At 60.4% G+C, this 57,001-nt stretch carries 51 protein-coding genes, 1 pseudogene and 1 riboswitch (2 of these 53 cut by a window edge); of the genes and pseudogenes, 30 read left to right on the top strand and 22 right to left on the bottom strand.

The features are described from left to right. The 3 genes from cadA to lysS form a co-directional block, all read left to right on the top strand. Positions 1-1,810: the 3' portion of a lysine decarboxylase CadA gene (gene cadA, locus ABLV04_RS24595; RefSeq protein ID WP_023288680.1), read on the top strand. 338 nt of this gene lie to the left of the window's left edge; 1,810 of the gene's 2,148 nt are visible here — the last part of the coding sequence; its start codon lies beyond the left edge, outside the window; its stop codon occupies positions 1,808-1,810. Positions 1,811-1,869: 59 nt separating this feature from the next. Beyond that, on the top strand, positions 1,870-3,345 hold the full coding sequence (gene dtpD, locus ABLV04_RS24590; RefSeq protein ID WP_048296927.1) for a dipeptide permease DtpD: 1,476 nt from the start codon (positions 1,870-1,872) through the stop codon (positions 3,343-3,345). 343 nt (positions 3,346-3,688) lie between these two features. Then, a complete protein-coding gene (gene lysS / locus ABLV04_RS24585; RefSeq protein ID WP_004202393.1) occupies positions 3,689-5,206 on the top strand; it encodes a lysine--tRNA ligase in 1,518 nt (505 codons plus the stop codon). Between the two features lie 76 nt (positions 5,207-5,282). Here the strand turns inward: lysS and ABLV04_RS24580 are convergent, their stop codons facing one another. Then, positions 5,283-5,708: a hypothetical protein gene (locus ABLV04_RS24580; protein WP_032429107.1), complete on the bottom strand. Its 426-nt coding sequence runs from the start codon at positions 5,706-5,708 to the stop codon at positions 5,283-5,285. A gap of 573 nt (positions 5,709-6,281) precedes the next feature. On the opposite strand from ABLV04_RS24580, the gene iolE reads away from it, so the two are divergent. From iolE to ABLV04_RS24565, 3 genes are read left to right on the top strand one after another with little or no spacing between them, the layout of a single operon-like run. Beyond that, a complete protein-coding gene (gene iolE, locus ABLV04_RS24575) occupies positions 6,282-7,202 on the top strand; it encodes a myo-inosose-2 dehydratase (RefSeq protein ID WP_348816258.1) in 921 nt (306 codons plus the stop codon). After that, a complete protein-coding gene (locus ABLV04_RS24570; RefSeq protein WP_348816257.1) occupies positions 7,199-8,371 on the top strand; it encodes a Gfo/Idh/MocA family oxidoreductase in 1,173 nt (390 codons plus the stop codon). The genes iolE and ABLV04_RS24570 overlap by 4 nt, the downstream gene beginning before the upstream one ends. A 9-nt stretch (positions 8,372-8,380) precedes the next feature. Then, entirely contained in the window at positions 8,381-9,412 is a 1,032-nt protein-coding gene (locus ABLV04_RS24565; protein ID WP_032454325.1) for a Gfo/Idh/MocA family oxidoreductase, read from the top strand. Positions 9,413-9,910: 498 nt separating this feature from the next. Here the strand turns inward: ABLV04_RS24565 and ABLV04_RS24560 are convergent, their stop codons facing one another. Beyond that, positions 9,911-10,918: a Gfo/Idh/MocA family oxidoreductase gene (locus tag ABLV04_RS24560; RefSeq protein ID WP_023288686.1), complete on the bottom strand. Its 1,008-nt coding sequence runs from the start codon at positions 10,916-10,918 to the stop codon at positions 9,911-9,913. Between the two features lie 102 nt (positions 10,919-11,020). Here ABLV04_RS24560 and ABLV04_RS24555 point away from each other — a divergent pair, with 102 nt between their 5' ends. The 5 genes and pseudogenes from ABLV04_RS24555 to ABLV04_RS24535 all read left to right on the top strand — a co-directional run bounded on the left by ABLV04_RS24555 (position 11,021) and on the right by ABLV04_RS24535 (position 16,747). Beyond that, entirely contained in the window at positions 11,021-12,040 is a 1,020-nt protein-coding gene (locus tag ABLV04_RS24555) for a LacI family DNA-binding transcriptional regulator (RefSeq protein ID WP_023288687.1), read from the top strand. A 429-nt stretch (positions 12,041-12,469) separates the two neighbouring features. Then, entirely contained in the window at positions 12,470-13,393 is a 924-nt protein-coding gene (locus ABLV04_RS24550; protein ID WP_002892597.1) for a sugar ABC transporter substrate-binding protein, read from the top strand. A 32-nt stretch (positions 13,394-13,425) separates the two neighbouring features. Further along, the gene (locus ABLV04_RS24545) at positions 13,426-14,910 is read left to right on the top strand and encodes a sugar ABC transporter ATP-binding protein (RefSeq protein WP_004202401.1); all 1,485 of its coding nucleotides are present in this window, start codon (positions 13,426-13,428) and stop codon (positions 14,908-14,910) included. Positions 14,911-14,929: 19 nt separating this feature from the next. Further along, on the top strand, positions 14,930-15,952 hold the full coding sequence (locus tag ABLV04_RS24540; RefSeq protein ID WP_004152946.1) for an ABC transporter permease: 1,023 nt from the start codon (positions 14,930-14,932) through the stop codon (positions 15,950-15,952). A gap of 185 nt (positions 15,953-16,137) precedes the next feature. Next, a pseudogene (locus tag ABLV04_RS24535) lies at positions 16,138-16,747 on the top strand (hypothetical protein). A 47-nt stretch (positions 16,748-16,794) separates the two neighbouring features. Here the strand turns inward: ABLV04_RS24535 and ABLV04_RS24530 are convergent. From ABLV04_RS24530 to ABLV04_RS24510, 5 genes are all read right to left on the bottom strand, one after another. Further along, positions 16,795-17,805 (bottom strand): LacI family DNA-binding transcriptional regulator, encoded by a 1,011-nt coding sequence (locus ABLV04_RS24530; RefSeq protein WP_017898803.1) that lies wholly within the window; start codon positions 17,803-17,805, stop codon positions 16,795-16,797. A 23-nt stretch (positions 17,806-17,828) separates the two neighbouring features. After that, positions 17,829-19,229: a sucrose-6-phosphate hydrolase gene (locus ABLV04_RS24525; protein WP_180266075.1), complete on the bottom strand. Its 1,401-nt coding sequence runs from the start codon at positions 19,227-19,229 to the stop codon at positions 17,829-17,831. Then, on the bottom strand, positions 19,229-20,599 hold the full coding sequence (locus ABLV04_RS24520) for a sucrose-specific PTS transporter subunit IIBC (protein ID WP_023288691.1): 1,371 nt from the start codon (positions 20,597-20,599) through the stop codon (positions 19,229-19,231). The genes ABLV04_RS24525 and ABLV04_RS24520 overlap by 1 nt, the downstream gene beginning before the upstream one ends. Positions 20,600-20,703: 104 nt before the next feature. Then, positions 20,704-22,221: a carbohydrate porin gene (locus ABLV04_RS24515; RefSeq protein WP_023288692.1), complete on the bottom strand. Its 1,518-nt coding sequence runs from the start codon at positions 22,219-22,221 to the stop codon at positions 20,704-20,706. Between the two features lie 164 nt (positions 22,222-22,385). Further along, complete coding sequence (locus tag ABLV04_RS24510; protein WP_180266076.1) at positions 22,386-23,309, bottom strand: aminoimidazole riboside kinase; 924 nt, start codon at positions 23,307-23,309, stop codon at positions 22,386-22,388. Between the two features lie 237 nt (positions 23,310-23,546). Between ABLV04_RS24510 and ABLV04_RS24505 the strand changes: the two genes are divergently transcribed. The 3 genes from ABLV04_RS24505 (at position 23,547) to ABLV04_RS24495 (ending at position 25,812) form a co-directional block, all read left to right on the top strand. Then, positions 23,547-24,188, top strand: coding sequence for a Crp/Fnr family transcriptional regulator (locus ABLV04_RS24505; protein ID WP_072420810.1), 642 nt, complete (start codon positions 23,547-23,549; stop codon positions 24,186-24,188). Positions 24,189-24,325: 137 nt separating this feature from the next. Beyond that, positions 24,326-24,670: a DUF3302 domain-containing protein gene (locus ABLV04_RS24500; protein ID WP_023288695.1), complete on the top strand. Its 345-nt coding sequence runs from the start codon at positions 24,326-24,328 to the stop codon at positions 24,668-24,670. Then, entirely contained in the window at positions 24,670-25,812 is a 1,143-nt protein-coding gene (locus ABLV04_RS24495; RefSeq protein ID WP_023288696.1) for an HlyD family secretion protein, read from the top strand. The genes ABLV04_RS24500 and ABLV04_RS24495 overlap by 1 nt, the downstream gene beginning before the upstream one ends. A gap of 50 nt (positions 25,813-25,862) precedes the next feature. Here the strand turns inward: ABLV04_RS24495 and ABLV04_RS24490 are convergent, their stop codons facing one another. The 3 genes from ABLV04_RS24490 to ABLV04_RS24480 are packed head-to-tail and all read right to left on the bottom strand — an operon-like array spanning position 25,863 to position 28,864. Continuing rightward, the gene (locus tag ABLV04_RS24490; protein WP_023288697.1) at positions 25,863-26,660 is read right to left on the bottom strand and encodes an ABC transporter ATP-binding protein; all 798 of its coding nucleotides are present in this window, start codon (positions 26,658-26,660) and stop codon (positions 25,863-25,865) included. Further along, entirely contained in the window at positions 26,657-27,685 is a 1,029-nt protein-coding gene (locus tag ABLV04_RS24485) for an iron ABC transporter permease (RefSeq protein WP_072096506.1), read from the bottom strand. Before ABLV04_RS24485 ends, ABLV04_RS24490 begins: the two co-directional genes overlap by 4 nt. A 60-nt stretch (positions 27,686-27,745) precedes the next feature. After that, positions 27,746-28,864: an ABC transporter substrate-binding protein gene (locus ABLV04_RS24480; RefSeq protein ID WP_050533036.1), complete on the bottom strand. Its 1,119-nt coding sequence runs from the start codon at positions 28,862-28,864 to the stop codon at positions 27,746-27,748. A gap of 269 nt (positions 28,865-29,133) precedes the next feature. On the opposite strand from ABLV04_RS24480, the gene ABLV04_RS24475 reads away from it, so the two are divergent. Both ABLV04_RS24475 and ABLV04_RS24470 read left to right on the top strand, forming a co-directional pair. Further along, positions 29,134-29,523 carry a hypothetical protein gene (locus ABLV04_RS24475; RefSeq protein WP_044521397.1) on the top strand — a complete coding sequence of 130 codons (390 nt, stop codon included), beginning with the start codon at positions 29,134-29,136 and terminating at the stop codon, positions 29,521-29,523. A 179-nt stretch (positions 29,524-29,702) separates the two neighbouring features. Beyond that, the gene (locus ABLV04_RS24470; protein WP_023288701.1) at positions 29,703-30,158 is read left to right on the top strand and encodes an RcnB family protein; all 456 of its coding nucleotides are present in this window, start codon (positions 29,703-29,705) and stop codon (positions 30,156-30,158) included. A 60-nt stretch (positions 30,159-30,218) separates the two neighbouring features. Here ABLV04_RS24470 and ABLV04_RS24465 read toward each other — a convergent pair whose 3' ends face one another. Then, complete coding sequence (locus tag ABLV04_RS24465) at positions 30,219-30,806, bottom strand: YSC84-related protein (protein ID WP_048296942.1); 588 nt, start codon at positions 30,804-30,806, stop codon at positions 30,219-30,221. Positions 30,807-31,039: 233 nt separating this feature from the next. On the opposite strand from ABLV04_RS24465, the gene ABLV04_RS24460 reads away from it, so the two are divergent. The 3 genes from ABLV04_RS24460 to ABLV04_RS24450 all read left to right on the top strand — a co-directional run bounded on the left by ABLV04_RS24460 (position 31,040) and on the right by ABLV04_RS24450 (position 34,096). After that, positions 31,040-32,218 (top strand): M20 aminoacylase family protein, encoded by a 1,179-nt coding sequence (locus ABLV04_RS24460; protein ID WP_023288703.1) that lies wholly within the window; start codon positions 31,040-31,042, stop codon positions 32,216-32,218. A gap of 19 nt (positions 32,219-32,237) precedes the next feature. Continuing rightward, the gene (locus ABLV04_RS24455; RefSeq protein WP_023288704.1) at positions 32,238-33,014 is read left to right on the top strand and encodes a lysine/arginine/ornithine ABC transporter substrate-binding protein; all 777 of its coding nucleotides are present in this window, start codon (positions 32,238-32,240) and stop codon (positions 33,012-33,014) included. A gap of 128 nt (positions 33,015-33,142) precedes the next feature. Further along, on the top strand, positions 33,143-34,096 hold the full coding sequence (locus ABLV04_RS24450) for an aldo/keto reductase (RefSeq protein WP_050533033.1): 954 nt from the start codon (positions 33,143-33,145) through the stop codon (positions 34,094-34,096). A gap of 2,062 nt (positions 34,097-36,158) precedes the next feature. Here ABLV04_RS24450 and ABLV04_RS24445 read toward each other — a convergent pair. Next, complete coding sequence (locus ABLV04_RS24445) at positions 36,159-36,635, bottom strand: kinase inhibitor (RefSeq protein ID WP_002895575.1); 477 nt, start codon at positions 36,633-36,635, stop codon at positions 36,159-36,161. A 70-nt stretch (positions 36,636-36,705) separates the two neighbouring features. Beyond that, the gene (gene bioA, locus ABLV04_RS24440) at positions 36,706-37,995 is read right to left on the bottom strand and encodes an adenosylmethionine--8-amino-7-oxononanoate transaminase (RefSeq protein WP_180266387.1); all 1,290 of its coding nucleotides are present in this window, start codon (positions 37,993-37,995) and stop codon (positions 36,706-36,708) included. A 212-nt stretch (positions 37,996-38,207) separates the two neighbouring features. Between bioA and bioB the strand changes: the two genes are divergently transcribed. The 4 genes from bioB to bioD are packed head-to-tail and all read left to right on the top strand — an operon-like array spanning position 38,208 to position 41,856. Beyond that, a complete protein-coding gene (gene bioB, locus ABLV04_RS24435) occupies positions 38,208-39,248 on the top strand; it encodes a biotin synthase BioB (protein WP_065881927.1) in 1,041 nt (346 codons plus the stop codon). After that, entirely contained in the window at positions 39,245-40,402 is a 1,158-nt protein-coding gene (gene bioF / locus ABLV04_RS24430; RefSeq protein WP_180266388.1) for an 8-amino-7-oxononanoate synthase, read from the top strand. The genes bioB and bioF overlap by 4 nt, the downstream gene beginning before the upstream one ends. Then, a complete protein-coding gene (gene bioC / locus ABLV04_RS24425) occupies positions 40,386-41,141 on the top strand; it encodes a malonyl-ACP O-methyltransferase BioC (protein ID WP_023288915.1) in 756 nt (251 codons plus the stop codon). Before bioF ends, bioC begins: the two co-directional genes overlap by 17 nt. After that, the gene (gene bioD, locus ABLV04_RS24420; RefSeq protein ID WP_104466451.1) at positions 41,134-41,856 is read left to right on the top strand and encodes a dethiobiotin synthase; all 723 of its coding nucleotides are present in this window, start codon (positions 41,134-41,136) and stop codon (positions 41,854-41,856) included. Before bioC ends, bioD begins: the two co-directional genes overlap by 8 nt. Here bioD and ABLV04_RS24415 read toward each other — a convergent pair. Further along, entirely contained in the window at positions 41,798-42,520 is a 723-nt protein-coding gene (locus ABLV04_RS24415; protein ID WP_017900923.1) for an ATP-binding cassette domain-containing protein, read from the bottom strand. The genes bioD and ABLV04_RS24415 overlap by 59 nt on opposite strands. Positions 42,521-42,606: 86 nt before the next feature. Beyond that, positions 42,607-42,819, bottom strand: coding sequence for a hypothetical protein (locus ABLV04_RS24410; protein ID WP_044521787.1), 213 nt, complete (start codon positions 42,817-42,819; stop codon positions 42,607-42,609). A gap of 410 nt (positions 42,820-43,229) precedes the next feature. Here ABLV04_RS24410 and uvrB point away from each other — a divergent pair, with 410 nt between their 5' ends. Next, positions 43,230-45,251 carry an excinuclease ABC subunit UvrB gene (gene uvrB / locus ABLV04_RS24405; protein ID WP_072413649.1) on the top strand — a complete coding sequence of 674 codons (2,022 nt, stop codon included), beginning with the start codon at positions 43,230-43,232 and terminating at the stop codon, positions 45,249-45,251. 252 nt (positions 45,252-45,503) lie between these two features. On the opposite strand, the gene pmrB is transcribed toward uvrB, so the two are convergent. The 4 genes from pmrB to yvcK form a co-directional block, all read right to left on the bottom strand. Continuing rightward, positions 45,504-46,601, bottom strand: a complete 1,098-nt coding sequence (gene pmrB, locus ABLV04_RS24400) for a two-component system sensor histidine kinase PmrB (RefSeq protein WP_023288917.1) — start codon at positions 46,599-46,601, stop codon at positions 45,504-45,506. Between the two features lie 3 nt (positions 46,602-46,604). Then, the gene (pmrA, locus tag ABLV04_RS24395) at positions 46,605-47,276 is read right to left on the bottom strand and encodes a two-component system response regulator PmrA (protein ID WP_180266389.1); all 672 of its coding nucleotides are present in this window, start codon (positions 47,274-47,276) and stop codon (positions 46,605-46,607) included. Beyond that, positions 47,276-48,916, bottom strand: a complete 1,641-nt coding sequence (eptA, locus tag ABLV04_RS24390) for a phosphoethanolamine transferase EptA (RefSeq protein WP_101977954.1) — start codon at positions 48,914-48,916, stop codon at positions 47,276-47,278. Before eptA ends, pmrA begins: the two co-directional genes overlap by 1 nt. Before the next feature lie 103 nt (positions 48,917-49,019). After that, entirely contained in the window at positions 49,020-49,925 is a 906-nt protein-coding gene (gene yvcK, locus ABLV04_RS24385; protein WP_180266390.1) for a uridine diphosphate-N-acetylglucosamine-binding protein YvcK, read from the bottom strand. A gap of 208 nt (positions 49,926-50,133) precedes the next feature. Then, positions 50,134-50,272: riboswitch (molybdenum cofactor riboswitch) on the top strand. On the opposite strand from yvcK, the gene moaA reads away from it, so the two are divergent. From moaA to ABLV04_RS24355, 6 genes are all read left to right on the top strand, one after another. Next, positions 50,260-51,249, top strand: coding sequence for a GTP 3',8-cyclase MoaA (gene moaA, locus ABLV04_RS24380; protein WP_017900173.1), 990 nt, complete (start codon positions 50,260-50,262; stop codon positions 51,247-51,249). (Overlaps the previous riboswitch by 13 nt.) Positions 51,250-51,272: 23 nt before the next feature. Next, the gene (moaB, locus tag ABLV04_RS24375) at positions 51,273-51,785 is read left to right on the top strand and encodes a molybdenum cofactor biosynthesis protein B (protein ID WP_023288921.1); all 513 of its coding nucleotides are present in this window, start codon (positions 51,273-51,275) and stop codon (positions 51,783-51,785) included. A gap of 3 nt (positions 51,786-51,788) precedes the next feature. After that, positions 51,789-52,277 (top strand): cyclic pyranopterin monophosphate synthase MoaC, encoded by a 489-nt coding sequence (moaC, locus tag ABLV04_RS24370; protein ID WP_004886142.1) that lies wholly within the window; start codon positions 51,789-51,791, stop codon positions 52,275-52,277. Further along, positions 52,270-52,518 (top strand): molybdopterin synthase sulfur carrier subunit, encoded by a 249-nt coding sequence (gene moaD, locus ABLV04_RS24365; protein ID WP_023288922.1) that lies wholly within the window; start codon positions 52,270-52,272, stop codon positions 52,516-52,518. The genes moaC and moaD overlap by 8 nt, the downstream gene beginning before the upstream one ends. Before the next feature lies 1 nt (position 52,519). After that, positions 52,520-52,972, top strand: a complete 453-nt coding sequence (moaE, locus tag ABLV04_RS24360) for a molybdopterin synthase catalytic subunit MoaE (protein ID WP_023288923.1) — start codon at positions 52,520-52,522, stop codon at positions 52,970-52,972. A gap of 45 nt (positions 52,973-53,017) precedes the next feature. Beyond that, positions 53,018-53,722 (top strand): Bax inhibitor-1/YccA family protein, encoded by a 705-nt coding sequence (locus tag ABLV04_RS24355; protein ID WP_032455204.1) that lies wholly within the window; start codon positions 53,018-53,020, stop codon positions 53,720-53,722. Positions 53,723-54,277: 555 nt separating this feature from the next. On the opposite strand, the gene ABLV04_RS24350 is transcribed toward ABLV04_RS24355, so the two are convergent. The 3 genes in view from ABLV04_RS24350 to ABLV04_RS24340 are tightly spaced (each overlapping or abutting the next) and all read right to left on the bottom strand, a layout consistent with a single transcriptional unit that may run on beyond the window. Then, the gene (locus ABLV04_RS24350; RefSeq protein ID WP_023288925.1) at positions 54,278-55,243 is read right to left on the bottom strand and encodes a lysylphosphatidylglycerol synthase domain-containing protein; all 966 of its coding nucleotides are present in this window, start codon (positions 55,241-55,243) and stop codon (positions 54,278-54,280) included. Further along, positions 55,240-56,484, bottom strand: coding sequence for a cardiolipin synthase ClsB (gene clsB / locus ABLV04_RS24345; RefSeq protein ID WP_023288926.1), 1,245 nt, complete (start codon positions 56,482-56,484; stop codon positions 55,240-55,242). Before clsB ends, ABLV04_RS24350 begins: the two co-directional genes overlap by 4 nt. Continuing rightward, positions 56,481-57,001, bottom strand: the 3' portion of a protein-coding gene (locus tag ABLV04_RS24340; protein WP_023288927.1) for an endonuclease/exonuclease/phosphatase family protein. The gene runs 241 nt beyond the window's last position; only the last 521 of its 762 coding nucleotides appear in the window; its start codon lies beyond the right edge, outside the window; it ends in the stop codon at positions 56,481-56,483. Before ABLV04_RS24340 ends, clsB begins: the two co-directional genes overlap by 4 nt.

The following is a 57,001-nucleotide window of genomic DNA, read 5'->3' as shown; positions in this document are numbered from 1 at the left end:
CGCGAACAAAATCAAACAGAACACTGACGAATACATCGACACCATTCTGCCGCCGCTGACCAAAGCGCTGTTCAAATATGTGCGTGAAGGCAAATACACCTTCTGTACCCCGGGCCACATGGGCGGTACCGCCTTCCAGAAAAGCCCGGTAGGCAGCATCTTCTACGATTTCTTTGGCTCCAACACCATGAAATCCGATATCTCGATTTCAGTTTCTGAGCTCGGTTCCCTGCTGGACCACAGCGGCCCGCACAAAGAAGCGGAAGAGTATATCGCTCGCGTATTTAACGCCGAACGCAGCTACATGGTGACCAACGGCACCTCGACCGCCAACAAAATCGTCGGTATGTACTCCGCGCCGGCCGGCAGCACCGTGCTGATTGACCGTAACTGCCACAAATCGCTGACCCATCTGATGATGATGAGCGACATTACGCCGATCTACTTCCGTCCGACCCGTAACGCCTACGGCATCCTCGGCGGTATCCCGCAGAGCGAATTCCAGCACGCGACTATCGCCAAGCGTGTGAAAGAGACGCCGAACGCGACCTGGCCGGTACACGCCGTTATCACCAACTCGACTTACGATGGTCTGCTGTACAACACTGACTTCATCAAGAAAACCCTGGATGTGAAATCCATCCACTTTGACTCCGCATGGGTGCCTTACACCAACTTCTCGCCGATCTATGAAGGCAAATGCGGGATGAGCGGCGGCCGCGTCGAAGGGAAAGTGATTTACGAAACCCAGTCCACGCACAAACTGCTGGCGGCGTTCTCTCAGGCATCGATGATCCACGTGAAAGGCGATGTTAACGAAGAGACCTTTAACGAAGCCTACATGATGCACACCACCACCTCCCCGCACTACGGGATCGTGGCGTCCACCGAAACCGCGGCGGCGATGATGAAAGGCAACGCCGGTAAGCGCCTGATCGACGGCTCTATCGAACGCTCCATCAAGTTCCGTAAAGAGATCAAACGTCTGAAAGGTGAGTCTGACGGCTGGTTCTTCGACGTATGGCAGCCGGAACATATCGACGGTCCTGAATGCTGGCCGCTGCGCTCCGACAGCGCATGGCACGGTTTCAAAAACATCGACAACGAGCACATGTATCTCGACCCGATCAAAGTCACTCTGCTGACCCCGGGGATGAAGAAAGACGGCACCATGGATGAGTTCGGTATTCCGGCCAGCATCGTGGCGAAGTATCTCGACGAACACGGCATCGTGGTGGAGAAAACCGGTCCGTACAACCTGCTGTTCCTGTTCAGCATCGGTATCGACAAAACCAAAGCGCTGAGCCTGCTGCGTGCGCTGACCGACTTCAAACGCGCGTTCGACCTGAACCTGCGGGTGAAAAACATGCTGCCGTCGCTGTACCGTGAAGATCCTGAATTCTATGAAAACATGCGTATTCAGGACCTGGCGCAGAACATTCACAAACTGGTTGAGCATCACAACCTGCCGGACCTGATGTTCCGCGCGTTTGAAGTGCTGCCATCCATGGTGATGACCCCGTATGCCGCGTTCCAGAAAGAGCTGCACGGTCAGACGGAAGAAGTGTACCTCGAAGAGATGGTCGGCCGCGTCAACGCCAACATGATCCTGCCGTATCCTCCGGGAGTGCCGCTGGTGATGCCGGGTGAAATGATCACCGAAGAGAGCCGTCCGGTGCTGGAGTTCCTGCAGATGCTGTGCGAAATCGGCGCCCACTATCCGGGCTTCGAAACCGATATCCACGGCGCCTATCGTCAGGCGGATGGTCGTTACACCGTTAAAGTGCTGAAAGAAGAGAATAACAAGTAATAGACGCACATCAGGGAAGTGGCTTGCCACTTCCCTTTTTCACGCTGCAAGGAGAACACATGAAAACACCCTCACAGCCGCGCGCGATTTACTACATCGTTGCGATCCAGATCTGGGAGTACTTCAGCTTTTACGGCATGCGCGCCTTACTCATCCTCTACCTCACCCACCAGCTTGGCTTCGACGACAGCCACGCCATCAGCCTGTTCAGCGCTTACGCCTCTCTGGTTTACGTTACCCCTATTCTTGGCGGCTGGCTTGCCGACCGCCTGCTCGGCAACCGCACGGCGGTGATTGCCGGGGCGCTGTTGATGACCCTCGGCCACGTGGTGCTGGGCGTTGAGTCGACCTCCACATGGAGCCTGTACGTCGCGCTGGCGATCATTATCTGCGGCTACGGCCTGTTCAAATCCAATATCAGCTGCCTGCTTGGCGAACTTTACGCCCACGACGATCCGCGTCGCGACGGCGGCTTCTCGCTGCTGTACGCCGCCGGCAACGTCGGCTCCATCGCCGCGCCCATCGCCTGCGGGCTGGCGGCCCAGTGGTACGGCTGGCATATCGGCTTCGCCCTGGCGGGGATCGGGATGTTCATCGGCCTGATGATTTTCTTAAGCGGCAGCCGCCACTTCCGGCATACCCGCGGCGTCGATAAACCGGCGCTGCGGGCGGTGAAATTCGTGCTGCCGACCTGGGGCTGGCTGCTGGTGATGCTCTGCCTGGCGCCGGTGTTCTTCACGCTGCTGCTGCAAAACAACTGGTCCGGCTATCTGCTGGCGGTCGTCTGCCTGTTCGCCGCCCAGATGGTGGCGCGGATCATGATCAAAGCCCCGGAGCATCGTCGCGCGCTGTGGCAGATCGTCCTGCTGATGCTTGCCGGGACGCTGTTTTGGGTGCTGGCGCAGCAGGGGGGAAGCTCGATTAGCCTGTTTATCGATCACTTTGTTAACCGCCGCCTGCTGAACTGGGACGTGCCGACGGCGCTGTTCCAGTCGGTTAACGCGGTGGCGGTGATGGCGGCCGGCGTGGCGCTGGCGTGGCTGATGCGCCCGGAAGGCAGCGCGCGTTCGGTGCTGCGCGTCTGGTTGAAATTCGCTTTTGGCCTGCTGCTGATGGGCGGCGGCTTTATGCTGCTGGCGCTCAACGCCCGCCACGGCGCCGCTGAGGGGCAGGCCTCGATGGGCATGATGGTCGCCGGACTGGCGATGATGGGCTTTGCCGAACTGTTTATCGACCCGGTCGCGATGGCGCAAATCACCCGCCTGAACATGCCCGGCGTCACCGGGGTATTGACCGGTATTTATATGCTGGCCACCGGCGCGGTGGCCAACTGGCTGGCCGGCGTGGTCGCCCAGCAGACCACCGAATCGCAAATCAGCGATACGGCGATTGCCGCCTATCAGCATTTCTTCTCGCAGATGGGGGAATGGACCCTCGGCTGCGTGGCGGTGATGGTGGTTATCGCCTTTGCCGCAGCCTGTAGCGTCGGCAAACGCCGCGCGGCGGCTGGCGAGCTTCCCGGCGGCGGCGCCTAGCCCCGTCTGGCGACAGGTCCGGCTTACCGGGCTACAAAATCGTGCTGCCTGGTAGCCCGGCTAAGGCGTTTACGCCGCGAGCCGGGGATCGGTAACCCCAACAGTGGAGCGACAAGCCGCTCCTTGCACCGTTTACTGAACAGGAGGAGGATATTCTGGCAGGCGCGGAAGCCAACGATAAAAAATACCGTTAGTGAAGGCATAGCTGAGTGAGATCAGCTTGAAGAGAAGCCAGATTCGTTACTCTTGTTCTTCGGTGTGAAGCCGGAGACAGGCCGCGCGGAAGGGTGACCTGGTTCAATTTATCGAAGCTAGTTTGAAAGCAAGGTTATGAGGAACCCATATGTCTGAACAACAAGCACAAGGTGCCGATGAGGCCATTGACCTTAATAATGAACTGAAAACTCGTCGCGAAAAACTGGCTGCGCTGCGTGAGCAGGGCGTAGCTTTCCCCAACGATTTCCGTCGCGATCATACCTCTGACCAATTGCACGCTGAATTCGATGCGAAGGATAACGATGAACTCGCTTCCCTGAACGTTGAAGTTGCGGTGGCCGGCCGGATGATGACCCGCCGCGTGATGGGCAAAGCCTCCTTCGTCACCCTCCAGGACGTCGGCGGCCGTATCCAGTTGTACGTGGCCCGCGATGACCTGCCGGAAGGCGTCTACAACGAACAGTTTAAGAAATGGGACCTTGGCGACATCATCGCCGCCCGCGGCAAGCTGTTCAAAACGCAAACCGGCGAACTCTCCATCCACTGCACCGAGCTGCGCCTGCTGACCAAAGCCCTGCGCCCGCTGCCGGATAAATTCCACGGCCTGCAGGATCAGGAAGTCCGCTATCGCCAGCGCTATCTGGATCTGATCGCTAACGAAGAGTCGCGCCATACGTTCCGCATCCGCTCGCAGATCCTCGCGACCATGCGTCAGTTCATGGTAGCCCGCGGCTTTATGGAAGTGGAAACCCCGATGATGCAGGTGATCCCCGGCGGCGCTTCCGCCCGTCCGTTTATCACGCATCACAACGCGCTGGATCTCGATATGTACCTGCGCATCGCGCCGGAACTGTATCTGAAACGTCTGGTGGTCGGCGGCTTCGAACGCGTGTTTGAAATCAACCGTAACTTCCGCAACGAAGGGATCTCGGTGCGTCATAACCCAGAGTTCACCATGATGGAACTGTACATGGCGTACGCGGACTACAAAGACCTGATCGAGCTGACCGAGTCGCTGTTCCGCACCCTGGCGCAGACGGTGCTGGGCAAAACCGAGGTGCCGTATGGCGACCAGGTGTTTGACTTCGGCAAGCCGTTTGAAAAACTGACCATGCGCGAGGCGATCAAAAAACATCGTCCGGAAACCAACATGGCGGATCTGGATAACTTCGACGCGGCGAAAGCGCTGGCGGAATCTCTCGGTATTCAGGTAGAGAAAAGCTGGGGTCTGGGGCGCATCGTCACCGAAATCTTCGACGAAGTGGCGGAAGCGCACCTCATCCAGCCGACCTTCATCACCGAATACCCGGCGGAAGTCTCCCCGCTGGCGCGCCGTAACGACGTCAACCCGGAAATCACCGACCGCTTCGAGTTCTTCATCGGCGGCCGCGAAATCGGTAACGGTTTCAGCGAGCTGAACGACGCCGAAGACCAGGCGCAGCGTTTCCAGGATCAGGTTAACGCCAAAGCGGCGGGCGATGACGAAGCGATGTTCTATGACGAAGACTACGTCACCGCGCTGGAGTACGGTTTGCCGCCGACCGCCGGTCTGGGCATCGGTATCGACCGGATGGTGATGCTGTTTACCAACAGCCACACCATCCGCGACGTGATCCTCTTCCCGGCGATGCGTCCGCAGAAGTAAACCGTTGCACTCCCTCCCGGCCTGCGCCGGGAGGTTCTTCATGCATTATCCCCATCCTGTCGGCAGGGCAATGTTATTACAGGACTTTTTGCAACGTGCCGCGCTGGCTGCCGTTTGCCCATACGCCGTTAAAGGCGTCGTTCAGCGTAAAGGCTGAGCTTTTCACCCGGAACGTCAATTTACCCTGGCTGGCTTTCGCCTCCTCGACCAGATGACCATGGGTTTTCACCGTTTTAGCGGTGACGGTAATCTCATCAATTTTATTGCCATAGTCAGTATAAACATACCAGGTGCCCACCCAGGGGCCGAAGCCGCTGCTGGCCTGCTGCGCGGCGGCGGCATTCTCGGCTTTGGTTTTATGAATATCGCAGGTGGTCCCGTCGGTCATCTGCGTGCAACCGGAGCGTTCAAGCTGTTCCCGGTATTTCGCGCTAATGGCGTGGGCCGGCGCGGCGGCGACCAGCGCCAGGGTGAGGGTGGTGAAAAGCCAGGTCTTATTCATCTTATTGTTTCTCATCGCGATAGCGGCGCGCATTGTCATAAAGGTTGATATACATTGGTGCATTCTCCAGGGGCGTCCGAATAAATATAACCGCAGCCATTCCTGATAAATAACGAGCAGAAAGGAGAAGGGTTATTTATTTGTAAAAACATCATTGCCCTGAGCTTATTTATCACCGTACCTTCCCGCTGCATGTCATATTATTGCAGAGAGAATGTTAAATAATTGATGTTTTAAAAGGGACTATTTGTCACTTACGCAAATAACAGCAGGCCAGGCCTGGGCGCAGGGCTAAAGCCCGCGCCGCTGCGGTGTTGAGATTTTTTCATATTGCTATCATCATATTTCGAATGAAAGGGATAACCTCTGAAGCGGGTTATTAAGCCAGTAATTTTTATCTGCAAAATAAGCCTGCGGCAAGCATTATTTCCATTTATTTTTCAGGGCTACTCACGCCAGCGGATATTTCGCCCGCGGCAATGATGGATTTCCATCATTTCTCCGTTTTCATCGCTGGTCGTCGCCTGCTTATAGTGACGGCACACCAGACGACTGGCTGAAAAGGAGATAAACATGGCGACAGAGCACCTGCAGTGGGGCATTAGCCCCCTGTGCTGGACCAACGATGTGCTGGAGGATTTAGGCGGCGATATCCCTCTCGACACGTGTCTGCGCGAGGCGCGGGAGGCGGGGTTTCAGGGAATTGAGTTAGGGCGGAAGTTTCCCCGCCAGGCGGAGACATTGGGGCCTCTGCTGGCGGCGGCTGACCTGCGCCTGGCGTCCGGCTGGTACAGCGGCTTGCTGGCCGACCGCAGCGTGGAAGCGGAGCTGGAGGCGGTGCGGGGCCACGCGCAGCTCCTGCAGCAGCTCGGCGCCAGGGTAATGGTCTATGGCGAATGCGGGCAACTGCCCGGTGAAACGCCGCTTGATGCGCCGATCTCGCTCTCGCCGCCGTTAAGCCGCGTCAGCCTGACGGCGTATTGCCATAAGCTAAATACCTTTGCCGACCTGCTGCTGCGGGACTACGGCCTTCGGCTGGCCTATCACCATCATCTGATGATGCTGGTGGAGCACGACGACGAGCTGGAGCGGTTTCTGTCCCAGACCCATGACAACGTCGGGCTGGCGTTTGATACCGGACACGCCTTCGTCGCCGGGGTCGATATCCCGCGCGTGCTGGAGAAATATGGCCACCGTATCCGCCATCTGCATCTGAAAGACGTCCGTCCGCAGGTGCTGGGGCGCCTGTATCGCGAAAACCTGAGCTTTAACGAGGCGGTGCGCGCCGGGCTGTTTACCATCCCTGGCGACGGCTGCATCGACTATGCGCCGATCCTCAACTTTGCCCGGGACAGCGACTACCGCGGCTGGCTGATTATCGAAGCCGAGCAGGACCCGGCAATGGCGCCGCCGTTTGCCACCGCCCGCCTCGCCTTCGCCTGGCTGGCGCACCACTTTTCGTCCCCGTCATCATCAGAGGAGCACGCATCATGAGCGCGCAGTTAAATATTGGTCTTATCGGCTCCGGTTTTATGGGCCAGGCGCACGCCGACGCTTACCGTCGCGCGGCCATGTTCTATCCCGATCTGCCGAAGCGCCCCTATCTTTACGCGCTGGCGGATCAGGATCAGGCTTTGGCTGAACGTCATGCGGTGAAGCTGGGGGCGGAGAAAGCTTACGGTGACTGGCGCGAACTGGTGAACGATCCGCTGGTGGACGTGGTGGATATTACCTCGCCGAACCATCTGCACTACACGATGGCGATGGCGGCGATCGCGGCGGGTAAACATGTCTATTGCGAGAAACCGCTGGCGGTTAACGAGCAGCAGGCGCAGGAGATGGCGCAGGCGGCCCGGCGCGCGGGGGTGAAGACCATGGTGGCCTTTAACAACATAAAAACCCCGGCGGCGCTGCTGGCAAAGCAGCTTATCGCCCGGGGCGATATTGGCGAACCGGTGCGCTTTCGCGGCACCTTTGATCAGGGGTTTTATAACGACCCGAACCTGCCCTGGTCCTGGCGCTGCTCGAAAACCCTCGGCGGCAGCGGGGCGCTTGGCGACCTCGGCGCCCATACCCTGTCCGTCGCCCAGTTTTTGATGGGCGGGATCCGTGAAGTGACCGCCAGCGCGCAAACCTGCCTGCGCCAGCGTCCGGTGCCACAGACCGATGCCGGGTATGCCAGCCGGGTCGCGGCCGATGCCGAGTGGCGGGAAGTGGAAAATGACGATCAGGTTCAGTGCCTGGTCAATTTCGACAGCGGCGCCGCGGGGGTGATTGAGGCCTCGCGCATCGCCGCCGGGCGCATCTTCGGCGTGTTCTGGGAGGTCTCCGGCACCGAAGGCACGCTGTATATGGACGGGGAGCGCTTTAACGAACTGCAGGTGTATCGCTTCCGGGATGACAAACACGACCGCGGCTTTAAAACGCTGTATGCCGGGAGCCAGATCCCGGCCTATGCCGGCTTCTTCGGCTTCGATTTTGGCGGCGGCGGGCTGGGCTATTTTGACGTCAAGGTGATGGAAGTGCATGACCTGGTGCAGGGGATTTGTGGGGACGACGACTGCTATCCCAGCTTTGAGTTTGGTTTACAGAATCAGCGCGTGCTGTCGGCGATTGAAGCCTCGATGGTCAGCCGTCGCTGGGTTAACGTGGTTAAGGATTAAGGAGCCGCTATGTTTCCCTCACAATTACCGACCCCGCGCCGCCCGGCGGCGCAGAGCATTCCCTCCCTGCGCTGGGGCATCATTGGTCCGGGCTGGATCGCCGAGCGCTTTGTGCACGCATTGAAAACCCAGAGCCGGCAGCAGGTGGTGGCCGTTGCCTCCCGCAGCCAGGCGAAGGCCGACCGGGTAGCCGCGGAATGGGGGATCCCCCAGGCTTACGGCCGGGTGGAGGAGATGCTGGCGCGTCCGGATATTGATGCGGTCTATATTGCGACGCCGCACAACCATCACTTTCCCGACGGCATGCAGGCGCTGAAGGCGGGCAAACACGTGCTGATAGAGAAGCCCTTCGCGCTCAACCTCGGCGAAGGAGGTGAACTGCAGGCCGAAGCCGCCCGCCAGGGGAAGCTGGCGCTGGAGGCGATGTGGTGCGATTACGCGCCGAAGTATGATGTGATCCGCCAGCTGCTGGAGGATGGGGTACTCGGCGACCTGCATACCCTGCTGGCCGATCACGGCGAGTATTTCACTACCGATCACCGCATCTTTAACGCCGACCTTGCCGGCGGGCCGATGATGGATCTCGGAAGCTATTTGACCTCGTTTGCGCTGATGGTGGGCGGCATGCCGCAGGAGATTGTCGCCCGCGGCCGCGCGACGGCGGAGGGGCTTAACGGCCAGACGTCAATGCTGTTCAGCTGGCGGAACGGGATGCAGGGGCTGTTAAACACGACGTTGTTCAGCAACACGCCGGGCGGGGCGGTGGTGGCCGGACGCCAGGCGACCCTGACGATCGACGGTCAGTTTTACGCCCCCGGCGGGTTCACGCTCGCCGCCAGCCAGGGCGGGCAGGCGCTGCGCTGGGAAGAGCCGCGCAATCGCTACGACCAGCTGTTCTGGCAGGCGGAGCATTTTGCCTGGTGCATCGGTCAGGGGCTGCGGGACTCGCCGCTGCGGCCGCTCAGTCAGGTGCTGCAGAATCTGCAGGTGATGGATGAGGTGCGGCGCCAGGTGGGCGCGGTGTTTAACGAAGAACGTTAAGGGGCCGGCCGGGCTTTGGTTTGCAGACAGCGCGCGCGTGCACGCCATTGCCCGGCACCGGGACGCGCACGGTGCCGGATATCTGCTGCCCGGCGGCGCGGCGCTTAAGCGGGCCTGGGAGGTCACTGCAACTATTTGATATGGATGGTTATCATGCCCGTAGGCCGGGCAAGGCATTGCCGCCGCCCGGCATAAAACGGCTCCGCATCGGCTGTTCTTGCCCGGCGGCGCGGCGCTTGCGCGGGCCTGGGATGTCACTGCAACTATTTGATATGGATGGTGATCATGCCCGTAGGCCGGGCAAGGCGTTGCCGCCGCCCGGCATAAAACGGCTCCGCGCCGGCTGTCCTTGCCCGCGGCGCGGCGCTTGCACGGGCCTGGGATATCACTGCAACTGTGTGATATGGATGGTTATCATGCCCGTAGGCCGGGCAAGGCGTCGCCGCCGCCCGGCATAAAGGCAGGTTCAGAGCCTGATAGCGGTTGCCACGCAACCACTCACCGACAGTCGTCGACGGCGACAAACTGGCCGCGCTGCAGAGACTGAACCGCCGCTTCGGCAATGGCCTGCGCCTGCAGGCCGTCCACCAGGCCGGGCAGGTCGGCCACGGTTTCACCATTCAGAGAGCGGATAAAGGCGTCGAGATGCTGGTAATAAGATCCTTGCACCCGGCTGAACCAGTCCGGCCACAGGCCTGGCTCAATGCGCTGATTGCCGCGCCACAGGGTAGGGCCCGCCGGCGACTGGCTGCCGGACTCCAGCGCGCCCTCTGCCCCCAGCAGGGTGATCCTTTCATCATACCCGTGGCCGGTGCGGCGGGTGTTGTCCAGCTGCGCCAGCGCGCCGCCGCGCATCTGCATCATCAGGATGGAGGTGTCGACATCGCCAAATTCGGCGATTTCCGGCAGGGCCAGCGCCGCGCCCATCGCCGCTACGGTATGCACTTCATCGCCGGTGAGAAAGCGCAGAAGATCGAAGAAATGGATCGCCTGATCGCGCATCTGACCGCCGGAGCTGCGCAGATAGTCGAGCGGCGGCATGCTGGAGGCGCGACAGACCATCTGCACCAGCTCGACCCTGCCGATCGCTCCCTGCTCCAGCTGGCGGCGCAACTGCTGATGGCTGCTGTCAAAGCGCCGGTTAAAGCCGACGGTGACCGGCACCTTAAGGGGAAGCACCCGCTCCACCACCTCGCGGGCGCGCGCCAGGGAAAGGTCGATCGGTTTTTCGCAATAGACCGCCTTGCCCGCCCGGGCGGCGGCTTCCAGCAGTTCGGCATGCGACGGGGTCGAGCTGGCGATCAGCACAGCGTCGATGGCGTCGCTACGGAGAGCCTCGCTCACCGTCACCGCCCGGGCGCCATAGCGGGCGGCCAGCGCCTGGGCGCGCTCCGGCGCGGCATCGGCCACCATCGTCAACTCGCTCCCGTCGTGACGGGCGAGGCTGGCGGCATGAACCTGACCGATAAAACCACTGCCTACCAGGGCAAAACGTTTGCACTTCATTTTATTCTCCAGAATGGCGAGGGGACGCTGCCACCATAATCGGTTTGCTAAACTCACTGACACTGCCGTTTTGATGTATTTCCATCATTGAAGAGAGGGGCGATGAAAAACATGTCACTGGCGATGCTGGCCAGACAGATTGGCGTCGGCGTGGCCACCGTTGACCGGGTGCTGAACGAACGCGGCGGCGTATCGCCGCAGACCACGCGCAAAGTGCTGCAGGCGGCGCGGGAGGCGGGGCTGAAGCGGATCCTGCCGGAGGAGCACCGCTTTCCCTGGCAGATTGAGCTCTTTCTCAGCAGCAATGACTCTTTCTTTTTTCCGCAGCTGGCGCAGGATTTCGCCGCCGTCGCGGATAGCCTCGGCTATCGTCGTCTGACCCTGCACCGCACCTTTGTCCCGGAGTCGCAGCCGGCGACCCTGGCCCGGCGCATTATGCGCAGCGGCCAGCAGCGTCAGGGGATCATCGTTTTCGGCAATGACCATCCTGTGGTGCATGACGCGCTGCGACGCTGTCGGGAAGCGGGCGTCCCCGTCATCACCCTGGCGACAGATCTGCCCGGCGCCGACCGGCTCTGCCACGTCGGGATCAATCAGTTGCAGGCTGGCCGCACGGCGGGGTTAATGATGGGGAGAATGACGCCGCGGCCCGGGGAGGTGCTGATGGTGAGCGGCCGGGAGGATTACAGCGCGCATCGCCTGCGCATCCAGGGGTTCCGCGAGGTGCTGAGCCAGCGCTTTCCCCATCTGCAGCTCAACGAGGTGCTGGCGGGCGAAGAGCGGCGGGAGCAGATCACCCGCCTGCTGGAGCAGGCCCTGTGCCGCAGCCGGCATATTGTCGGGATCTATAACACCGGACTTGGCAATACTCAGATTGCCGAGGCGCTGGCACGCCACCGCCGCGAAGGCGACGTCTGCTGGATCACCCATGAGCGCTACAATACCACCCGCCAGCAGCTGGCCAGGGGCAGCCTGGCGTTAACGCTCGATCAGAACACCCGCCAGCACGCCCAGCTGGCGATCGACCTGATGCTGCGCCATCTGGAGTCCGGCTATCAGCCGCAAACCTATGCCGACGGGAAAGTCGACTTTATCCTCTACAGCGCCGAGAACGTCGACTAAGGCGTGCGGCGCCTCCCTTCCTGACAACGCGGATCTCCCCGCCGGGTAAATGCCAACCCCGCCGGGGGCGATCGCTGTAAAGCGTTGTCTGCCTCTCATTTTTCGCTCATTTATGCAGCAATGTTAGATGTCTGTCAAAATTCTGTTACTGCATGGTTTTAAAATTTTCATTTCAGTTATTTACTTATAAAAGTTTCAAATGTCTTGTTAATGAAATAAATGGTCTGGAATTCACGGTGTGGCATAAATGGACTGATGTTTCAAAAAAGTGGTGATAATACAGCCATTATTTGTGATTCCGATCACGACGAAATGCGGAAAACCCCGTAGCGCCGTCGCCGTCACAACAGACATTTGTCGCAATCTAACTGAAATTAATTTTTCATTTTGTTTCATTCACCGGCGTACCTACAAAATCAAGGATCAACTATGAATATTAAGAAAACGATTGTTGCCTCTTTGTTAGCCTGCATGCTGCCTGCGGTGGTTATGGCAAAAGATGTCTCCATTGGCGTCTCGATGGCGCTGTTTGACGATAACTTCCTGACGATCCTGCGTACCTCGATGCAAAAAGAGATGAAAAAAGATGGGGTGAAATCGCAGATCGAGGACGCGAAAGGGGATGTCTCCCAGCAGCTGCAGCAGGTGCAGAACTTTATCGGCCAGGGCGTGGACGCCATTATCGTCAACCCGGTGGATACCAACGCGGTGAAACCGATCATGGATCAGGCCACCAAAGCCGGGATCCCACTGGTGTTTGTAAACCGTCGCCCGCAGGCGGAGCTGACCGACAAGATGGCCTATGTGGGGTCGGACTCGATTCTCGCCGGTCGTCTGCAGATGGAAGCGCTGGCGAAAGCGATGAACGGCAAGGGCAATGTGGCGATCCTGCTCGGCGACCTGGCGAATGAATCCACTCGCGACCGCACCAAAGGGGTGGAAGAGGTCGTGGCGAAATACCCGAACATCAAAATCGTGCAGAAGCAGACCGCGAAATTTACCCGCAATGACGCCGTGGACGTGGTCAGCAACTGGATGACCAGCGGCGAGGATATCCAGGCCATCGCCTCCAACAACGATGAAATGGCGATCGGCGCCCTGCAGGCGCTGGGTAAAAACCCGAACCATATTCTCATCGCCGGCGTGGATGGCACCCCGGATGCGCTGCAGATGCTGAAGAGCGGCAAGATGATCGCCACCATCTTCCAGGATGCGAAAGGCCAGGGCGAGGGCGCCGTAGACGCGGCCATTAAGCTGGCGAACGGCGAGAAAGTGGAAAAGATCATCGACGTGCCGTATCAGCTGATCACCAAAGAGAACATGGCTGAATTTACCAATCGTAATCAGAAATAATCCTGGCCAACCTGTGGTACGGAGGTGGATGTATGAACGCTTTTGCCCTTGAAGCCGAAGGTATCAGTAAGTTCTTCCCCGGCGTGAAGGCGCTCGACAATGTCTCATTACGCGTGCGCCCGGGAACGGTGCACGCCCTGATGGGCGAGAACGGCGCCGGTAAATCCACGCTAATGAAGTGCCTGATCGGTATCTATCGCCCGGATAAAGGATCGATTCGCGTGAAAGGTGAGCCGGTGGAGTTTACCGACACCATGGATGCGCTGCGCTCGGGGATCTCGATGATTCACCAGGAGCTGAATCTGGTGCCGCATATGACGGTGGCGGAGAATATCTGGCTGGGGCGCGAGCCGATGAAGTACGGCTTTGTCGACCACGGCCAGCTGACCCGCCAGACCCAGGCGCTGCTGGATAAGCTGAATATTCGCTTAACTGCCGACCGGCTGGTGGGCGACCTGAGCATCGCCGCCCAGCAGATGGTGGAGATTGCCAAAGCGGTCTCATGGAACGCGGATATTGTGATCATGGATGAGCCCACTTCGGCGCTGACCGAAGGCGAGGTGGCTCACCTGTTCACCATTATCCGCGACCTGCGGGCCCAGGGCAAAGCGATCATCTATATCAGCCATAAAATGGATGAGATCTTCGCGATCACCGATGAGATCAGCGTCTTTCGCGACGGCACCTGGGTGGGGAGCAAAAACACCACCGAATTTACCCGCCAGTCGCTGATCACCCAGATGGTGGGCCGCGAATTAACCCAGCTGTTCCCGAAATTTAATAACACCATCGGCGAAGAGGTGCTGACGGTGCGCAACCTGACGCGCCAGGGCGTGTTCCATGACGTCAGCTTTACCGTGCGTCGCGGCGAGATCCTCGGCGTGGCCGGGCTGGTGGGCGCCGGGCGCAGCGAGGTGATGGAAAGCCTGTTCGGTATGGAACGCTTCGACAGCGGCGAAGTGCTGATCGACGGGGCGCCGGTGACCATTGATTCTCCCTCCGTGGCGATTGAAAAGGGGATGGCGTTATTAACCGAAGACCGCAAAAAGTCGGGCCTGTTTCTGGTGCTGTCAGTGCTGGAAAATATGAGTATCGTCAAAATGCCGGAATATATCGGCAAGAGCGGTTTTGTCCAGCACGTGAAAATGGCCGAAGACTGCATGGAGCAAATCCGCCGGCTCAATATTAAAACGCCGACGATGGATCAAATTATTAATAACCTCAGCGGGGGGAATCAGCAAAAAGTCCTGATTGCGCGCTGGCTGTTAGCGCAACCGAAAATCTTAATTCTCGATGAGCCGACCCGCGGCATCGACGTCGGGGCGAAGGCGGAAATTTATCATCTTATCAGTGAACTGGCGAACCGGGGGGTGGCGGTCATTATGGTCTCCTCTGAGCTGCCGGAAATCCTTGGCATGAGTGACCGGGTCATGGTGATGCATGAAGGTCGTATCACCGGCATCCTGGAAAAAGACGAAGCCGACCAGGAAACCATTTTGTCGTTGGCATCCCATTGAGGCACAGAGAATGAGTAATATGAAATTAACGGCGGCTCCGGCCAGCGAGGGTTCCTCCTTCTTCGCTAATTTGCGGCATAAAATGCCGAAAGATACCGGCATCTTTGTGGTGATGCTGGTGATTGCCCTGACATTTGAAATCGCCGGCTGGTATGTTCGCGACCAGTCGTTCCTGCTCAATACCAACCGCCTGGTGCTGATTGTGCTGCAGGTGGCGATCATCGGCATCATCGCCGTCGGCGTCACCCAGGTGATCATCACCACCGGGATTGACCTCTCCTCCGGCTCGGTTATCGCCCTCGCGGCGGTGGTGGCGGCGAGCCTGGCGCAAACCTCCGACAGCCTGTCGCCGATGTTCCCGGCGCTGGTCAACCTGCCGGCGGTGATCCCGATTTGCGCGGGGATCGGCGTCGGCCTGCTGTGCGGGCTGACCAACGGTTTCCTGGTGACGCGAACCGGTATCCCGCCGTTTATCGCCACCCTCGGGATGATGGTCTCGGCGCGCGGTCTGGCGCAGTATTACACTCAGGGCAATCCGATAAGCTTCCTCTCCGACAGCTTTACGGCGATAGGCCAGGGGGCGATGCCGGTGATCATCTTCTTCGTGATCGCCGCGGTGTTTCACATTGCGCTGAAGCATACCCGGTATGGCAAATATGTGTATGCCATCGGCGGCAACATGACCTCGGCCAAAGTGTCCGGCATCAACGTGAATAAGTACCTGGTGATTGTCTACACCATCGCCGGGGCGCTCTCCGGGCTGGCGGGGGTGGTGCTGGCGGCGCGCGTCAGCAGCGGCCAGTCCAGCATGGGGATGTCCTACGAGCTGGACGCGATTGCCGCAGCGGTGATCGGCGGCAGCAGCTTAATGGGCGGGGTGGGGCGCATTACCGGCACCCTGATTGGCGCGATGATCCTTGGCCTGATCAAGAGCGGCTTTACCTTTGTCGGCGTCGATGCCTACGTGCAGGATATTATTAAAGGGATCATTATCGTCGCGGCGGTGACCATCGACATGCGCCGCAACCGGAAAAAACACTAATCTTATCAACTGGCGGCAACGGCGAAGCGCGTCGTTGCCGCCAGCCCTGTCCAGAAATAAACAAAATACTCCCCGCCTGGCGCCGGCTGTCTATTTTTCCCGCGCTGCGCATCCTGTACAGTTTCGCGACTTTTGTTGTCCATTCGCCAGGGGGCCACGCCTTGCCCCCTGGTTTCTGGAGTCGTATGAATACACCATCCATAGGCAAATCCTCGCCGGTCTGGCGACCGGGAAGAAGGGGCGTGATCGTCACGCTGCTCGTTGGCCTGGCGATCCTGATCATCGGCCGGGGCGGGCATTTTCTGGCCAGAGAGGTTTGCCGCGAAATGTATACCCGTCAGCTGGAGAAGGATGCGCAGTGGGTGGCGTCACGCCTCGAACGGCGGATGAACACGCCGGCGCGGCAGCGGGAAGCCACCTGGCCGCTGGCGGTGATGCGCGCGGATCTCTATGCCCTGGCCCGGCAGCGACATTATCAGCTGCTGCTGGTAAATAGCGACGGGCATCTGCTGGCGGCATCGCATGCGCTGCCTGCCAGCGTGCTGGCCCAGGTTCAGGCGCAATTTCCCAGAGAGATGCAGCCGCCGCTGTTCGGCAGCCATTACCAGACCATTCAGCCCTTCGCCCCGCATCAGCGGATGTTAAGCCGGGCGCTGAACGGCAATGCAGGCCTGGCGGGCTGGAATCTCGTGATGCTGGCGCCGGACGGCGGTTTGCCCTCGCTGCTGATGGCTTACCGTTGGCCAGTCACGATTGGCCTCGGCGCGGTGCTCGCCGGCACGCTGCTGGCGGTGAGGCGGGCGGCGCGCGCCCGGCGAAAACGCTAATTGCCGACGGCGCCGTCAGGCATGGCGAAACTGCAGGGTGGCGGGCAGATAGCGCTGGAGCGGCTCCGGCGCCTGGCCGTCGATCAGCTGGCTGAGCAGATCGTAGCAGTGCCAGGCCAGCTGGCGATTATCCTGTTGCACGGTATCAATGCGCAGGGAAAGTGAATCGTACAGATAGTGATCGTCGAAGCTGGCGAGATGAATATTGGAGTCCAGCAGATGGTGCTGGCTCATATAGCGCAGGACCCCTTCGAGCAGGCCGCAGGCCGCGGTGAACAGCGCTTTCGGCGGCCGGCCCAGCCGCGCGCAGAGCGCGGCGAACATCTCATAGCCGGAGCTGGGGTGATAGTTGCCGTTGATCACCCACTCGGGACGCAGCGTGACCCCCGCCTGAGCCAGGCCCTGGGTGAATCCCGCCAGCCGGTCGCGCGATGGCGATAGCCGCGGCTGGCCGCCGAGAAACCAGAACTCGTCCGCATGCTGAGGGGCGATGCGGGAGATCAGCTCGGCCGTTGGGGTGACCGAGTCGGTCATCACCAGCGGCAGGGCGCTGTCGCTGGGGGAGCGGTCAAACAGCACCACCGGCAGCTGTTCGCTGAGCTTCAGGTAGTCGGCATCGCTGTGCATGCACGAGGCGACGATCAGGCCGTCGACCTGGCGGGCAATCATGTTATTGACCACCACGCTCTCCTGGCCGGGGTTTTCGTCGGTGCAGGAGATAAGCAACTGCACGCCGGCTTCCCGGCAGAGCGTCTCAAGCTCATGGGAGAAAACGGCAAACCCGTAGTTGGTGATTTCCGGCACCACCAGGCCAATGGTATGGCTGCGGTTATCGCGCAGCGAGCGCGCGTGAATGCTGGGTTGATAGTGCTGCTCGCGGGCGATCGCCAGCACGCGCTCGCGCGTCTCCTGCGCCACGCGCAGCTCTTTGCCACGACCGTTAAGCACCAGACTGGCGGTCGCTTTGGAAACGCCCGCCAGTTCGGCGATATCTTTGATAGTTACGCGTTTGGTTTTCATCAGCACCCGGGAGCCTGAAAGCAAAACGGTTATTCTACCATGCATGGCCGCAGCAGCCAGCGGCAGAATGCCACCGGCGTCGCACCGCTGAAGATTAACTGCCCCGGATAGCCCGGGAAGAAGCGGCTGCTCATCACCCCTTCGCCATCGTTGATGAAAATCTCCACGCTGGAGCGGTCGATAAAGATCTGCAGGCGCCGCGCCTCGCCGCGCCAGTAGCGGTGATGCATCTCCGCCGTCTGCAGCCCGCGGCGCGACAGACGCAGGCCGTCGCGGTTGACGGTGAGCTGCAGGGCGCCAGCAAAATCCAGCCCCAGCGTGCTGTTGGGGGCGATGTCAAAGGCCAGCTCCATCGGGGCGAGGGGCAGGGTCTGTCCGCGCCAGCCCTCGGCTTCGCCGCGCAGGGCGGCCAGCTCGCGCAGCGGGCGCTGATACAGGGTGCCCGCCTGCCACTCCAGCTCGCGCACGCAGGTCATCTGGTGGATCCACCCCTGCGCGCGGGTGGGTTGATGCATCTCTTCCCCGTCCGGGACGCCCATCCAGCCGACCAGCAGGCGGCGGCCATCCTCGGCCTGCATGGTCTGCGGCGCGTAGAACTCAAATCCGCTGTCCAGCTCGTGCAGCGGACCATGGTCGAAGGCGCCGCGTTCGGCGTCGAAACGGCCTGCCATCCACACCGCCGGATAGGTATTGAGAAAGCGCTGCGCTTCGCGGGCCAGCCCCTGCGGGCAGCAGATCAGCAGGTGGGTGTCCGCCAGCGGAAACAGGTCCGGGCACTCCCACATGTAGCCGCCGTTCGCCAGGCCGTTAACGTCATGCCCGGCTATCTCGCCCACCAGGCGCCAATCCCGCAGGTCGCTGGCGGTAAACAGCAGCACTTTGCCGCGCTGTTGCACATCCTGCGCCCCGAGGACCATGTACCAGCGCTCGTCCTGTCGCCACACTTTAGGGTCGCGCACATGGCCGGTATAGCCTTCCGGCAGCGGCAGCACCGGCCCCAGCTTGCGGAAGGTGCCATCGGCATTTTCCGTCGCCAGACATTGCAAGGCGGTGCGCCCGCCGTCGGGGAATTTCACGTTGCCGGTATAGCAAAGGGTCAGGGCGCCCTCGAACTCGACCGCGCTGCCGGAGTAGCAGCCGTTGCGGTCATACTCTTCATCCGGCATCAGGGCGATAGGTTCATGCCGCCAGTGCAGCAGATCGGCTGAGCTCCAGTGTCCCCAGCACTTGTAGGTGTGGTCGCAGGCGAGCGGATTCCACTGATAAAACAGGTGGTAACGCCCGGCGACCTGGCAAAAGCCGTTGGGATCGTTCAGCAGTCCGCTGACCGGCGCCAGATGCCATTGCGGGTAATGGCTGTCGGCCAGCGCCTGCGGCTGGCCCTGCATAACGGCCTGCAGGATCGCAGGCAGGCGTGACGGTAATGACATTATTCAGCGTCCGTTTTGTATTTCAGCGTCAGAGAGAGCGTGAAGGCCACGGCGAAGGCGATCGCCATCCCGATAATGTAGTTCAGCAGCGAGCTGGCCTGCACGATGGCCATTCCCGGGATCGCCGTCAGGCCCACCGCGGTCATGTAGACGTGCATCGATACCACCCAGGCGCCGCCGGCGGCACCGCCCACCAGCGCGGCGATGAACGGTTTCACAAAGCGCAGGTTAATCCCGAAGATTGCCGCCTCGGTGATCCCCAGCATCGCCGAAAACGCCGACGGCAGAGTGATAGCTTTGATTTTGGCATCTTTGGTTTTAAACCACACCGCAAAGCAGGCGCCGCCCTGGGCGACGTTGGCCATGGCCCAGATCGGCAGCAGGAAGTTGACGCCGATCGACGGATTGCCGAGCAGACCCGCCTCGATGGCATGGAAGCTGTGATGGATACCGGTAATGACGATCACCGAATAGAGGCCGCCAAACAGCAGGCCCGCCAGCCAGCCGGCGTGGCTGATAAGCGTGCTGAGGATAAACGAAATGCCGTCGCCGAGCGCGCGGCCGGCCGGGCCGATCAGCAGCAGGGCGATAAAGCCGGAGATAATCACCGTCAGGAACGGCGTGAGGATCAGATCCAGCGCGTCAGGAATAATGCGGCGCAGCCGTTTTTCGACAAGGCTCATAAACCACACCGCCAGCAGCACCGGAAAGACCGTGCCCTGATAGCCGATCATCGCCACTTCGATGCCGAAGAAATTCATGGTGTGGAAGCCGGCGGCGACGCCCCAGGCGTTGGTCAACGCCGGGTGGGTGAGGATCCCGCCGAGGGTCGCGCCCAGATAAGGGTTACCGCCAAATTCGCGGGCGGCGGTAAAGCCGATCAGGATCGGCAGAATGATAAACGCCGCCGAGCTGCACATATCCAGCATGATATAGATAGCGTTGCCCGGGTCGACCCAGCCGTAGGTTTTCACCATCCCCAGCAGGCCCATCAGCAGGCCGGAGGCGACGATGGCCGGAATAATCGGCACGAAGATGTTGGACAGCAGGCGGGCGATGCGCTGGAACGGGTTCAGCTTTTTCGCCGCCAGGTCGGCGGCTTCGGATTTGCTCGATTCGCTGATGCCCGCCGCCTGGATAAAGGCGGCATAGACTTTATTGACCACCCCGGTGCCGAAGATGATCTGCATCTGGCCGGCATTGCGAAAGCAGCCTTTCACGCCGTCGATTTTGCCAATCGCCTGCTGGTCGGCGAGCGCGTCGTCGACCAGCACCAGCCGCAGGCGGGTGGCGCAGTGCGCGGCGCTGGCGATATTTTCCTTGCCGCCCAGCAGGGGAAGCAGTGAGCGGGAAATCTGTTCAAAATCCATAGTACCCTCTGAATGCATGATGATATGGCGTGGGCGGCGCCGGCCGTGGCAGGCACCGCGAACCTTATATTTATATGTGACTTACCCTGTCGTCCGGGTTCACGTCAGAACCAGGTCTCCATTTGCATACCGAACGACCATTCGCCGCCCGATTTGAATCCGTTGCTGCCTAACGCGTCGTCGTTGGCGTAGTTATCCAGCTTTTTGCTCCAGTCCATCCACGAGGTGTAGAAGCGGATCTCCGGGCGCGAGAAGAAGTCGCCGATGCTGCCGACCTTGAAGGTCGGGGCGAAGGTCAGCTTGTAGAAGCTGCCGTTGACCGCATGGCGATCGTTGTAGCCTTCAGGCTGCAGATCCATGTACTGATAGGTGCCCTCCCAGGCGAGGGCGAAGTTCTGCGTGACCTCCTGAATCAGACGCAGGTTGAGAGTGGCCCACTGATAGCTGTCGCCATCGACATAGCGGTCTTTACTGCTCTGCGCCAGCACGGCCGGGGCAATAAACCAGCGATCGCTCAGCGGCGTAGTGCCGTAGCTGGCGAAACGCCAGGTATTGGCCCCCGGACGCAGCGCGCCGTCGGAGCCGATGCCTTTAACCTCGGCGCCCAGTCCGTGGCCATACAGCAGGGCCGTTTTGCTGGTCCCGTCGCGCAGGCCATAGAAGCTCTCATTGTGCAGACCCAGCAGGGCATGAACCCCGGTGTTAGCGGCATCGCCTTTCACCAGATTGCCGTTCGCGTCCTGGCGGTCGTCATTATCTTTCGCCCGCATCCCGCTGACCATCATCTGCACCGGGCCGGCAAAGTTATTCATGCTGACGATATAGTTCTGCACGCTGTTGCTGCTGTCGGCGATATCGCCAAAGTTGCGGCCATATAACGAGAAGTTGCTGCGCAGGCTGTCGTTCCACTTCACGTCGTAGATCCCGCCGCCGGTCCCGGCGAGGAACACCACATCCGAGTCAACCCAGTGGATGTCGAAGTTGTCGCGGTCAAAGCGTTTCCCGGCCCACAGGGTCGAGCCTTTGAACGGACCCTCGAAGGTCGGCAGGTTGCCCAGCTCGACGAACGCCTGGCGCACGTTCAGGTCGCTGCTGCTCGCCGTCCAGTCGTTATAGGTAGTTTGCCCGTCGGCCACCATCACTTTGAAACGGGTGGTCGCCCCGTTGTCCAGGGTCTGCTTATGTTCGAGGTTCATTTCCACATAGGTGTCGGCCTGGTTGCCAAGACGACCAATGGCGCCGCCGGTCTCCCCGGCGGGGGTCATATAGGCCCCGGATTTCGTGCTGGCGGCGGAGTCGTTCATGATCACCCCGGAGCGGGCGTAGCCGTGGAACTCAAAGCCGCCGGGCCGTTCGGCTTTTTCTTCCAGTTGGGTGGTGCGCTTGGCCACCTGCTGGGTGGTGGCCTGGGTTTGCTGCTGCTGCTGGGTTAGCTGCTGAACTTTCTGCTCCGCTGAGGCGGCGCGGCTTTCGGCGGTACTGGCGCGGGTCTCGGCATCCTGCAGACGTTTTTCCAGGGCGGCGAGACGCGCTTCAATGCTGTTCAGGTCTGTCTGCCCATGGGCGGCGGCGGCGCCGGTTAGCAAAGCAATAAGAATGGCTAACTTCCGTTTTTTATACATGTTGGTGACATCCAAAGGTAAATCAGTGAGTGTGCTAACGTTTGCTAAACCGGTTTAGTTGATATGGTAAACATGTCGGTAACGCAGTGAAAATAAAAATTGCTAAACCGGTTTAAGAATTGTGATGTCACCAGCAAAGTGGGCCGTTAGCCGGCCCAACGGGATCACAGCGAGCGCTGAAGATCGACCCTGTAGGGCAGGGCGGTCATGGCGCCTTTGGCGGTGGTGGCCAGCGCGCCGCAGGTTTGCGCCAGCGCGAGGTCCGGCGCCAGGGCGGCGAGGTTATCAGGGATGCCATGGGCGGCGAGCCCGGCGAGCAGCCCGGCGACAAAGGCATCGCCGGCGCCGGTGGTATCGACGGCCACTACCGGGCGGGCGGGGAAGTGGCTAACCTGCCCGCGCAGCGCGGCCTGAACTCCCGCTTTGCCCTGGGTGACCAGCAGCAGCGTCGGCTGGAAGCGGGCGTTCAGCCGGGCGATGCCGCTGACGATGTCGTCGCTGCCGCTGATAAAAGCCAGCTCCTCTTCCGACAGTTTTATGGCGTCGGCGAGGGCCAGCGCCCGGTCGAGACAGTCGCGCAGCTCCTGCGGATCCTGCCACAGGTCGCTGCGGATATTGGGGTCGAAGCTGACATAGCCCCCGGCGCGCTTTATCGCCTCCATCGCCGCGAATGCCGTGCTGCGGCTCGGTTCCGCGCTGAGGGCGATAGAGCAGACGTGCAGCCACTGGCCGGCGGCGAACGGCGGAAGATCCTCAGGCGCAAGAAACAGGTCGGCGCTCGGGCGAACCATAAAGGTAAAGGTGCGCTCCCCGTGCCGATCGAGATCGACCACCACCGTGGAGGTGCGCTGCGTCGCGTCGAGGCGCATAAAATCCACATCGACCTGCTCCTGCGCCAGGGTGCGGCGCATAAAGCGACCGAACGGATCGTCGCCGACGCGGCCGATAAACCCGCTGTCGCCGCCGAGCCGCGCCACGCCGACCGCGACGTTGGCCGGCGCGCCGCCGGGGCATTGCAGCAGGCGGCCCTCTCCGTCGGGCAGGAGATCGACGACCGCATCGCCGAGTACCCAGATTTTACCATTCATAGGACAGCTCCTCTTAGCTAAACTTTGTTAAACCGGTTTAGCTAATTAAAGCACAGCCTGGCGGCAAGCGGAACGATTGGTGGACGAAAGGGCGGGGCGAGGGTAAAAAATGTGAGCCAGGCGGAATATTTCGCCACTCCAGATCTGGACTTTTCCTTCCTGACCCGCTTAGGTATAGTTCCACAGGCCGCGGTTAACCCCGCCGCGGTGATAAAAGGTGAAGGAGTGCGTAGCGCGATGAACCCCAGTTTTGGCGATATTTACGATCGGTACCAGAAGCTGTCGCTGACCACGCACCTGCCGGCGGTCATCGCCTGTAGTGAAACCCTGAGCCTGAGTAAAGACCAGCCATTTCTGCCGCAGCCGGGCTATCTCTATTTTTTGCTGCAGGGGCAAATGACGTTGGCCTTTGGTGATGAGCAGAACCTGCTCGGGATTGTTATCGCGCATATGCCGTTAGGGCTGCTTGAACATTATTGTCCGTCGGTGGCGCTCTATTATCGGTGTCTGGGCGAATGCCAGCTGGCGAAAATATCCGCCAGCGATTTTGAACGGATATTCTTTCATTCGTCGCCGGGCTATATGCAAGAGCTGACCACAATCCTGGCCTATATGGGCATATTTGCCCTTGATGCCCACTATGAACGCGGCAGCCAGACCAGCTTTCAGACCATTAAATCAATGCTGTCGCGCTATTTATATCGTGGAGGAATCGATGGTGGTCAGCATGAAAGCCTGTCGGCATTTATTATTAAACGAACCAATCTTTCGCGCAGCTATGTTTATCAGGTGCTGGCCGCCCTGCGCGAGGGAGGATATATCACGGTGAAAAAAGGCAAACTGATTTCCATCGACCGTCATATTCCTGAGAAATTCTGATTCAGGTTCGTCGGCTCCCCGACATAACGTCGCTAAAACCCGCCCGAGGAAAGCGCTACGCGCGCGTTTTCCCCCGGCCCCGTTACGCCTGAACCTGGCCGTTTTATTTATTTAACCTTTCACTCTGGAGTTATTTTATGACCCTGGACTATGTGGCGCTGGCCATTCTCATCGCCGTGGCCTTAATACTTTTTTATGGCGTGATTGTTATTCACGATATTCCTTATGAAATCGCCAAAGAGCGGCGCCATCCTCATCAGGATGCGATTCATTATGCCGGCTGGGTCAGCTTATTTACCCTGCATGCCCTGTGGCCCTTGTTGTGGATCTGGGCGACGCTATGGCGCGAAGACCGCGGATGGGGAATGCGCCGCATCGCCGACGATCAGCAGGCCCTGCATCAGCGTCTGGAGACGGTCGTTCAGCGACTGGAGCAGGTGCAGCGCGAGGTCGAGGAACTTAAAGCGAAGGAGGCAGAATAATGGAAACGTTAATGTTGCTGACCTACGCCGCGCTATGCATCGTGGTGTTTAAAGTTTTCCGCATTCCGCTCAATAAGTGGACCGTGCCGACGGCGGTGCTCGGCGGTATCGCCCTGATTGGCGCGGTGATCTTCGGGATGAACTACAACTTCCCCTATACCGACGTCGGTAATCAGGTGTTTCGCACCGTGCCGATTGTGTCGCAGGTGCGCGGTCGGGTGCAGACCGTACCGGTGAAGCCTAACCAGAGGCTGCATAAGGGTGATGTGCTGTTTACTCTCGACCCGACGCCGTTCCAGGCAAAGGTGGACGATCTGCAGGCGCAAATTAAAGCGGCCAGTCAGGATGCGCTCTCCCTCAACGCCGCGTTAAGCCAGGCGGAGGCCGAGCTGAGCAGAGCGGTGGCCCAGCGCGACCAGTCGCGGCGGGAGTATGCCCGCTTTCGGGAGGGGCATGCCCAGGGCGCCTTCTCCGATCAAATGGTCGATACCCGTCTGCAGACGTGGAAAGCCGATGAAGCCAGCGTCAGCGCGGCTCAGGCGAACGTGGTTCAGGCGCGTAACGCGCTGGACTCGGTGGTGAAGGGCAAAAATACCACCGTGGCCTCCCTGCTGGCGCAGTTGCAGAAGGCGCAGTTTCAGCTGGATAACACCGTCGTCCGCGCCCCGGAAGACGGCTATGTCAGCACCGTCGGCTTACGGCCAGGCACCATGTCCACCGCCCTGGGGATGCTGCCGGTGATGACCTTTGTGCCGGTGGAGGGCGACGCCTCGCGGGAGTATGTCGCGGCATTTCGCCAGAACGCCCTGCAGCGTCTGCACAAAGGCGAGCCTGCGGAGCTGATGTTCCCGGCCATTCCGGGCACCGTCTTCCGCGGGGAAGTGGCCGACGTGCTGCCGGCGATTGGCGAGAGTCAGTTTCAGGGCCAGGGCAAACTGCTGACCACGGACGCGCTCAATACCCATGGCCGGGCGCTGGTGGTGCTGAAGGTGACCGATCCGCGATTTGCCGAATACGCCCTGCCGCAGGGGGCTACCCTCGAGGCGGCGGTCTACTCGGATCACCTGAAAGAGCTGTCGCTGATCCGGAAGATCTTGATCCGCATGAAGAGCTGGGAAAACTATATCTATCTCGATCACTAAGCCGGCGGGGGGGGGGGGGGGGGGGGGGCCGTACCCTCCCCGCGCCGCGGTCAGGCCTCGCTGTCCACCAGCCCGTCAATAATCACCTGCCGCACCCCCTGCGAACAGGGCTCAATACGCCCGCGCACGCCGTAGACGGCCGCCAGGGTCTCGGGGGTGATGACCGCGGCCGGGGTGCCGTCGCCGAGCAGCTGGCCCGCTTTGAGCATCAGCACGTGGTCGGCGTGACGCAGGGCAATATTGATATCGTGCACCACCACCAGGGTCACGATGTTGCGCCGTCGGGTCTCCCGGCGCACCAGATCCATCACGTGAAATTGATAGTTGAGATCAAGCGCACTGAGCGGTTCGTCGAGCAGTAGCAGGCGCGGCTGACGAATCAGCGACTGGGCGAGACCCACCAGCTGTTTTTGCCCGCCGGAGAGCTGATCTAGGTAGCTCATCGCCAGGTGGGCAATTCCCAGCTGGCGCAGCAGCGCCATCACCTCCTCCTGGTGCTGCGGACTGTGGCGTCCTCCGGCGGCGCGTTGGGCCACGATAATCGACTCCAGCACATGCAGATGCACGCCGGCGGGCAGCGTCTGCGGAAGATAGACCACCTGTTCCGCGCGACGTGCGAACGGCTGCGTCAGCAGATTTTCCCCCTCCAGCAGCAGCTCGCCGCGGCAGGGGCCCAGACCCGCCATCGCCCGCATTAACGTCGATTTACCGCTGCCGTTTGGCCCCAGCAGCGCGGTGATTTTCCCTCGCGGCAGATGGGGAACCGTCAGGTTCTCGATCACCTTGCGTCTGGGGTAGCCGGCGCTGAAGTGAGACAGCGACAGCCCGGATAACGTCTGGTCGCTCATACCTGCCCCCGGTGACGTAAAATAATGCTTAAAAAGAACGGGACCCCTACCAGGGAAGTGACGATCCCCACCGGAATAATGGCCCCCGGGATCAGGTTCTTCGAGGCGATGGAGGCCAGGGAGAGCACCAGGGCGCCGATCAGCGCGCTGGCGGGCAGGTAAAAGCGATGGTCTTCGCCGAAGAGCATCCGCGCAATATGCGGCGCCACCAGGCCGATAAAGCCGATTGGCCCGACAAAGGCCACCGAAAGCGCCGACAAAATGCTGATCCGCAACAGTGTGGCCAGGCGCAGACGGCGAACGTTAATGCCAAAGCTGATGGCCCGGTCCTCGCCCAGACGCAGGGCGGTCAGCTTCCACGCGCTGCGCAGCGACAGGGGCATCACCAGCGCCAGGGCGACCAGCAGGATGGCGACTTTGCTCCAGGAGGCGCGGTCGATGCTGCCCATGGTCCAGAACACCAGCCCCTGCAGCGTGTCTTCATTGGCGATAAACTGCAGCATCGAGACCAGGGCGTTAAAGGTAAAGACCAGCGCGATGCCGAACAGAATGACGCCGGAGGTGGCCACCTGGGTCCAGCGGGTAATGCCGTCCAGCAGCAGGGCCGCCAGCAGGGCGAAGATAAAGGCGTTGGCCGAGATAAACCACTGGCCGGGAATACCGGGCAGGCCAATACCCAGTACAATCGCCAGCGCGGCGCCAAACGCCGCAGCCGAGGAGACGCCGAGGGTAAACGGACTGGCCAGCGGGTTATTGAGGATGGTCTGCATTTCGGCACCGGCCAGCCCCAGCGCCAGACCGACGATAATCGCCATCACCGCATAGGGCAGCCGGATGTCCCAGACGATGGCGCGAGTGCCCGGATCGGCGCTGGCCGGATCGGTTAACGTCTGCCACAGGCTCTGCAGCGGCAGTCCGGAGGGGCCGAGCATAAAATCGAGCAGCAGCGAAGCGACAATCAACAGCGCCAGCAGCAGCATCAGCAGCAGGCGGCGACGCACGATATGGCGATAATGATCCATCACGCCAGGCGTCCCGGCGGGCAGCCCGTCCAGAACGGAGTCGGAAGTTAAACGCATGCCGGATTACTCGCTCTGCTGCCAGGAAAAGACGAACGGCTGGTCCGGCAGGTCGGTGAAATGGCGCACGATATAATGATAAGTCTCATCCGGGTTGAGATCGCGGAAGGCCTGCGGATAGATATCTTTCGCCAGATACTCCATGCCGACAATATTCCACGGGTGATTATAGAAGTGGTGATAGACGCCATAGGCCCGCTTTTCCTGGACCGCCGGGATCTGGCTGACCCCTGGCCGCGCCAGCAGCGTCTGCGCCTGGGTCTTCACCGCCTCCGGCTTGACTTCATAGCCCAGGGGCAGCACCTGGCTGTTGCCACGCTTCGAGCCGGTCATGATCCAGGCGTCGGGCTTCATGCTGATGATTTTCTCCAGCGAGACGAACCCGGAGGCGCCCGGCAGCAGCTGCGAACCGATATTGTTCGCCCCGACCGCCTCCACCAGCCCGCCCCAGCCGCTGTGGCCGTGAGTAAAGCAGCAGGCGTCGCTGTTGCCGGCCAGCGCTTCCACGAAGACGTTGGCCTTCGGCGTGATGGCTGCGGTTTTCTGACGAATCGTCTGCAGCTGATGGCGATAGTAATCGGTAAAGGCTTTGGCCTGGCTCTCGCGGTTAAGCACTTTGCCCAGCAGGTCGATGCTGGGGGCGGTATCTTTCGCCGGGTCGATCTCATAGTCGACAAACAGCACCGGAACGTGCAGGGCGCTAAGCTTGTCAATGACCCCGCTCTCCATCAGCGCAGGCCTGGCGCGCAGCTGGGCGATCATCAGATCCGGCTGGCGGGCGATGACGCTTTCAAGATCGACGTTCCCCTTGTCGCTGAAGCCCATGTCCAGAATCGTAGCCGACTGCGGCCACGCCGTTTTCAGCATCTGCCAGGTGGCAACATCCTGCTTTTTCGCCAGATTATTCCATGCCACCAGCCGCTTAAACGGATTGTCCCGGTCCAGCAGGGCGAGGGTCATAATGTCGCGACCATCCTGCAAAATAATACGCTGCGGCTCTTTGACCAGGGTGACCTGCCGGCCGTCAAGGTCGGTAACCGTCAGCGGATATTGGGTCGCATAGCTGAGGAAGGGCGTCGCGATCAGCGCAGTAAGCAACAGCGATCTTACTGATTTTCTTGCCATAAAAGGAGTTCCGTTTGCCAATTTATAAATATAATGATTCTGAGAATTATTCTCGAGTAAACCTCAACGGCAAGTATATCAAGGGCAAATTTCACGAAATGTAACAAACTTGTTGGAAATTATGTGAACGCCGACAGGGCGCGCGGCGGCAGCATTTTCTGCCATGATTGGAGGTCGAAAACGTTTTTCAGGCTAATTCCTAATGTCATCCCCGGTTCGCTGTGCCATCCTGAATGCGACTCATAACATGACATGTGAGAGAGGATATTATGAAAAAAGCAATGATTGCGTTATCGGCTATTCTGGTTGCGGCTCCGGTTTTTGCTGCGACAACACATGCAACAGAGGATACCGTCGCGGCGGCCAATGCCAACGCCAACACCGCCAAAGAGAAGCTGCACCAGGCCCAGCACGAGGGCGAAGAGCAGCAGCTGAAGGCGAAACATGCGGCCGAAGGCAAACAGGATAGCGTCGGCAGCCAGGTGAGCGAAGGCGCGCAGAAGACCTGGAACAAGACCAAAGAAGGGACTGAGAAAGGTTGGGATAAGACCAAAGAGGTCAGCGAAAAAGGCTGGAACGCCACCAAATCCGGCGCAGAAAAGGGCTGGGATAAAACCAAATCCGGCGCTGAAGAGTTAAAAAATAAAGTGACTGAGTAAGTCCTGATAGCAGTCTGAATAAAGGTCGCGAGAGCGGCCTTTTTTATTGCTCGTCCTCCCCCATAATACCCTCCCCCGACAGCAGAAACCCCAGGTGCCAGGAATCGTCCTGGTTAAGCGGATACTCACTCTTTCTTCACATTTTCCCGTTACAAAGAACTTCAATCAGGAGGTGTACGATGAAAAAGATGATTTCTCTGGCGGTAATGTTATCCACTGTGCTGAGCGTCCCGGCCTTTGCCGATGGCCCGAACGACGGCCATCGCCCGGGGCAGCCAACGGTGTGGCAGAACGGTCCGGATCATAATGGGCATGCGCCGCAGGGCGGACCTGACGCGCATCATCAGGGTGACCATGACCAGCGTGGCCCGGATCGTGACGGTCATGACAAACGCGATCAGGCACGTCATGAGCAGGACCATTTCGCCTGGCGCGGTAACGATTTCCGCAAAGGCCACCCGGCTCCGGCGCCGTTCCGTGGCGATGAGTATCGCGTCCGTGACTGGAGCGACCGCGGCCTGCCGCCCCCGCCGGAGGGCCATCACTGGTCCTATATCGACGGTAACTATGTGCTGATCGCCGCGGCGACCGGGATCATCACCTCGATTCTGGTGAGCGGCGCCCTCGGCCACTAAATGCGCGTTTCCCAACGCCGGGCAGGGAACACCTGACCCGGCGATGGAGCTCCGCCGGGGCTACGGGTTCAGTTCGTCATCCGGCCAGTATTTATAGCCATTGACCATTGCCTGGGCGGCCAGCCCCTTGTCGGTGATTTCATAGACGTTCACTTTCGACGGCAGCGAGGAGGTGTCCTTCGCTACGCCGTTCGCGGAGGCGGCGATCGGCGCGATGCCTTTGTCATCATATTTCGCCGCGGCGTTCGCATCGGCGCCGACCATATATCCCTGGCGGATAAAGCGATCCAGGGCCGCTTTATCATGGAAGACCAGCACCGTGCGCTGCTGCTTGATCCCTATTCCCAGACCGGCGCCGCCCTGGGCCATTTTCATATAGGTGTCCTTCCCGGAGGCCGTATCCCGCACCACGCCGTAGCCGCTGCCAAATCCGAACAGCAGGATCTTGCTGCTGTTATTGGCGAATACCGCATAACCCTTCGCATGCTGAATATCGCTGCGGGCCTCGGGCTGCAGGGTGTACAGTTTATTGAGGGTTTCGTTGCGCATTTTCTGAATGCTGGCCCGCTGCTGGCTGGCGGTATCGCCCTGCGCGCTGCAGCCCGCCAGCGCGGTCATGGCGACGAGGAAAAGCGTCTGTAATTTCATAGAAATCTTTTTATTTAAATCTGAATATGGCCGGGGATGGTAGGGTAAATAATGGTTAATTCTCCATAAAATAAACGTTTATTTTTAAACTTCGCTGTTTTTAATGCTTATTGCACTGTTACGAACGCATTATTAAATAAGATGCCGCCATCGCCGGTATTAGAAATCCTGCTTGCATAAAGTTTTCACCACGATACCGTGTTAAGTCCTTACGATATTTCCCGGAGAGCGGCATGAGTGATTATGTAATTCCAGAAATTAAAGCGACGGAAGCGGAAATGATTTCTCTGCGTCATTATTTACATGCCAATCCGGAATTAAGTCTGGAAGAGTTTAATACCAGCGAACTGGTTGCCGGCAAGCTGACCGAGTGGGGCTACCAGGTGACGCGCGGCCTCGGCAAGACCGGGGTGGTCGGCAGCCTGAGCAAAGGCGACTCGCCGCGCACCATCGGCCTGCGCGCCGATATGGACGCTCTGCCGATTCATGAAACCACTGGTTTACCCTGGGCCAGCACGGTGTCGGGGAAAATGCACGCCTGCGGTCATGACGGTCATACCACCATTCTGCTGGCGGCGGCGAAATATATCGCCTCGCCGGCCTGTCAGTTCAACGGCACGGTGCATCTGATTTTTCAGCCGGCGGAAGAGGCTATCGGCGGCGCCGATTTAATGATTAAAGACGGCCTGTTCGAGCAGTTCCCCTGCGAACGCATTTTCGGTCTGCACAACATGCCGGGGCTGCCGGTGGGCAAGCTGGGCTTCTACGCCGGTAACTTTATGGCCTCGGCGGACACCGTCAAAATCACCCTTACCGGCTACGGCGGCCACGGCGCCCATCCGGAGCGCACCGTCGACCCGATCGTCGCCGGCGCGGCGCTGGTGATGGCTCTGCAGAGCATCGTGGCGCGCAACGTGCCGCCGGGCGAAACGGCGGTGGTCAGCGTCGGCACCTTCCAGGCCGGTATCGCCTCCAACGTTATTCCGGAGAGCGTGGTGATGGAGCTCAGCGTGCGGGCGATGAAGCCGGAAATCCGCGACCTGCTGATCAAACGTATTCACGAGCTCAGCGAATTTACCGCCAAAAGCTATGGCGCCAGCAGCGCAGTAGAGGTTTACGACTCCTACCCGGTATTAACCAACAGCCCCGAAGAGACTGATTTCGCCCGGGCGCTGGCGCTGGAGGTGTTTGGTCGCGAGGGGGTGCTGGAGTCGGTCTCGCCGATGAACGCCAGCGAGGACTTCGCCTTTATGCTGCGCGAACGTCCGGGCTGCTACTTCCTGCTGGGCAACGGCGAGCAGGGGGAGAAGGGCGGCTGCATGGTGCATAACCCCGGCTACGACTTCAACGATGACATTATCACCACCGGCGCGACGCTGTTCGCCCGCCTGGTGGAAAAGCACTGCCGTTAACCTCTGGAGAAGAACTGGAATGAAAAAATCACTGTTGCTATGGCTGGCGTTAATGGCGTCGACGTCGGCGCTGGCCGAAGGGGGAAAGGCGATCCGCTTCGGCGTCGACCCGACCTTCGCGCCGTTTGAATGGAAGGATCCGCAGGGCAAGCTGGCGGGGTTTGATATCGATCTAGGCAACGCCATTTGCCAGCAGCTGCAGGCGAAATGCGTGTGGGTGGAAAGCAATTTCGACGGCATTATCCCGGCGCTGAAGGCGCGGAAATTCGACGCTATCCTTTCCGGGATGTACATGACCGAGAAGCGTAAAGCGCAGATTGCCTTTAGCGACAAGCTGTATAACGGGCCGGTGTTCCTCGTGGCGCGTAAAAATACCCTGCAAGGCAATACGCCGGCGCAGCTGAAAGGCAAAACCATCGGCGTCGAGCAGGGTTCGGCGCAGGAGACTTACGTCAATCAGCACTGGCGTCCGCAGGGGATCAACATTGTGGCCTACCAGGGGGCCGATAGCGTGGTGCGCGATCTGGAGTCCGGGCGCATCGACGGCGCGGTGCTTTCCGGGATGATGGCCGACTACAGCTTCCTGCAGCAGCCGCAGGGTAAGGCATTCACCTTTGTCGGCGGCCATCTGCAGGATGATACGCTGTTTGGCGCCGGGGCGGCGATCGGCTTGCGTAAAGACGATGAGGCGCTGCGTCAGGAAATAAATGGCGCGATTGCGAAGATCCTTGCCGACGGCACCTATAAAAAATTAGCCAGCAAATATTTTAGCTTTGATGTTTATTCCGGGACATAATGTCTGAGTGTACCCGCGGGCAAGGATCGCCCGCCGTAAGATTCCTTTTCTGATTATCCAATCGACCTCCTCTCCTGACCCCTGTGGTTACCTGAGGGAAGCAGAATATAAGCTAAGGAGTACTCGGCATGATGACACGTCCCTTGGGCAAAACCGGATTTTCCATCGCCCCGTTAGTGTTTGGCGGTAACGTCTTTGGCTGGACCATTGATGAAAAAACCAGTTTTGCCCTTCTTGATGCTTTTGTTGACCATGGTTTTGATGCTATCGACACGGCGGATGTTTATTCCCGCTGGGCGGAGGGCAACCAGGGCGGCGAATCCGAAACCATTATCGGCCGCTGGCTGCAGGCGCGTCCCGGCATGCGCGATAAGGTCAAAATCTTCACCAAAGTCGGCTCCGATCTCGGCCTTCCTGGCCATAAGGGACTCAGCAAAGCCTGGATCCAGCAGGCGGTAGACGACTCCCTGCGCCGCCTTAATACCGACTACATCGACCTCTACTTTTCCCACTGGCCGGATCCGCAAACTCCGGTAGCGGAAACGCTGGAGGCTTTCCACAGCCTGCAGCAGGCGGGGAAAATTCGCGCGATGGGGGCCTCTAACCTCGATGCGATGCAGCTGGCGGGGGCGCTGGAGGTGGCGCGCAAGGGCGGCTTGCCTGCCTGGCAGGTGCTGCAGCCGGAATATAACCTCTACCACCGCTCCGCCTTTGAAGGCGCGCTGTGCGATCTCTGCGTCAGCCGTGATATCGGGGTGGTGACCTACTACAGCCTGGCCTCGGGGTTCTTAACCGGTAAGTACCGTCAGCCGTCGGATCTGGCGCAGAGTCAGCGCGGAGGGGGGATTGGTAAGTACCTGAATCCGCGCGGGATGCGGATTATCGATACCCTGGTGGCGGTTGCGGAGGAGCTGGGGGCGAAGCCAGCGGAAGTGGCCCTGGCGTGGCTGATCGGCCGCGAAGGGGTGACCGCGCCGATCGCCAGCGCCACCAGCGTGGCCCAGGTGGAAAGTTTTGCCCGCGCGGCGGCGCTGAGCCTGAGCGCGGAGCAGGTGGCGCGGCTGGACAGCGCCAGCGCCTGAGTCACGCCCTCTTCCCGGCGGAATAACGGTACAAGCGTCAATTTCCTTGTGCATACTGCGCCTGGCAGGGCTACAACTTCTATGTCAATTCCGGGCAGATTGCGCTCCCGGTTAATTTTCTGCGTTATGTCAATCATGGCGCAGGGAGCGCACAGGGGGCGGCCAGTCGCCGCCGCCCCCTGTACCCCCGGGCTCCGGCCAGCAAAATCGCCGCTGCGCGGTCCCTTCGACTTATCCCTGCAGGCTTCGGGTCGGGCCGAGGCAGCGTCCATGCAAAACACGGCCCTCAGCCCGCATCCATGCGGGCTGCCCCGGCCTTCCGGGAACGTCTCAGCGATTTTGAGGCCGTCAGCACCGGCAGTTTCAGCAACAATGGTGAATAAATTAACGACAGGTCGTACGAACGTAGGCCGGGTAAGGCGCAGCCGCCACCCGGCATAAAAGCGGCTCCGTGCCCGCTGTCATCGCCCGGCGGCGCTGTGCTTGCCGGGCCTACGAGGTATGAGCCTGTGAGAGGACCCTCCAGGCCGGGTAAGGCGCAGCCGCCACCCGGCATAAAAGCAGCTCCGTGCCCGTTGTCATCGCCCGGCGGCGCTGTGCTTGCACGGGCCTACGGGGTGTGAGCCTGTGAGTGGAGCCTGTAGGCCGGGTAAGGCGCAGCCGCCACCCGGCGGAATAACGGTACAAGCGTCAATTTCCCTGTGCATACTGCGCCTGGCAGGGCTACAACTTCTATGTTAATTCCGGGCAGATTGCGCTCCCGGTTAATCGTCTGCGTTATACCTGCCATGGCGCAGGGAGCGCACAGGGGGCGGCCAGTCGCCGCCGCCCCCTGTACCCCCGGGCTCCGGCCAGCAAAATCGCCGCTGCGCGGTCCCTTCGACTTATCCCTGCAGGCTTCGGGTCGGGCCGAGGCAGCGTCCGTGCAAAACACGGCCCTCAGCCCGCATCCATGCGGGCTGCCCCGGCCTTCCGGGAACGTCTCAGCGATTTTGAGGCCGTCAGCACCGGCAGTTTCAGTCGCACAAGTGGGTAAATCAACGACAGGTCGCACGAACCCTCCAGGCCGGGTAAGGCGCAGCCGCCACCCGGCATAAAGCGGCTCCGTGCCCGCTGTCATCGCCCGGCGGCGCTGCGCTTGCACGGGCCTACGGGGTGTGAGCCTGTGAGTGGAGCCTGTAGGCCGGGTAAGGCGTAGCCGCCACCCGGCATAAAAGCGGCTCCGTACCCGCTGTCATCGCCCGGTGGCGCTGCGCTTGCCGGGCCTACGCTGTGTCAGCCAGTGAGAGGACCCTGTAGGCCGGGTAAGGCGCAGCCGCCACCCGGCAAAATAAAGGCACAAGCGGAAATGTCTTGTTCGCACTGCGCCTGGCAGGGCTACAACTTCTATGTGATTTCCGTACAGATTGCGCTCCCGATATGTCTTCTGCGCTATGTCTCTTATGGCGCAGGGAGCGCACAGGGGGCGGCCAGTCGCCGCCGCCCCCTGTACCCCCGGGCTCCGGCCAGCAAAATCGCCGCTGCGCGGTCCCTTCGACTTATCCCTGCAGGCTTCGGGTCGGGCCGAGGCAGCGTCCGTGCAAAACACGGCCCTCAGCCCGCATCCATGCGGGCTGCCCCGGCCTTCCGGGAACGTCTCAGCGATTTTGAGGCCGCCAGCACCGGCAGTTTCAGCAACAATGGTGAATAAATTAACGACATGTCGCACGACACGAACTGTTGGCCGGGTAAGGCGCAGCCGCCACCCGGCACAAAATCGGCTCTGTGCCTGCTGTCATCGCCCGGTGGCGCTGCGCTTACCGGGCCTACGAGGTATGAGCCTGGGAGAGGACCCTGTAGGCCGGGTAAGGCGCAGCCGCCACCCGGCAAAATAACCATGCAACAGGGTTGCCTGGAAGGTAATCAATACTTTCCCGGCGGCGCGGCGCTTGCCAGGCCTACAGCTACGTGTATTTATTTGATATGTAAGTGTTATCTGGTAAAGATGAGTGAAGCGCCACCTGAAAAACACGTGGCGCAGCAGGTAGCCCGGATAAGGCGCAAGCCGCTATCCGGGGGAAGATTAACTGAACAGGGCGGTGATGGAGGCGCTGGCGAGGGAATGGAAATGGACGTTAAAGCCGACCATTGCGCCGCTGGCCTCGGCATCCACCTCAATTTTCTCAACGTCCAGGGCGTGGACGGTAAAGATATAGCGGTGGGTCTCGCCCTTCGGCGGCGCCGCGCCGCCGTATCCCGCCTTGCCAAAATCGGTGCGGGTCTGAACGGCCTCTTCCGGCAGCTCCGCCTGACCGGAACCGGCCCCCTGCGGCAGGACGCGCGTATCCGCAGGCAGGTTAGCCACCACCCAGTGCCACCAGCCGGAGCCGGTCGGCGCATCCGGATCGTAGCAGGTCACCACAAAGCTTTTGGTTCCTGCGGGCACATCATCCCACATCAGATGCGGCGAAATATTGTCGCCATCGTAGCCCATGCCGTTGAAGACGTGACGATTAGGCAGCTTACCGCCGTCCTGGAGATCGTGACTGATCAGTTTCATGCTTCATCCTCATTGATAATGCGCTGATTAACCAGGAAGTGTAGCCTGCACCACGACGCAATTCCGCTATTTATTCGCTAAAAAATGTTTCGTCCTGCACCGCCAGGTTAACGGCGCGGGTCAGGCGGGACAGCTGTTCAGGCGTGATGATATACGGCGGCATCAGGTAGATCAGGCGGCCAAACGGTCGGATCCACACCCCCTGCTCGACGAAAAAGCGCTGCAGGGCAGCCATATTGACCGGGCGACAGGTTTCAACCACGCCAATAGCGCCCAGCACGCGGACGTCGGCGACCAGGGCGGATCCCCGCGCCGGAGCCAGCTCGGTCTGCAGCTGGGCTTCAATCGCCGCCACCTGCCGCTGCCATTCGCCGCTCTCCAGCAGGCGCAGGCTTTCGCTGGCCACCGCGCAGGCCAGCGGGTTGCCCATAAAGGTTGGGCCGTGCATAAAGCAGCCGGCTTCACCGTTGCTGATGGTTTCCGCCACCTCGCGGGTGGTCAGCGCGGCGGAGAGGGTCATGGTGCCGCCGGTCAGCGCCTTGCCCAGACACAGAATATCGGCGGCGATACCGGCGTGCTCGCAGGCGAACAGCTTGCCGGTGTGGCCAAAGCCGGTGGCAATCTCATCGGCGATCAGCAGTATCCCTTCCCGGTCGCACATTTTACGCACCCGCTTCAGCCACTCCGGATGGTACATCCGCATCCCGCCCGCGCCCTGAACGATCGGTTCGAGGATCACCGCGGCGATGTCGTGACGGTGCGCGGCCATCAGGCGGGCAAAGGGCACCATATCCATTTCATCCCACTCGCCGTCAAAGCGGCTCTGCGGCGCGGGGGCGAACAGGTTATCCGGCAGATAGCCCTGCCACAGGCTGTGCATCGAGTTCTGCGGATCGCAGACCGACATCGCGCCGAAGGTATCGCCGTGATAGCCGTTGCGGAAGGTCAGGAAACGACGACGCGGTTGGCCTTTCGCCTGCCAGTACTGCAGGGCCATTTTCATCGCCACCTCAACCGCTACCGAACCGGAGTCGGCGAGGAAAACGCACTCCAGCGATTCCGGGGTCATTGCCACCAGCTGACGACACAGCGCCACCGCCGAAGGGTGAGTGATCCCGCCGAACATCACGTGCGACATCTGGTCGATTTGCGCTTTCATCGCCGCATTAAGACGCGGGTGATTGTAGCCGTGGATCGCCGCCCACCAGGAGGACATACCGTCAATCAGCTGTTCGCCGCCGGCGAGGGACAGCTCGCAACCGTGGGCGGAAACCACCGGGTAGACCGGCAGGGGGGAAGTCATAGAGGTGTAGGGGTGCCAGATGTGGCGCCGATCGAAGGCGAGATCGTCCAGGTTCATAAGCGACTTGTAAACCATTTTGAAAACATTTAGGTTTACAAGTCTACACTGAACTTACTTACAATGAAACGTACACAAAATATTTCGCGCAGCATCGAGGCGGCAAGCGAGAACATCCCCAGCAGCATAGTTCACTATCTGACTGGGGTGTGCGAGTGCAGCCAACAAAGAGGCTGTGTGAAACAGGTAGTGTACGACCTTTGGAGAGGAAAATGGCTCACCACCCCCGCTGGACAATGTCGCAAGTTACGGAATTATTTAATAAACCGCTGATCGACCTGTTATTCGAAGCGCAGCAAATCCACCGTCAGCACTTTGATCCGCGCCAGGTGCAGGTCAGCACCCTACTGTCGATCAAGACCGGCGCCTGCCCGGAAGATTGTAAATATTGTCCGCAGAGCGCGCGTTATAAAACGGGTCTCGAAACCGAGCGCCTGATGGAGGTCGAGCAGGTTCTGGAGTCCGCCCGTCAGGCAAAAAACGCCGGCTCCACGCGTTTTTGCATGGGAGCGGCGTGGAAAAACCCCCACGATCGCGATATGCCCTATCTGGAGCAGATGGTGAAAGGGGTGAAGGCTCTGGGGCTGGAGTCGTGCATGACGCTCGGCACCCTGACCGACAGCCAGGCGCAGCGCCTGGCCGAGGCGGGCCTCGATTACTACAACCACAACCTTGATACCTCGCCGGAGTTTTACGGCAACATCATCACCACCCGCACCTACCAGGAGCGCCTGGATACCCTGGACAAAGTGCGTGACGCCGGGATCAAAGTCTGCTCCGGCGGTATCGTCGGGCTGGGGGAGACCGTGAAAGACCGCGCTGGCCTGCTGCTGCAGTTGGCCAACCTGCCCACGCCGCCGGAAAGCGTGCCCATCAACATGCTGGTAAAAGTCAAAGGTACGCCGCTGGCGGATAACGACGACGTCGACGCTTTCGATTTTATTCGCACTATCGCCATCGCGCGCATCATGATGCCCACCTCTTACGTGCGTCTCTCCGCCGGCCGCGAGCAGATGAACGAGCAGACCCAGGCGATGTGCTTTATGGCCGGGGCGAACTCCATTTTCTACGGCTGCAAGCTGCTGACCACGCCGAACCCGGAAGAGGACAACGATCTGCAGCTGTTCCGCAAGCTGGGGATCAACCCGCAGCAGACGGCGGTGCTGGAAGGCGACAATGAGCAGCAGCAGCGTCTGGAGCAGGCCTTACTCACCCCGGACACTGAGGAATATTACAACGCGGCGGCGCTATGACCTGGCAGCAGCGAATCGATCGGGCGCTGGACGAGCGACGGGCGGCGGATGCCCTTCGCCGACGCCTGCCGGTGACGCACGGCGCCGGGCGCTGGCTGGAGCGGGAAGGGGAGCGCTGGCTTAACTTCTCCAGTAATGACTATCTCGGCCTGAGCCAGCATCCGGCGATTATCGCCGCCTGGCAGCAGGGGGCGGAACGTTATGGCGTCGGTTCCGGCGGCTCGGGACACGTAAGCGGCTATAGCGAGGCCCACCGCGCGCTGGAAGAGGAACTTGCCGACTGGCTGGGCTACCCGCGCGCATTGCTGTTTATCTCCGGCTTTGCCGCCAATCAGGCGCTGATCGCCGCCCTGGCGGATAAAGAGGATCGGATTGTGGCCGACCGCCTGAGCCACGCCTCCCTGCTGGAGGCGGCCAGTCTGAGCCCGGCGCAGCTACGCCGTTTCGGCCACAACGATCCGCAACAGCTCGCTCAACTGCTGGCTAAGCCGCTGGCGGGCGAACAGTTGGCGGTCACCGAAGGCATTTTCAGCATGGACGGCGACAGCGCGCCGCTGGCGGCCATTCACGCCGCGGCGCAGGCCGCCGGGGCGCTATTGCTGGTGGATGACGCCCACGGCGTCGGCGTGGTCGGCGACGAAGGACGCGGGAGCTGCGCCGCGCAGGCGGTGCGCCCTGAGCTGCTGGTGGTTACCTTCGGCAAGGCGTTCGGCGTCAGCGGCGCGGCGGTGCTGTGCGATGACGCGATGGCCGATTATCTGCTGCAGTTTGCCCGCCATCTGATCTACAGCACCGCGATGCCGCCCGCCCAGGCGGTGGCGCTGAGCGCCGCGCTGCAGGTGATACGCAGCGATGAAGGCCAGCGCCGTCGCGACACCCTGGCCGCCCGTATCCGTCAGTTCCGTGCGGGGATGGGCGAGACGTCGCTGGGTTTGACCGACTCCGTCAGCGCGATCCAGCCGCTGATCGTCGGCGATAACGGCCGGGCGCTGAGCCTGGCCAGCCGTCTGCGCGACGCGGGCTGCTGGGCAACGGCGATCCGTCCACCGACGGTGCCGGTCGGCAGCGCTCGTCTGCGCCTGACCCTGACCGCCGCCCATCAGTCTGAGGACATTAACCGTTTACTGGAGGTGCTGCATGGCCACGGTGAATAAGCAGGCGGTCGCCGCGGCGTTTGGCCGGGCGGCCAGCGGCTATTCGCAACATGATGAACTGCAGCGGCGCAGCGCGGAACTGCTGCTGCGCCAGCTGGCGCGTCGCGATTTTCCCCGGGTGCTGGATGCCGGCTGCGGCCCAGGCAGCATGAGCCGCCGCTGGCGTGAGGCAGGCAGCGTGGTGACCGCGCTGGATCTCTCCCCCGGGATGCTGGCCCAGGCGCAGCGTAACGACGCCGCCCAGCATTACCTGCTGGGCGACATTGAGGCGCTGCCGCTGTCCGACGCCTGCGTCGATCTGGCGTGGAGCAATCTGGCGGTGCAGTGGTGCGACGATCTGCGCGCAGCCCTTGGCGAGCTGTACCGGGTGGTGCGTCCCGGCGGCAGCGTGGCGTTTAGCACGCTGCTGGCCGACTCGCTGCCGGAGCTCAATCAGGCGTGGCAGGCCATCGACGACCGGCCGCATGCCAACCGTTTTCTTAGCGAAGCGGCGGTGCGCGAGGCGCTGAGCGGCCTGCGGGCGTCCGGCGAGGTGCATCAGATTAGCCTGCCGTTCGTCGATGCGCTGAGCGCCATGCGATCGCTGAAGGGCATCGGCGCCACCCATTTGCACCAGGGGCGGGCATCGGCCCCGCTTAGCCGCGGCAAACTGCGCGAGCTACAGCTGGCCTGGCCGCAGCGGCAGGGCGTCTGCCCGCTGACGTATTCTCTTTTTACAGGAGTCATTGAGCGTGACTAAACGTTTTTTTGTCACCGGGACCGACACTGAAGTCGGGAAAACCATCGCCAGCAGCGCCCTGCTGCAGGCGGCGAATCAGCTGGATTTTCACACCGCCGGCTACAAGCCGGTGGCTTCCGGCAGCGAGCTTACCGCCGCCGGGCTGCGTAATGAAGACGCGCTGGCGCTGCAGCGTCATAGCCGGGTCGCGCTGCGCTATGAGCAGGTTAACCCGTATACCTTCGCCGAGCCGACCTCACCGCATATCATCAGCGCCGACGAAGGACGGCCGATCGCTGCGGCGAGGCTCTCCAGCGGGCTGCGCGAGATAGAACGCCTCGCCGACTGGGTGCTGGTGGAAGGGGCCGGCGGCTGGTTTACGCCGCTTTCGGAAACCCTGACCTTCGCCGACTGGGCGCAGGCGGAGCAGCTGCCGGTGATTCTGGTGGTGGGCGTCAAGCTCGGCTGCATCAACCACGCGATGCTTACCGCCCAGGCGGTACGCCAGGCGGGGCTGCCGCTCGCGGGGTGGATCGCCAATGACGTGCTGCCGCCGGGCAAGCGCCACGCCGAGTATCTGGCGACGCTGAAAAACCGGCTGGCCGCGCCGTTCCTCGGTGAAATACCGTGGCTTGCCGATATCGCGCAGCGCGACGATCTCGGCCAGTATCTGGACCTCAGGGCGCTGGATCCGGCGTCATCCACTGCGCCAGCAGCGGTTCATCCAGCGCCATAATATCGCCTTCGGCGACGTTACGGCCCCGGTGCAAAACACAGAAACGATCCGCCACCCGGCGGATAAAGGGCAGGTGCTGCTCGGCGAGCAGCACCGTCAGGCCGATATCGCGATTCAACCGCAGCAGCAGATCCGCCAGCTTTTGCAGACAGCGCGGCCCTCTGCCGCGCGAGGGTTCATCAAGGATCAGCAGCCGCGGCTGCACAATCAGCGCCCTGGCCAGCGCCAGCTGGTACTGATCGTCGTCGCTCAGCGAGGCGCCTTTGCGCTGCCGTAGGGCATAGAGTTCGGGAAAATGTTCATAGATTTCGCCGCCGCTGGCGTTAGCCCCGGGTTTCCCGGCCGCGAGGGCAATATGTAGATTCTCTTCCACGCTGAGCTGGGAGAAGATGCGTTTATCCTGCGGCACATAGCCGATACCGATGGCGCTGCGCGACTGGGCCGACAGGGGGGTGAGATCCTGCGGCGGGGCGCCAATGTCATGCCAGGTCATCCGGCCGCTGGCCACCGGCAGATGCCCGGCAATGCAGTTAACCAGGGTGGTTTTTCCCATGCCCTCGCGTCCCAGTACGCCAATGCACTCCCCCGGGCGTAGTTCAAGATCGACATTCCAGAGCGAATGCTGGTTGCCGTAAAAGTGATTTACTGCCTGTAAATTCAACATGGACGTTTTCTCCTTATCCTGGCGTCAGGGCGACAGAAAGATGCTGCAAAACTCTTGCCAGGAAAAAGAACGCTCGGAAAAAAACGCTAAACGCCGATACCATCAGGCACAGCCAGCGCCGGGGCTGCACTTTTCCGGTGCCCGACGCTAAAGGGTGGTGCAAAAAGCAGCAAAAATCGAGCGGCTTTAAGCGGATAGTTATCAAAAATAGTTCGATAAAAATTTTTCGCCGCGCGGTTTAGGCAGCCAGACGATTTGCGCCGGGCGGCGGCGGTCTTGGGCTGCAGACAGTTATCCACTATTCCTGTGGATAACCTTGTGTATTAGAGTTAGAAAACCTGCGGTAAGCTAGAGCGTACGCGGCTTGCGGCTGAATTGGCGCGAAAGGCGTCTTTTCTTTAAAAGCATTAAATATCAGCTTGTTAGATAAAATCAATGGGTGTAAGAAAAGCGTCATCTTCTGCCATAAAACTTTCACCCGTCCGCTTGACAAATGTTAAAAGGTAAAAATTTCTGGGGATAACCCTGACGGCCGGAGGATTATTCCGCCCGGCGCGCGTTTTATATCCCGGTTGCCGGCAAAAAAGGCCAAATCGTGGCGCTATCATAATCACGTACTGTTTAAATATCCAGTGTATTTTGTTGGCAAAAAACGGCCCGAGGGGTAGAATTAAACACCGGCCGCTAAATCTTTTTCAGGTTCTGATTGATGAGTAAATCGTTTGTTCTGCATTCCGCCTTTCGCCCCTCCGGAGACCAACCGGAAGCCATCCGCCGCCTGGAAGAGGGGCTGGAGGATGGGCTCGCGCATCAAACGCTGCTGGGGGTCACCGGCTCCGGTAAAACCTTTACCATCGCCAACGTGATTGCCGATCTGCAGCGGCCGACGATGGTGTTGGCGCCAAACAAAACCCTGGCGGCCCAGCTCTACGGCGAGATGAAAGAATTTTTCCCCGAGAATGCCGTCGAGTATTTCGTCTCCTACTACGATTACTACCAGCCGGAAGCCTACGTCCCCAGCTCAGATACCTTCATTGAGAAGGACGCCTCGGTAAACGAACATATCGAGCAGATGCGCCTGTCGGCCACTAAAGCGCTGCTTGAGCGGCGCGATGTGGTGGTGGTGGCCTCGGTCTCGGCTATCTACGGCCTCGGCGACCCGGACCTGTATCTGAAAATGATGTTGCATCTGACGGTGGGGATGCTGATTGACCAGCGGGCGATCCTGCGCCGCCTGGCCGAGCTGCAGTATACCCGCAACGATCAGGCCTTCCAGCGCGGCACCTTCCGCGTGCGCGGCGAGGTGATCGACGTCTTCCCGGCGGAATCCGACGATATCGCCCTGCGCATTGAGCTGTTTGACGAAGAAGTTGAGCGCCTGTCGCTGTTCGACCCGCTTACCGGCCATGTGGAATCGACGGTGCCGCGCTACACCATTTATCCCAAGACGCACTACGTGACGCCGCGGGAACGCATCGTCCAGGCGATGGAAGAGATTAAGCTGGAGCTGGCGGATCGGCGCAAGGTGCTGCTGGCCAACAACAAGCTGCTGGAAGAGCAGCGCTTAACCCAGCGCACCCAGTTCGACCTCGAAATGATGAACGAGCTGGGCTACTGCTCGGGCATTGAAAACTACTCGCGCTTCCTCTCCGGGCGCGGGCCCGGCGAGCCGCCGCCCACCCTGTTCGACTACCTGCCGGCAGACGGCCTGCTGGTGATCGACGAATCCCACGTCACGGTGCCGCAGATCGGCGGCATGTACCGCGGCGACCGGGCGCGCAAAGAGACGCTGGTGGAGTACGGCTTCCGCCTGCCGTCGGCGCTGGATAACCGGCCGATGAAGTTTGAAGAATTCGAAGCGCTGGCGCCGCAAACCATCTACGTGTCGGCGACCCCCGGCGCCTACGAGCTGGATAAATCCGGCGGCGAGGTGGTGGATCAGGTGGTGCGTCCGACCGGTCTGCTGGACCCGATCATCGAAGTGCGGCCGGTGGCCACCCAGGTCGACGACCTGCTGTCGGAGATCCGCCTGCGCGCGGCCATCAACGAGCGCGTGCTGGTCACCACCCTCACCAAGCGGATGGCGGAAGACTTAACCGAGTACCTTGAGGAGCACGGCGAGCGGGTGCGCTATCTGCACTCGGATATCGACACCGTCGAACGTATGGAGATTATCCGCGACCTGCGTCTTGGCGAGTTTGACGTGCTGGTGGGGATCAACCTGCTGCGTGAGGGGCTGGATATGCCGGAGGTGTCGCTGGTGGCGATCCTCGATGCGGACAAAGAGGGCTTCCTGCGCTCCGAACGCTCGCTGATCCAGACCATCGGCCGCGCGGCGCGCAACGTCAACGGCAAGGCTATTCTGTACGGCGATAAGATCACTCCCTCGATGGCGAAAGCCATCGGCGAGACGGAGCGGCGACGGGAGAAACAGCAGCGCTACAACGAAGAGCATGGCATCGTGCCGCAGGGGCTCAACAAGAAAGTGGTGGATATCCTGCAGCTGGGCCAGAGCCTGGCGAAAACCAAAGCCAAAGGGCGCGGTAAAGCGAAGGCCGTCGAGCCTGCCGGGCTCAGCGGCGTGGATATGACGCCAAAAGCGCTGCAGCAGAAAATCCACGAGCTGGAAGGGCAGATGATGCAGCACGCGCAGAACCTCGAGTTCGAAGAGGCGGCGCAAATTCGCGACCAGCTGCATCAGCTGCGCGAACTGTTTATCGCCGCCTCCTGAGTGTTGGCGCATACCGCGGGACGGGGATAGGCGAGGGCGCAGTGAAGGTACGGCGCTGCGCTGACCGTTCCGCAGCCAGATAACCCAAGGCGGAGAAGAAAAAAGGCCGCAAAGCGGCCTTCTTAATGTTTGCTTAATCTCGCCAGGCGACACTATCCTCAACCTGATGAGGATAGCGCCCATGCAAAAAATCAACTTCCGTGAATATCTGGCGGTCGCCACCGCCCTGGTCATTATTGTTGCCTTCTTCCATCAGTGGGTGCTGACGTTCTGACCCGCACGCCGCGGGAATAACACCCACGCGCGGACCCCTGGCCCCGGCTGGCGGTTATGCAAAAAGAACTGGGCGTCATGCAGCTGAGCGATGCGCGTGACGATGCTCAGTCCGAGCCCTATGCCGCCGTAGCGACTGTCCATGCGTACAAAGGCCTTACTGAGTTCGCCGCTTTTCGCCTCATCAATTCCCGGTCCTTCATCTTCCACTGCCATCACCGGCATCAGACCCGCTTTCACCGACACGCGGATCGTCGACCCTTGCGGGCTGTAGCGATGGGCATTCTCCACCAGATTGCGCAGAATGACGCGGATGAGCGTCGCGTCGCCAGAGACGACGGCCTCGCTTTCGACATCCGTCAGCAGCAGCCGTTGCTGGCGCTCGGCCAGCATGGTCTCCAGCTCATCCTGCAGCGGTTTGACCACGTCATCCAGCAGCAGCACCTGCTGATAGCTGCCGGCGGAAAAGGACTGACCGACGCGCGCCAGCTGCAGCAGCTGCGAAATGCTGGTGGTCATCTGGTCGAGGCGCTGGATCAGCGGGTCGACGCCCATGCCATGCACTTTCGCCAGCAGCTCAAGGTGCAGCCGCAGCCCGGCCAGCGGGGTGCGCAGCTCGTGCGCCACGTCGGCGGTAAACAGCCGTTCGCGGTCAAGGGTCAGATTGAGGCGGGAAACCAGCTGATTCAGGGCGGTGGTCACCGCCGTCACCTCAGGTACCGATTCGCTGAGCACGATAGGGGTGAGGTTGTCCGGCGTGCGACTCTCCAGCTCGCTTTGCAGACGTGAAAGCGGGCGGGTGATTTTGCGTACCGCCAGCATGCTGATGTACAGCGCCAGACCCACGATCAGCAGGCTCGGCACCAGCAGGCTGGCGACCGCTTCCCTTACCTCATGCTCCACATGCTTCTGATTGTTGTGCCCTTCGATGGCGCTGGCCACCAGCAACTGGATCTGCTCTTTGCTCTCATGCCATAGCCAGAAGACGCTGATCAACTGACAGACCACCAGAATGGCGCCGATGGTCAACAGCAGCCGGTGGCGCATGGTCCAGTTTTCGGTTGCAAACAGAGCCATGGTCTATTCCGTCTCGCTGTGGTTAGCCAGCATATAGCCGAAGCCCCTGACGGTGCGGATCCGCGATTTGCCAATCTTATCGCGCAGGTTGTGGATGTGCACTTCCAGGGTATTGGTCGCTGGCTCATTGTCCCAGCTGTAGATATCGTTGTAGAGGATCTCGCGATGTACCGGGCTGCCGGCTTTCATCATCAGTCGCGATAGCAGGGCATACTCCTTCGGCGTCAGATCCAGCGCCGTCTCACCGAGCCACACCTGGCGACGGGTGACGTTGAGGCGCAGGTCGCCGACGCTGATTTCGTTATCGCCCTGATTATTATGCCGACGGAGCAGGGCGCGAATGCGCGCGTTCAGCTCTTCCAGGGCAAAGGGTTTCACCAGATAGTCATCCGCGCCGGTGTCGAGACCGCTAATGCGATCCTCAAGGGTATCGCGGGCGGTGAGGATCAGCACCGGCTGGGTCATTTTCTCCCGTCGCATGCGGGCGAGAAAATGCAGGCCGTCTTCGTCCGGTAGGCCAAGATCAAGCACGATCAGGCTATAGTGATTGCTGGCCAGCGACAGCGCCGCTTCGTGCGCTGTGGAGACGCCGTCGCACACGTATCCTTCACTTTGCATCGCCAGGATTAACCCCTGCAACAGCAGCGCATCGTCTTCAATGACTAAGATTTTCATCAACCAGCCTCTCTACATGGCGTTAAAATATCATCTGCCGCCTGGTACTCGTGGGTGCTGACGCCGAGCAGGCCGAGCAGGGTGGAGAACAGATTATCCTGCGAGTAATTCTCTTTTTTCGCTCGCTGCTGCAGACACTGCGCGGAAATGCCGTAGCGTTGCTGGTAGTCGGCAGAGAGCCACATCACCATCGGCACGTGTTTCTGCGTATCCGGCGCGATAGAGTACGGCAGACCATGCAAATAGACCCCATCTTCCCCTAACGACTCGCCGTGGTCGGAAAGATACACCAGGCTGGTAGTGAATTTGTCCTGTTTCGCCTGCAGGAGTTTTATCGCTTTATCCACCACGTGGTCGACGTACAGGATGGTGTTGTCATACGTGTTGGTCAACTGCTCCCGGGTACAGCCCTGGATCTCATTGGTGTCGCAGGTTGGGGTGAATTTTTTGAATTCAGCCGGATAGCGATTGTAGTACGTCGGCCCATGGCTGCCGATGGTATGCAGCACAATAATGCCATCCTGTTGCAGGTTATCGATATAGCTGTCGAGATGATGGAACAGCACGTCATCGTAGCACTCGCCGTCGATGCACTGCCCGGTTAGCTTCAGATCGGTCACGTTCTGGTGCGGTACCCGATCGCAGGCCCCCTTGCAACCGCCATCGTTGTCGTTCCACAGCACCTGAATGCCGGCGCGCTGCAGAATATCCAGCACCCCTTCCTGATGATGGGCCAGCTCTTCGTCATAGTGCGCGCGCGGCATATTGGAGAACATGCACGGCACCGAGACCGCCGTGGCGGTTCCGCAGGAGGTGGTGTGCGGGAAGTAGATCACCCCGTCCTGTTGCATCAGCGGGTTGGTGTCGCGCGGATATCCGCCCAGCGAGAAGTTGTCCGCCCGGGAAGTTTCGCCCAGCACCACAATCGTCAGGTTCTTACGGGGACCGTTATGCATCACCGGGTTCTGTTTGGCATCTTCGCCAATCTTCACCAGCGGCAGGTTGTCCATGCGATGGTGCGCATACCAGGAGTTCACCGCCACAATGCTGTTGGAGGGGCTCAGGGATTTCACCAGCTCCTTGTTGTTGCGAAACAGCGAGGCATAGTCTTTATAAAAGAGGACGGCAATCAGGACGATCAGCAGCGCGGAGGCCACCATATTCACCAGGCGCCAGGCCACGCCGCGCCATAGCGTGGCCGGTTTACGAATTTTAACCCACCAGGCGACCAGCACCGCCAGCACCCCGGAGAGGCCAAGGACAACGATCATTTCGCCGGAGAGCAGGGCAAAGCTCTCCGCTGGGGTGGTGTCGAGGATGTTGGTGATCATGCTGCGGTCGATCACCACGCCGAAGCTCCAGATGAAGTACTGCGCCGATGCGCTGAGCAGAATAAAAAGGCTAATCACCAGCCGGTCAAGCTTGAGAAACGAGGCGAGGGTGGTGAGGATATTCATCACGCTGAATGCCACCAGCGGCATACTCAGAAACACCAGCGCGGTGTGCAGGTTGTTCACCGGCAGCAGCGTATACGCCTGGCGGTAGAAGGCGAGGTTAAGAAAAAGCCCGATATAGACCGCGAAAATAATCAGATAAGTCGTGCGGCTGACGATCGGCCGACGCAGAGGCAATAACGACATAGTACATACCCACAGGAAGAGATAAGGGTATAGTGCCAGCTCTGTTTTAAGACAACCTTAAGATTTTAAGGTGCGCCGAAAGCCGAGCCTTCGGCGCGCAGGATCAGCCCGGCAGCTGGAGCGCTTTCTCCAGCGCCCCGCGAAGCAGCGCCCGGTCATGGCGATAGGGCACGTCGCTGGCTTCCAGCGGCGTCTGGATCACCAGCCGGTCGTCGATGCCGCTGATATCGGCTTTTGGGCCGGCGATGACTGCATCCACCACCCGCTTGCCCACGTAGCGCTCCATAATCGCGATGCGCTCCGCCAGCGACAGCCTCGCGGCCGGGCTGTGCTCTTTGCCGAGGTTATCAATAAACACCATCGGCGCCGGAGTGCGGCGCAGCGCCTGGGCCATCTCGTCAAGCAGCAGGATCGGCAGCAGGCTGGTATAGAAACTGCCCGGGCCGATGAGGATCAGATCGGCTTCGGCGATGGCCTCTACCGCCTCGCGGGTGGCCGGTACCGGCGGGGTGAGCATCAACTCCTGCGGCAGGCTATCCAGCTGATCGATATTCACTTCACCGTATACTTCATGGCCTTCATGATCGAGCGCCATTAAATCCACCGGTTGTTCCGACATCGGAATAAGAAAAGCGTCCACTTTGAGCAGGTTTCTGATCAAATTGATCGCTTCTAACGGCCGCACGCTGAGGTGATCCAGCGCCTTTAACATCAGATTTCCCAGGTTATGGCCGGAAAGCTCGCCATTGCCGCTAAAACGGTACTCAAACATCGCCGACGCCACGCTCGGCTCGGCGATTAACTGATTGATGCAGTTGCGCATATCGCCCCAGGCAATGCCGCCTTCCGAGCGGCGGATCCGCCCGGTGGATCCCCCGTTGTCGGTGGTGGTCACAATGCCGGTCAGCCGTGAGCCCAGCGAGGAGAGGGAGGACATCACCCGACCCAGACCATGCCCGCCGCCGAGCGCCACCACCCGATCCAGGTCAGCGAATGTACGATTGCGCATAGAAATTCCTTATTTCACATAAACGGCCACACACTACCCGATCTACCCCTAAAAGACGATGGGAGGAGCCCGACAAACTGACCGATATCAAGGCAAAAAGATGATTTATGGCTATTCTGTAACGAAAATGCACGAAGGTAGCGATATATACAAGAATATATAGCGAAATCGCAAATGGCGAAACCGCCTGGAACGCGCTACTATCGGCATAACCTGTTAACACTCTAGCCTCTTCGCCTGTGTCAAAAGATATGGCGGTTTGGCCGCGACGCCCCCGGTTGTCGCCAGGGCGTGGGAAGAAATGACCGCGTCTCCCGTATTTGGAAAGGTGTATATGGCCTCACAGCTTACCGATGCATTCGCGCGTAAGTTTTATTACCTGCGTCTGTCGATTACCGATGTGTGCAATTTCCGTTGCACCTACTGCCTGCCGGATGGCTACAAGCCCGGCGCCGTCAATAACAACGGCTTTCTCAGCGTAGACGAAGTGCGCCGGGTTACGCGCGCCTTCTCCGCGCTGGGCACTGAAAAAGTTCGCCTCACCGGTGGGGAACCCTCCCTGCGCCGTGACTTCACCGAGATCATCGCCGCCGTGCGTGAAAACCCGGCGATCCGTCAGATTGCCGTCACCACCAACGGTTACCGCCTGGCGCGCGATGTCGAACGCTGGCGCGATGCCGGGCTGACGGCGATCAACGTCAGCGTCGATAGCCTCGATGCCCGCCAGTTCCATGCCATCACGGGCCAGGACAAATTCCACCAGGTGATGGACGGGATTGACGCCGCTTTCGCTGCGGGCTTTGACAAGGTGAAGGTGAATACCGTGCTGATGCGCGATGTTAACCATCACCAGCTTGATACCTTCCTCGCATGGATCCAGCCGCGTCGAATTCAGCTGCGGTTTATTGAGCTGATGGAAACCGGCGAGGGCAGCGACCTGTTCCGCCGTCACCATCTCTCCGGCATGGTGCTGCGCGACGAGCTGCTGCGACGCGGCTGGATCCACCAGATCCGCCAGCGCAGCGATGGTCCGGCGCAGGTCTTTTGTCATCCGGACTACGCCGGCGAGATCGGCCTCATCATGCCGTACGAAAAAGACTTCTGCGCCACCTGCAACCGTCTGCGCGTCTCCTCCGTCGGCAAACTGCACCTGTGCCTGTTTGGCGAAGGCGGCGTCGACCTGCGCGACCTGATGGCCGATGATCGGCAGCAGGCGGCGCTGGAAGCGCGGATCGCCGAAGCCTTAACCCACAAAAAGCAGACCCATTTCCTGCATCAGGGCAACACCGGCATTACGCAGAACCTGTCCTATATTGGCGGATAATCGTTTTCGAAAGGAGCATTCAGATGAGCCAGGCTAGCGCTGAGTTTATTCCGACCCGTATTGCTATTCTTACCGTTTCCAGTCGTCGCGGCGAAGAGGACGACACTTCCGGCCACTGGCTGCGTGAGGCGGCGCAGGAGGCGGGGCACCATGTCGTCGATAAGGCGATAGTCAAAGAGAACCGCTACGCCATCCGCGCCCAGGTATCGGCGTGGATCGCCAGCGATGAGGTGCAGGTGGTGCTGATCACCGGCGGGACCGGGTTCACCGAAGGGGACCAGGCGCCGGAAGCGCTGCTGCCGCTGTTTGACCGTGAGGTGGAAGGTTTTGGCGAAGTGTTCCGCATGCTGTCGTTCGAAGAGATCGGCACCTCGACGCTGCAGTCCCGGGCGGTGGCCGGCGTCGCCAACCACACGCTGATCTTCGCCATGCCGGGCTCGACGAAAGCCTGCCGCACCGCGTGGGACAACATTATTGCCCCGCAGCTGGATGCCCGCACCCGTCCTTGTAATTTTATTCCTCACCTGAAGAAATAATTTATGTCACAACTGACCCATATTAACGCCGCAGGCGAAGCCCATATGGTGGATGTCTCCGGCAAAGCGGAAACGGTGCGCGAAGCGCGCGCTGAGGCTTATGTCGAGATGCAGGCGACGACCCTGGCGATGATTATCGACGGCAGCCACCATAAAGGCGACGTTTTCGCCACTGCGCGTATCGCCGGGATCCAGGCGGCCAAGCGCACCTGGGAGCTGATCCCGCTGTGCCATCCGCTGATGCTCAGCAAAGTGGAAGTCAATCTGCAGGCGCAGCCGGAACATAACCGGGTGCGCATCGAATCGCTCTGCCGCCTGACCGGCAAAACCGGCGTCGAGATGGAAGCCCTTACCGCCGCCTCGGTTGCCGCGCTGACCATTTACGATATGTGCAAAGCGGTGCAGAAGGATATGGTGATTGGCCCGGTGCGTCTGCTGGCGAAAAGCGGCGGCAAGTCCGGCGATTTTAAGGTGGACGAACGCCATGATTAAGGTTCTGTTTTTTGCCCAGGTGCGCGAGCTGGTGGGTACGGATTCGCTGACTCTCGACGCCAGCGACCTGGCCACCGTTGAGGCTGTGCGTCAGCAGCTTGCCGCTCGCGGCGATCGCTGGGCGCTGGCCCTGGAGGAGGGCAAACTGCTGGCGGCGGTTAACCAGACGCTGACCGCCTTTGACCATCCTGTCGCCAGCGGGGATGAAGTGGCGTTCTTCCCGCCGGTTACCGGAGGCTGACATGACGCAAACTCGTATCGTCGTTAGCCCGGCGCGCTTTAGCGTCGGCGAGGAGTATCCCTGGCTGGCCGAACGCGATGAAGACGGCGCGGTGGTCACCTTCACCGGCAAAGTGCGCAATCACAACCTCGGCGACAGCGTGAAAGCGCTGACCCTCGAGCACTATCCGGGGATGACCGAGAAATCGCTGGCGGAGATCGTCGACCAGGCGCGCGAGCGCTGGCCGCTGGGCCGGGTGACCATTATCCATCGCATCGGCGAAATGTGGCCGGGGGAAGAGATTGTGTTTGTCGGCGTCACCAGCGCCCACCGCGGCAGCGCCTTCGCCGCCGGCGAGTTTATGATGGACTACCTGAAAACCCGTGCGCCGTTCTGGAAACGCGAGGCGACGCCGGAGGGCGAGCGCTGGGTCGACGCCCGCGACAGCGATCGCCAGGCGGCAGAGCGCTGGTAGTGTGATACGCTTACAGAGTGAAACTTTGTTAATCAGGAGAGAGTCATGGACAGATATCCGCGTTCCGATTCAATAGTGCAGGGCCGCAGCGGCCTGCAGACTTATATGGCGCAGGTGTACGGCTGGATGACGGTTGGCCTGCTGCTGACGGCGTTTATCGCGTGGTTTGCGGCTAACACCCCGGCGGTGATGATGTTCGTCTTTTCGAGCAAAATTACCTTCTTCGGGCTGATCATCGCCCAGCTGGCGCTGGTGTTTGTGCTGTCGGGGATGGTACAGCGGCTGAGCGCCGGGATGGCGACCACCCTGTTTATGCTCTATTCGGCGCTCACCGGGCTGACGCTGTCGAGCATTTTTATCGCTTATACCTACTCCTCCATCGCCAGCACCTTTGTGGTCACTGGCGGGATGTTCGGGGCGATGAGCCTTTACGGCTACACCACTAAACGCGACCTGAGCGGCTTCGGCAGCATGCTGTTTATGGGGCTGATTGGCATCGTGCTGGCGTCGCTGGTAAACCTGTGGCTGAAGAGCGAGGCGCTGATGTGGGCCGTGACCTACATTGGGGTGGTGCTGTTTGTCGGCTTGACCGCCTACGACACCCAGAAGCTGAAAAATATCGGCGAGCAGATTGATACCCGCGACAGCGCCACGCTGCGTAAATACTCGATCCTCGGCGCCTTAACGCTGTATCTGGATTTCATCAACCTGTTCCTGATGCTGCTGCGTATTATGGGCAATCGCCGCTAACCTCTTTATATCAAGGGGTTGCATCTCAGAACGCCCGGCAAGCGTAACGCCGCCGGGCAAGCATTGATTACCTTCCAGGCAACCCTCTTGCGCCGTTTTTTTGCCGGGTGGCGGCTGCGCCTGACCCGGCCTACAGGGTTCGTGCGACCTGTCGTTGATTTACCCACTTGTGCGACTGAAACTGCCGGTGCTGACGGCCTCAAAATCGCTGAGACGTTCCCGGAAGGCCGGGGCAGCCCGCATGGATGCGGGCTGAGGGCCGTGTTTTGCACGGACGCTGCCTCGGCCCGACCCGAAGCCTGCAGGGATAAGTCGAAGGGACCACGCAGTGGCGATTTTGCTGGCCGGAGCCCGGGGGTACAGGGGGCGGCGGCGACTGGCCGCCCCCTGTGCGCTCCCCGCGCCGTAAGAGACATAACGCAGAAGACTAGCCGGGAGCGCAAACTACGCTGAAGCCACAGATAACATAAACAACCACACGGCAGTGCTTCCCCTCTCCCGGAAACAGTCCGGCTGGCGTTCAGGCCCATGCAAGCGCAGCGCCGCCGGGCGATTTCACTCGCGGGCCAGCTTGCGCTGGTTCTTTTGCCGCAGCTTTTTCGCCCGACTCTCCAGCAGCAGATAGGCCACCGTCGCCAGCAGCAGCGGCAGGAAATAATAGAGCGCGCGCCAGGCGAGGAGGGCGGCGATGATCGCCCCCTTCGAAATCTCTTCCCCGGAGAGCATGGCGATAAACACCGCCTCCAGCACGCCAATCCCGGCCGGGATGTGGATAATCACCCCGGCGATACTGCTCACCAGCAGCACTCCCAATACCAGGAAATAGTTAATCTCGCTGCCCAACAGCAGCCAGATGATCGCCCCCATCGCCATCCAGTTCGCCGCCGAGACCCCCATTTGCAGCAGCGCGAATCGCCAGGAGGGCAGCACCAGCCGCTGGCCTTTGATCGTCAGGTGACGGCGTTTGGCGAACGCGCAGCCGAAGAGATAGCACAGCGTGAGAAATAGCATCGCTCCGCCGATAATCCGCAGGGTGGTCTGGCTGATGTACCAGTGCGACGGCAGCTTCACCAGATCCGCCGTAAAGATCACCCCACCGAGCAGGATATAGCCCAGCCAGTTGGTGGTGATGCTTAAGGAAAAAATACGGGTGATGGTGCTATTGTTCAGCCCCAGCCGGGAGTACAGCCGGTAGCGCATGCCGATGCCGCCGACCCAGGTGCTGAGGGTCAGGTTGAAGGCATAGCAGATAAACGACACCAGCATTACCTGGCGTTTCGCTAGCTTGTGTCCGCACCAGGCGCGGCCAAGCAGATCGTAGCAGCCGTAGATCAGATAGCTGACGATGACCAGCGCAATGGCGCTGAACAAGGCCAGCCGATCGTAGCCGCGGATCACCTTCCACACTTCCTGCCAGTCGACCTTCTGCGCGTAAATCACCAGCAGGACGATCACGGCGATAAAAAAGAGCACGGTCAGCACTCTTTTTGCCATCCGCCAGCGCGGGTGCGATTTGCTCATAGTGGATTATCCCTGGTAGGTGACTCGACGCGATCCTGCGTTTCAATCTCCGGCTGCACCGGCGGGCTGACCCTGGCCAGCCGCGGAGTATGGGCCGGCAGCCAGCCGACCCACGCCGGAAAGTGGCGCAGAAAGTGGAAGGCCATCACGCTCACCCCCAGCCGCCACCAGTTGCGTTTCGGCAGCATTGCTTTATCGATCCGCTGGCAATCCCGGGCGATAAGCCCGTTAAGGTTATCGCGCAGCGTCTGGTTAAACACCCGGTCGTGGATGATCAGATTGGCTTCCAGATTCAGCGACAGGCTGAGCGGGTCCAGGTTGCTCGACCCAACGGTGGCCCAGTGGTCGTCCGCCAGGGCGACTTTGCCATGCAGCGGACGGCGGCGATATTCGTAGATCTGCACGCCGCCTTTGACGAGGTAGTGATAGAGCAGGTGGGCGCCAAATTTCACAATTGGAATATCCGGTTCGCCCTGGACGATCAGCTTCACCCGCACCCCGCGCCGCGCGGCATTGCGCATCGCATGCAGCAGACGGTAGCCGGGGAAAAAATAGGCGTTCGCGATTATCACCTCCCGGCGGGCGCTGGTCAGCATCTTCAGGTAGTGGCGTTCGATATCGTCGCGGTGATCCTGATTATCGCGCCAGACGAACAGCGCCTGCGCCTCGCCGGGGGTCTGGTTGATCTCCGGCTGATGGCGACGACGGCGCCACCAGCGGCGGGCGGTTTCGCTGTTGGGCAGATTCTCCAGTTCGAACTGCAGAATATCCAGCACCACCGGCCCCTCGACCTGCACCGTGTAATCCTGTTTCGCCTCCGGGCCATAGTCGCTCATATGTTCGGCGGAGTAGTTGATGCCGCCGACAAAGGCGGTGGTGTCGTCGATCACCACGATTTTACGGTGCATGCGACGGAACAGGTTAGTGCGCATTCCCATCAGCTTAGGGCGCGGGTCGTAATAGCGGAAAATCACCCCGGCGGCGGTCAGTTCGCCGACAAACTCATCGCTAAGATCCGGCGAGCCGTAGCCGTCAAGCAGCACTTCCACCTGGATGCCGCGGCGGGCGGCCTTCAGCAGAACCGCGTGCAGCTGCCGGCCGACCTCATCTTCAAACCAGATAAAGGATTCGAGGATCACCCGCCGGCTGGCGCGACCGATGGCCGCAAACAGCGCCGGATAGTACTGGTCGCCGTTCTCCAGTAGCGTAATGCGGTTGCCTTCCTGCCAACGACATTTCACAAATGAATCTCCACGCTAAGGGGTGCATGATCGGACAGATGCCGCCACTGTTTGAGGGCCAGCGCCTTCGGGCGGCTGGCGTGGGCGTTCTTGACGTAAATGCGATCGAGGCGCAGCAGCGGAAAACTGACCGGAAAGGTGCGCGCCGGGCGTCCGCGGGCGCGGGTAAAGATCTCTTCCAGCCCCGCCTGGGCTTTTAACGGCTGGTTAGCCTGCTGACGCCAGTCGTTAAAATCCCCAGCCACCACCACCGGCTCGCCGGCGGGCAGGGTGTTGACCCATTCCGTCAGCATCCCCAGCTGCGCCTGCCGCTGGTCGGCACGCAGTCCGAGATGGACGCAAATGACGTGAATCGTGACGCCGCTCTGAGGCGGCACGATGCGGCAGTACAGCAAGCCGCGTTTCTCCCCGTTGCCGACCGAGATATCGCGATTCTCATAGTATTCAATCGGGAAGCGCGACAGCACGGCATTGCCGTGGTGACCTTCCGGATAGACCGCGTTGCGCCCATAGGCGT

The organism is Klebsiella sp. JN_Kp127, assembly GCF_040062505.1.
In the GTDB taxonomy this organism is placed as follows: Bacteria; Pseudomonadota; Gammaproteobacteria; order Enterobacterales; family Enterobacteriaceae; genus Klebsiella; species Klebsiella quasipneumoniae.
This window is presented reverse-complemented; position numbering and strand designations above follow the sequence as displayed.

Coding starts and splice junctions, on each gene's coding strand:
- ABLV04_RS24505 (WP_072420810.1), top strand. CDS start 23,547: ATGAACCCCAGTTTTGGCGATATTTACGATCGGTACCAGAAGCTGTCG.
- lysS (WP_004202393.1), top strand. CDS start 3,689: ATGTCTGAACAACAAGCACAAGGTGCCGATGAGGCCATTGACCTTAAT.
- ABLV04_RS24510 (WP_180266076.1), bottom strand. CDS start 23,309: ATGAATGGTAAAATCTGGGTACTCGGCGATGCGGTCGTCGATCTCCTG.
- iolE (WP_348816258.1), top strand. CDS start 6,282: ATGGCGACAGAGCACCTGCAGTGGGGCATTAGCCCCCTGTGCTGGACC.
- ABLV04_RS24490 (WP_023288697.1), bottom strand. CDS start 26,660: ATGAGCGACCAGACGTTATCCGGGCTGTCGCTGTCTCACTTCAGCGCC.
- bioA (WP_180266387.1), bottom strand. CDS start 37,995: ATGAACCTGGACGATCTCGCCTTCGATCGGCGCCACATCTGGCACCCC.
- moaA (WP_017900173.1), top strand. CDS start 50,260: ATGGCCTCACAGCTTACCGATGCATTCGCGCGTAAGTTTTATTACCTG.
- eptA (WP_101977954.1), bottom strand. CDS start 48,916: ATGTCGTTATTGCCTCTGCGTCGGCCGATCGTCAGCCGCACGACTTAT.
- ABLV04_RS24475 (WP_044521397.1), top strand. CDS start 29,134: ATGAAAAAAGCAATGATTGCGTTATCGGCTATTCTGGTTGCGGCTCCG.
- ABLV04_RS24455 (WP_023288704.1), top strand. CDS start 32,238: ATGAAAAAATCACTGTTGCTATGGCTGGCGTTAATGGCGTCGACGTCG.
- ABLV04_RS24540 (WP_004152946.1), top strand. CDS start 14,930: ATGAAATTAACGGCGGCTCCGGCCAGCGAGGGTTCCTCCTTCTTCGCT.
- dtpD (WP_048296927.1), top strand. CDS start 1,870: ATGAAAACACCCTCACAGCCGCGCGCGATTTACTACATCGTTGCGATC.
- bioC (WP_023288915.1), top strand. CDS start 40,386: ATGGCCACGGTGAATAAGCAGGCGGTCGCCGCGGCGTTTGGCCGGGCG.
- ABLV04_RS24560 (WP_023288686.1), bottom strand. CDS start 10,918: ATGAAGTGCAAACGTTTTGCCCTGGTAGGCAGTGGTTTTATCGGTCAG.
- ABLV04_RS24470 (WP_023288701.1), top strand. CDS start 29,703: ATGAAAAAGATGATTTCTCTGGCGGTAATGTTATCCACTGTGCTGAGC.
- bioB (WP_065881927.1), top strand. CDS start 38,208: ATGGCTCACCACCCCCGCTGGACAATGTCGCAAGTTACGGAATTATTT.
- ABLV04_RS24570 (WP_348816257.1), top strand. CDS start 7,199: ATGAGCGCGCAGTTAAATATTGGTCTTATCGGCTCCGGTTTTATGGGC.
- ABLV04_RS24465 (WP_048296942.1), bottom strand. CDS start 30,806: ATGAAATTACAGACGCTTTTCCTCGTCGCCATGACCGCGCTGGCGGGC.
- ABLV04_RS24450 (WP_050533033.1), top strand. CDS start 33,143: ATGATGACACGTCCCTTGGGCAAAACCGGATTTTCCATCGCCCCGTTA.
- ABLV04_RS24545 (WP_004202401.1), top strand. CDS start 13,426: ATGAACGCTTTTGCCCTTGAAGCCGAAGGTATCAGTAAGTTCTTCCCC.
- ABLV04_RS24515 (WP_023288692.1), bottom strand. CDS start 22,221: ATGTATAAAAAACGGAAGTTAGCCATTCTTATTGCTTTGCTAACCGGC.
- ABLV04_RS24555 (WP_023288687.1), top strand. CDS start 11,021: ATGAAAAACATGTCACTGGCGATGCTGGCCAGACAGATTGGCGTCGGC.
- moaD (WP_023288922.1), top strand. CDS start 52,270: ATGATTAAGGTTCTGTTTTTTGCCCAGGTGCGCGAGCTGGTGGGTACG.
- ABLV04_RS24580 (WP_032429107.1), bottom strand. CDS start 5,708: ATGAATAAGACCTGGCTTTTCACCACCCTCACCCTGGCGCTGGTCGCC.
- pmrA (WP_180266389.1), bottom strand. CDS start 47,276: ATGAAAATCTTAGTCATTGAAGACGATGCGCTGCTGTTGCAGGGGTTA.
- ABLV04_RS24415 (WP_017900923.1), bottom strand. CDS start 42,520: ATGTTGAATTTACAGGCAGTAAATCACTTTTACGGCAACCAGCATTCG.
- pmrB (WP_023288917.1), bottom strand. CDS start 46,601: ATGGCTCTGTTTGCAACCGAAAACTGGACCATGCGCCACCGGCTGCTG.
- moaB (WP_023288921.1), top strand. CDS start 51,273: ATGAGCCAGGCTAGCGCTGAGTTTATTCCGACCCGTATTGCTATTCTT.
- bioF (WP_180266388.1), top strand. CDS start 39,245: ATGACCTGGCAGCAGCGAATCGATCGGGCGCTGGACGAGCGACGGGCG.
- ABLV04_RS24480 (WP_050533036.1), bottom strand. CDS start 28,864: ATGGCAAGAAAATCAGTAAGATCGCTGTTGCTTACTGCGCTGATCGCG.
- ABLV04_RS24350 (WP_023288925.1), bottom strand. CDS start 55,243: ATGAGCAAATCGCACCCGCGCTGGCGGATGGCAAAAAGAGTGCTGACC.
- ABLV04_RS24525 (WP_180266075.1), bottom strand. CDS start 19,229: ATGTCATTACCGTCACGCCTGCCTGCGATCCTGCAGGCCGTTATGCAG.
- ABLV04_RS24445 (WP_002895575.1), bottom strand. CDS start 36,635: ATGAAACTGATCAGTCACGATCTCCAGGACGGCGGTAAGCTGCCTAAT.
- moaE (WP_023288923.1), top strand. CDS start 52,520: ATGACGCAAACTCGTATCGTCGTTAGCCCGGCGCGCTTTAGCGTCGGC.
- ABLV04_RS24460 (WP_023288703.1), top strand. CDS start 31,040: ATGAGTGATTATGTAATTCCAGAAATTAAAGCGACGGAAGCGGAAATG.
- ABLV04_RS24565 (WP_032454325.1), top strand. CDS start 8,381: ATGTTTCCCTCACAATTACCGACCCCGCGCCGCCCGGCGGCGCAGAGC.
- ABLV04_RS24520 (WP_023288691.1), bottom strand. CDS start 20,599: ATGGATTTTGAACAGATTTCCCGCTCACTGCTTCCCCTGCTGGGCGGC.
- ABLV04_RS24355 (WP_032455204.1), top strand. CDS start 53,018: ATGGACAGATATCCGCGTTCCGATTCAATAGTGCAGGGCCGCAGCGGC.
- ABLV04_RS24500 (WP_023288695.1), top strand. CDS start 24,326: ATGACCCTGGACTATGTGGCGCTGGCCATTCTCATCGCCGTGGCCTTA.
- ABLV04_RS24495 (WP_023288696.1), top strand. CDS start 24,670: ATGGAAACGTTAATGTTGCTGACCTACGCCGCGCTATGCATCGTGGTG.
- yvcK (WP_180266390.1), bottom strand. CDS start 49,925: ATGCGCAATCGTACATTCGCTGACCTGGATCGGGTGGTGGCGCTCGGC.
- ABLV04_RS24550 (WP_002892597.1), top strand. CDS start 12,470: ATGAATATTAAGAAAACGATTGTTGCCTCTTTGTTAGCCTGCATGCTG.
- moaC (WP_004886142.1), top strand. CDS start 51,789: ATGTCACAACTGACCCATATTAACGCCGCAGGCGAAGCCCATATGGTG.
- uvrB (WP_072413649.1), top strand. CDS start 43,230: ATGAGTAAATCGTTTGTTCTGCATTCCGCCTTTCGCCCCTCCGGAGAC.